Annotated in this window: 58 protein-coding genes and 1 pseudogene; 26 read left to right on the top strand and 33 right to left on the bottom strand. The window is 41.0% G+C overall.

The genetic code is table 11. The features are described 5' to 3' along the window. Positions 1-404 precede the first annotated feature (404 nt). The 6 genes from hcaD to hcaE are packed head-to-tail and all read right to left on the bottom strand — an operon-like array spanning position 405 to position 5,579. Entirely contained in the window at positions 405-1,574 is a 1,170-nt protein-coding gene (gene hcaD / locus EAE89_RS07970) for a phenylpropionate dioxygenase ferredoxin reductase subunit (RefSeq protein ID WP_214085649.1), read from the bottom strand. A 13-nt stretch (positions 1,575-1,587) separates the two neighbouring features. Next, positions 1,588-2,529 carry a 3-carboxyethylcatechol 2,3-dioxygenase gene (locus EAE89_RS07965; RefSeq protein ID WP_054476470.1) on the bottom strand — a complete coding sequence of 314 codons (942 nt, stop codon included), beginning with the start codon at positions 2,527-2,529 and terminating at the stop codon, positions 1,588-1,590. Next, entirely contained in the window at positions 2,526-3,362 is an 837-nt protein-coding gene (gene hcaB, locus EAE89_RS07960; RefSeq protein WP_054476472.1) for a 3-phenylpropionate-dihydrodiol/cinnamic acid-dihydrodiol dehydrogenase, read from the bottom strand. The genes EAE89_RS07965 and hcaB overlap by 4 nt, the downstream gene beginning before the upstream one ends. A gap of 2 nt (positions 3,363-3,364) precedes the next feature. After that, a complete protein-coding gene (gene hcaC, locus EAE89_RS07955) occupies positions 3,365-3,679 on the bottom strand; it encodes a 3-phenylpropionate/cinnamic acid dioxygenase ferredoxin subunit (RefSeq protein ID WP_054476473.1) in 315 nt (104 codons plus the stop codon). Further along, positions 3,679-4,221 carry a 3-phenylpropionate/cinnamic acid dioxygenase subunit beta gene (hcaF, locus tag EAE89_RS07950; RefSeq protein WP_054476475.1) on the bottom strand — a complete coding sequence of 181 codons (543 nt, stop codon included), beginning with the start codon at positions 4,219-4,221 and terminating at the stop codon, positions 3,679-3,681. The genes hcaC and hcaF overlap by 1 nt, the downstream gene beginning before the upstream one ends. Beyond that, positions 4,218-5,579, bottom strand: coding sequence for a 3-phenylpropionate/cinnamic acid dioxygenase subunit alpha (gene hcaE / locus EAE89_RS07945; protein WP_054476477.1), 1,362 nt, complete (start codon positions 5,577-5,579; stop codon positions 4,218-4,220). Before hcaE ends, hcaF begins: the two co-directional genes overlap by 4 nt. 136 nt (positions 5,580-5,715) lie before the next feature. On the opposite strand from hcaE, the gene hcaR reads away from it, so the two are divergent. The 3 genes from hcaR (at position 5,716) to EAE89_RS07930 (ending at position 8,461) form a co-directional block, all read left to right on the top strand. Then, positions 5,716-6,594 (top strand): DNA-binding transcriptional regulator HcaR, encoded by an 879-nt coding sequence (hcaR, locus tag EAE89_RS07940; RefSeq protein ID WP_054476479.1) that lies wholly within the window; start codon positions 5,716-5,718, stop codon positions 6,592-6,594. Positions 6,595-6,709: 115 nt separating this feature from the next. Continuing rightward, positions 6,710-7,609, top strand: coding sequence for an alpha/beta fold hydrolase (locus EAE89_RS07935; protein ID WP_149616608.1), 900 nt, complete (start codon positions 6,710-6,712; stop codon positions 7,607-7,609). A 69-nt stretch (positions 7,610-7,678) separates the two neighbouring features. Beyond that, positions 7,679-8,461: a fumarylacetoacetate hydrolase family protein gene (locus EAE89_RS07930; protein WP_054476485.1), complete on the top strand. Its 783-nt coding sequence runs from the start codon at positions 7,679-7,681 to the stop codon at positions 8,459-8,461. Positions 8,462-8,522: 61 nt separating this feature from the next. Here the strand turns inward: EAE89_RS07930 and EAE89_RS07925 are convergent, their stop codons facing one another. Further along, on the bottom strand, positions 8,523-9,704 hold the full coding sequence (locus tag EAE89_RS07925; protein WP_214085648.1) for a questin oxidase family protein: 1,182 nt from the start codon (positions 9,702-9,704) through the stop codon (positions 8,523-8,525). A 655-nt stretch (positions 9,705-10,359) separates the two neighbouring features. Here EAE89_RS07925 and EAE89_RS07920 point away from each other — a divergent pair. Both EAE89_RS07920 and uspE read left to right on the top strand, forming a co-directional pair. Continuing rightward, on the top strand, positions 10,360-11,115 hold the full coding sequence (locus EAE89_RS07920; protein ID WP_054476488.1) for a fumarate/nitrate reduction transcriptional regulator Fnr: 756 nt from the start codon (positions 10,360-10,362) through the stop codon (positions 11,113-11,115). 119 nt (positions 11,116-11,234) lie between these two features. Continuing rightward, complete coding sequence (gene uspE / locus EAE89_RS07915) at positions 11,235-12,179, top strand: universal stress protein UspE (RefSeq protein WP_054476491.1); 945 nt, start codon at positions 11,235-11,237, stop codon at positions 12,177-12,179. A gap of 58 nt (positions 12,180-12,237) precedes the next feature. On the opposite strand, the gene EAE89_RS07910 is transcribed toward uspE, so the two are convergent. From EAE89_RS07910 to EAE89_RS07880, 7 genes are all read right to left on the bottom strand, one after another. Beyond that, the gene (locus tag EAE89_RS07910; RefSeq protein WP_214085647.1) at positions 12,238-13,203 is read right to left on the bottom strand and encodes an urease accessory protein UreD; all 966 of its coding nucleotides are present in this window, start codon (positions 13,201-13,203) and stop codon (positions 12,238-12,240) included. After that, on the bottom strand, positions 13,200-13,835 hold the full coding sequence (gene ureG, locus EAE89_RS07905) for an urease accessory protein UreG (protein ID WP_054476494.1): 636 nt from the start codon (positions 13,833-13,835) through the stop codon (positions 13,200-13,202). Before ureG ends, EAE89_RS07910 begins: the two co-directional genes overlap by 4 nt. A 52-nt stretch (positions 13,836-13,887) precedes the next feature. Further along, positions 13,888-14,574 carry an urease accessory protein UreF gene (locus tag EAE89_RS07900; protein WP_054476496.1) on the bottom strand — a complete coding sequence of 229 codons (687 nt, stop codon included), beginning with the start codon at positions 14,572-14,574 and terminating at the stop codon, positions 13,888-13,890. Then, on the bottom strand, positions 14,571-15,167 hold the full coding sequence (locus tag EAE89_RS07895) for an urease accessory protein UreE (protein ID WP_054476498.1): 597 nt from the start codon (positions 15,165-15,167) through the stop codon (positions 14,571-14,573). Before EAE89_RS07895 ends, EAE89_RS07900 begins: the two co-directional genes overlap by 4 nt. A 75-nt stretch (positions 15,168-15,242) precedes the next feature. Then, positions 15,243-16,958 (bottom strand): urease subunit alpha, encoded by a 1,716-nt coding sequence (locus EAE89_RS07890; RefSeq protein ID WP_054476500.1) that lies wholly within the window; start codon positions 16,956-16,958, stop codon positions 15,243-15,245. Between the two features lie 66 nt (positions 16,959-17,024). Then, entirely contained in the window at positions 17,025-17,420 is a 396-nt protein-coding gene (locus EAE89_RS07885) for an urease subunit beta (RefSeq protein ID WP_149616595.1), read from the bottom strand. Between the two features lie 93 nt (positions 17,421-17,513). After that, on the bottom strand, positions 17,514-17,816 hold the full coding sequence (locus EAE89_RS07880; protein ID WP_054476505.1) for an urease subunit gamma: 303 nt from the start codon (positions 17,814-17,816) through the stop codon (positions 17,514-17,516). Positions 17,817-18,122: 306 nt separating this feature from the next. Here EAE89_RS07880 and EAE89_RS07875 point away from each other — a divergent pair, with 306 nt between their 5' ends. The 4 genes from EAE89_RS07875 to EAE89_RS07860 all read left to right on the top strand — a co-directional run bounded on the left by EAE89_RS07875 (position 18,123) and on the right by EAE89_RS07860 (position 20,594). After that, positions 18,123-19,136: a HoxN/HupN/NixA family nickel/cobalt transporter gene (locus tag EAE89_RS07875; protein ID WP_054476506.1), complete on the top strand. Its 1,014-nt coding sequence runs from the start codon at positions 18,123-18,125 to the stop codon at positions 19,134-19,136. A gap of 111 nt (positions 19,137-19,247) precedes the next feature. Then, the gene (locus EAE89_RS07870) at positions 19,248-19,541 is read left to right on the top strand and encodes a CopG family ribbon-helix-helix protein (protein ID WP_054476507.1); all 294 of its coding nucleotides are present in this window, start codon (positions 19,248-19,250) and stop codon (positions 19,539-19,541) included. Continuing rightward, complete coding sequence (locus EAE89_RS07865) at positions 19,529-19,825, top strand: type II toxin-antitoxin system RelE/ParE family toxin (protein WP_054476509.1); 297 nt, start codon at positions 19,529-19,531, stop codon at positions 19,823-19,825. Before EAE89_RS07870 ends, EAE89_RS07865 begins: the two co-directional genes overlap by 13 nt. Positions 19,826-20,333: 508 nt before the next feature. Further along, complete coding sequence (locus EAE89_RS07860) at positions 20,334-20,594, top strand: type II toxin-antitoxin system ParD family antitoxin (protein WP_054476510.1); 261 nt, start codon at positions 20,334-20,336, stop codon at positions 20,592-20,594. Between the two features lie 115 nt (positions 20,595-20,709). Here the strand turns inward: EAE89_RS07860 and EAE89_RS07855 are convergent, their stop codons facing one another. The 3 genes from EAE89_RS07855 to pntA all read right to left on the bottom strand — a co-directional run bounded on the left by EAE89_RS07855 (position 20,710) and on the right by pntA (position 24,292). Further along, on the bottom strand, positions 20,710-21,198 hold the full coding sequence (locus EAE89_RS07855) for an NUDIX hydrolase (protein WP_054476512.1): 489 nt from the start codon (positions 21,196-21,198) through the stop codon (positions 20,710-20,712). A gap of 165 nt (positions 21,199-21,363) precedes the next feature. Then, positions 21,364-22,752: a Re/Si-specific NAD(P)(+) transhydrogenase subunit beta gene (pntB, locus tag EAE89_RS07850; protein WP_054476514.1), complete on the bottom strand. Its 1,389-nt coding sequence runs from the start codon at positions 22,750-22,752 to the stop codon at positions 21,364-21,366. 10 nt (positions 22,753-22,762) lie between these two features. Then, positions 22,763-24,292 carry a Re/Si-specific NAD(P)(+) transhydrogenase subunit alpha gene (pntA, locus tag EAE89_RS07845; RefSeq protein WP_054476516.1) on the bottom strand — a complete coding sequence of 510 codons (1,530 nt, stop codon included), beginning with the start codon at positions 24,290-24,292 and terminating at the stop codon, positions 22,763-22,765. Positions 24,293-24,683: 391 nt separating this feature from the next. Here pntA and ydgH point away from each other — a divergent pair, with 391 nt between their 5' ends. Beyond that, positions 24,684-25,637: a DUF1471 family protein YdgH gene (gene ydgH / locus EAE89_RS07840; protein ID WP_054476518.1), complete on the top strand. Its 954-nt coding sequence runs from the start codon at positions 24,684-24,686 to the stop codon at positions 25,635-25,637. A 73-nt stretch (positions 25,638-25,710) separates the two neighbouring features. Here ydgH and stlE read toward each other — a convergent pair whose 3' ends face one another. From stlE to stlC, 3 genes are all read right to left on the bottom strand, one after another. Then, a complete protein-coding gene (gene stlE / locus EAE89_RS07835) occupies positions 25,711-25,953 on the bottom strand; it encodes a stilbene biosynthesis acyl carrier protein StlE (protein WP_054476520.1) in 243 nt (80 codons plus the stop codon). 169 nt (positions 25,954-26,122) lie between these two features. Continuing rightward, the gene (stlD, locus tag EAE89_RS07830; protein ID WP_054476522.1) at positions 26,123-27,271 is read right to left on the bottom strand and encodes a beta-ketosynthase StlD; all 1,149 of its coding nucleotides are present in this window, start codon (positions 27,269-27,271) and stop codon (positions 26,123-26,125) included. Positions 27,272-27,275: 4 nt separating this feature from the next. Beyond that, positions 27,276-28,220 (bottom strand): stilbene biosynthesis aromatase StlC, encoded by a 945-nt coding sequence (stlC, locus tag EAE89_RS07825; RefSeq protein WP_054476526.1) that lies wholly within the window; start codon positions 28,218-28,220, stop codon positions 27,276-27,278. 918 nt (positions 28,221-29,138) lie between these two features. Between stlC and EAE89_RS07820 the strand changes: the two genes are divergently transcribed. Beyond that, positions 29,139-30,530: a basic amino acid/polyamine antiporter gene (locus EAE89_RS07820; protein ID WP_054476640.1), complete on the top strand. Its 1,392-nt coding sequence runs from the start codon at positions 29,139-29,141 to the stop codon at positions 30,528-30,530. 397 nt (positions 30,531-30,927) lie between these two features. On the opposite strand, the gene EAE89_RS07815 is transcribed toward EAE89_RS07820, so the two are convergent. Continuing rightward, positions 30,928-31,773 (bottom strand): alpha/beta fold hydrolase, encoded by an 846-nt coding sequence (locus EAE89_RS07815; RefSeq protein ID WP_214085646.1) that lies wholly within the window; start codon positions 31,771-31,773, stop codon positions 30,928-30,930. Positions 31,774-32,829: 1,056 nt separating this feature from the next. Between EAE89_RS07815 and EAE89_RS07810 the strand changes: the two genes are divergently transcribed. The 7 genes from EAE89_RS07810 to tssD all read left to right on the top strand — a co-directional run bounded on the left by EAE89_RS07810 (position 32,830) and on the right by tssD (position 39,544). Then, positions 32,830-33,360, top strand: a complete 531-nt coding sequence (locus tag EAE89_RS07810; RefSeq protein ID WP_054476531.1) for a fimbrial protein — start codon at positions 32,830-32,832, stop codon at positions 33,358-33,360. A 150-nt stretch (positions 33,361-33,510) separates the two neighbouring features. Beyond that, positions 33,511-34,260, top strand: a complete 750-nt coding sequence (locus EAE89_RS07805) for a fimbrial biogenesis chaperone (protein ID WP_422615507.1) — start codon at positions 33,511-33,513, stop codon at positions 34,258-34,260. Positions 34,261-34,302: 42 nt separating this feature from the next. After that, positions 34,303-36,837: a fimbria/pilus outer membrane usher protein gene (locus EAE89_RS07800; RefSeq protein WP_214085645.1), complete on the top strand. Its 2,535-nt coding sequence runs from the start codon at positions 34,303-34,305 to the stop codon at positions 36,835-36,837. An 85-nt stretch (positions 36,838-36,922) separates the two neighbouring features. Next, entirely contained in the window at positions 36,923-37,849 is a 927-nt protein-coding gene (locus EAE89_RS07795) for a fimbrial protein (RefSeq protein WP_244866281.1), read from the top strand. A 314-nt stretch (positions 37,850-38,163) separates the two neighbouring features. Continuing rightward, entirely contained in the window at positions 38,164-38,301 is a 138-nt protein-coding gene (locus tag EAE89_RS23525; RefSeq protein WP_244866279.1) for a hypothetical protein, read from the top strand. Positions 38,302-38,525: 224 nt separating this feature from the next. Next, complete coding sequence (locus EAE89_RS07785) at positions 38,526-39,056, top strand: hypothetical protein (RefSeq protein WP_214085643.1); 531 nt, start codon at positions 38,526-38,528, stop codon at positions 39,054-39,056. Between the two features lie 2 nt (positions 39,057-39,058). After that, positions 39,059-39,544, top strand: coding sequence for a type VI secretion system tube protein TssD (gene tssD / locus EAE89_RS07780; RefSeq protein ID WP_214085642.1), 486 nt, complete (start codon positions 39,059-39,061; stop codon positions 39,542-39,544). 231 nt (positions 39,545-39,775) lie between these two features. Here the strand turns inward: tssD and EAE89_RS07775 are convergent, their stop codons facing one another. The 3 genes and pseudogenes from EAE89_RS07775 to hrpA all read right to left on the bottom strand — a co-directional run. Beyond that, positions 39,776-40,498: a hypothetical protein gene (locus EAE89_RS07775; RefSeq protein WP_214085641.1), complete on the bottom strand. Its 723-nt coding sequence runs from the start codon at positions 40,496-40,498 to the stop codon at positions 39,776-39,778. A 17-nt stretch (positions 40,499-40,515) separates the two neighbouring features. Then, a complete protein-coding gene (locus tag EAE89_RS07770) occupies positions 40,516-40,866 on the bottom strand; it encodes a hypothetical protein (protein ID WP_054476545.1) in 351 nt (116 codons plus the stop codon). A gap of 256 nt (positions 40,867-41,122) precedes the next feature. Continuing rightward, a pseudogene (gene hrpA, locus EAE89_RS07765) lies at positions 41,123-44,854 on the bottom strand (ATP-dependent RNA helicase HrpA); the annotation flags it as partial. A 300-nt stretch (positions 44,855-45,154) separates the two neighbouring features. Between hrpA and EAE89_RS07760 the strand changes: the two are divergent. Further along, the gene (locus tag EAE89_RS07760) at positions 45,155-45,760 is read left to right on the top strand and encodes an FMN-dependent NADH-azoreductase (RefSeq protein WP_054476549.1); all 606 of its coding nucleotides are present in this window, start codon (positions 45,155-45,157) and stop codon (positions 45,758-45,760) included. A gap of 59 nt (positions 45,761-45,819) precedes the next feature. Here the strand turns inward: EAE89_RS07760 and EAE89_RS07755 are convergent, their stop codons facing one another. Then, positions 45,820-46,080, bottom strand: a complete 261-nt coding sequence (locus EAE89_RS07755) for a YdbL family probable chaperone protein (RefSeq protein WP_235525397.1) — start codon at positions 46,078-46,080, stop codon at positions 45,820-45,822. A gap of 51 nt (positions 46,081-46,131) precedes the next feature. Then, a complete protein-coding gene (locus tag EAE89_RS07750; RefSeq protein ID WP_083451873.1) occupies positions 46,132-46,284 on the bottom strand; it encodes a YnbE family lipoprotein in 153 nt (50 codons plus the stop codon). A gap of 194 nt (positions 46,285-46,478) precedes the next feature. On the opposite strand from EAE89_RS07750, the gene EAE89_RS07745 reads away from it, so the two are divergent. From EAE89_RS07745 to EAE89_RS07735, 3 genes are all read left to right on the top strand, one after another. After that, complete coding sequence (locus tag EAE89_RS07745; RefSeq protein ID WP_172910481.1) at positions 46,479-47,483, top strand: 2-hydroxyacid dehydrogenase; 1,005 nt, start codon at positions 46,479-46,481, stop codon at positions 47,481-47,483. A 22-nt stretch (positions 47,484-47,505) separates the two neighbouring features. Beyond that, positions 47,506-47,931 (top strand): heat shock protein HslJ, encoded by a 426-nt coding sequence (gene hslJ, locus EAE89_RS07740; protein ID WP_172910482.1) that lies wholly within the window; start codon positions 47,506-47,508, stop codon positions 47,929-47,931. Between the two features lie 308 nt (positions 47,932-48,239). Continuing rightward, positions 48,240-48,860 carry a hypothetical protein gene (locus EAE89_RS07735; RefSeq protein ID WP_054476556.1) on the top strand — a complete coding sequence of 207 codons (621 nt, stop codon included), beginning with the start codon at positions 48,240-48,242 and terminating at the stop codon, positions 48,858-48,860. A 206-nt stretch (positions 48,861-49,066) separates the two neighbouring features. Here EAE89_RS07735 and EAE89_RS07730 read toward each other — a convergent pair whose 3' ends face one another. The 5 genes from EAE89_RS07730 to EAE89_RS07710 all read right to left on the bottom strand — a co-directional run bounded on the left by EAE89_RS07730 (position 49,067) and on the right by EAE89_RS07710 (position 51,530). Further along, on the bottom strand, positions 49,067-49,705 hold the full coding sequence (locus tag EAE89_RS07730) for a hypothetical protein (RefSeq protein WP_054476558.1): 639 nt from the start codon (positions 49,703-49,705) through the stop codon (positions 49,067-49,069). Between the two features lie 193 nt (positions 49,706-49,898). After that, entirely contained in the window at positions 49,899-50,333 is a 435-nt protein-coding gene (locus tag EAE89_RS07725) for a YcgN family cysteine cluster protein (RefSeq protein WP_054476560.1), read from the bottom strand. A 24-nt stretch (positions 50,334-50,357) separates the two neighbouring features. After that, positions 50,358-51,014: a fumarylacetoacetate hydrolase family protein gene (locus tag EAE89_RS07720; protein WP_054476561.1), complete on the bottom strand. Its 657-nt coding sequence runs from the start codon at positions 51,012-51,014 to the stop codon at positions 50,358-50,360. Between the two features lie 57 nt (positions 51,015-51,071). Further along, positions 51,072-51,239 (bottom strand): hypothetical protein, encoded by a 168-nt coding sequence (locus tag EAE89_RS07715; RefSeq protein ID WP_172910485.1) that lies wholly within the window; start codon positions 51,237-51,239, stop codon positions 51,072-51,074. Between the two features lie 18 nt (positions 51,240-51,257). After that, complete coding sequence (locus EAE89_RS07710; protein WP_214085640.1) at positions 51,258-51,530, bottom strand: YcgL domain-containing protein; 273 nt, start codon at positions 51,528-51,530, stop codon at positions 51,258-51,260. Between the two features lie 139 nt (positions 51,531-51,669). Here EAE89_RS07710 and minC point away from each other — a divergent pair, with 139 nt between their 5' ends. From minC to minE, 3 genes are read left to right on the top strand one after another with little or no spacing between them, the layout of a single operon-like run. Continuing rightward, positions 51,670-52,353 (top strand): septum site-determining protein MinC, encoded by a 684-nt coding sequence (gene minC / locus EAE89_RS07705; RefSeq protein WP_172910487.1) that lies wholly within the window; start codon positions 51,670-51,672, stop codon positions 52,351-52,353. Between the two features lie 23 nt (positions 52,354-52,376). Further along, entirely contained in the window at positions 52,377-53,189 is an 813-nt protein-coding gene (gene minD / locus EAE89_RS07700; RefSeq protein ID WP_054476567.1) for a septum site-determining protein MinD, read from the top strand. A gap of 3 nt (positions 53,190-53,192) precedes the next feature. Continuing rightward, positions 53,193-53,462, top strand: coding sequence for a cell division topological specificity factor MinE (gene minE, locus EAE89_RS07695; protein ID WP_054476569.1), 270 nt, complete (start codon positions 53,193-53,195; stop codon positions 53,460-53,462). A 153-nt stretch (positions 53,463-53,615) separates the two neighbouring features. Here minE and rnd read toward each other — a convergent pair whose 3' ends face one another. Together rnd and fadD are read right to left on the bottom strand one after the other, a co-directional pair. Further along, on the bottom strand, positions 53,616-54,743 hold the full coding sequence (rnd, locus tag EAE89_RS07690) for a ribonuclease D (protein ID WP_054476571.1): 1,128 nt from the start codon (positions 54,741-54,743) through the stop codon (positions 53,616-53,618). Between the two features lie 87 nt (positions 54,744-54,830). Further along, the gene (fadD, locus tag EAE89_RS07685; RefSeq protein WP_214085639.1) at positions 54,831-56,519 is read right to left on the bottom strand and encodes a long-chain-fatty-acid--CoA ligase FadD; all 1,689 of its coding nucleotides are present in this window, start codon (positions 56,517-56,519) and stop codon (positions 54,831-54,833) included. 536 nt (positions 56,520-57,055) lie between these two features. Between fadD and EAE89_RS07680 the strand changes: the two genes are divergently transcribed. Further along, positions 57,056-57,535: a GNAT family N-acetyltransferase gene (locus tag EAE89_RS07680; RefSeq protein WP_214085638.1), complete on the top strand. Its 480-nt coding sequence runs from the start codon at positions 57,056-57,058 to the stop codon at positions 57,533-57,535. Positions 57,536-57,671: the final 136 nt, after the last annotated feature.

The raw sequence follows: 57,671 nt of genomic DNA, 5'->3' as shown, positions 1-57,671 counted from the left end.
AGGGAGTTGTAATATGGGCATGATTCACGTTACCAACAATACGAAATGTGACATAATTGAAGTTGCAATTAACTACTGGAGCACTGATCACGCACAGTACACAGTATCCGACGATTATTTTACTATAGTTCCTGGAGGTTCCAAGGACCCTTGGGTTGTCGATGATTGGCGTGGTTATATCATGTCAGTCAGAAGGCTAAAAATCATATATTCATATTTCGTTTTACCTGATACTAAGATTATTGTCGGAGAACATCGAGTGACAGAAAATGGGTATGTAATAAAACCGTTACTTGTAAGATAGTTCATTGCCTTGATTGAGTATATAAATTATTCAATATGTCTACCATCGGTGACCATCTAAACGGTCACCGAATTCAATAATAAAGCCAGTTATTCAAATACTACACCGGAACAACCGCAGGATTAGCAAGTAATTTCCGTAAATTCCGCATTTCTCTTCCCTGATTGATAGCAACAGCACCCACTAAGATTTTATTTTCTGTACCAATCAAAATGGCTTTATCTGATTGCAAATCACCTTTGATATGCCAATTTTCAGCCTGCATTTTTCCAATCATTTGAATGTTAATGCCCCATTGATCGGTCCAGAACCACGGAGCACCTAGTTGCGGAGGCTCCAGCCCCATCATGGCATGCGCAGCAATAGTCGCCTGGCGGTTAGCATTTTCCCAAGTTTCGCGGTGCTGGAGTTCACCGGTCAGTGGTTCTCTCTGGAGGCAAACATCTCCGGCTGCAAAAATATCCTGCTCAGAAGTTTGACAATGCTCGTCAATGACAATACCCCTATTGGTAACCAAACCCGCATCAACCGCGAGCTTATCCCTGAATTCAGCACCAATACCATAAATAATGATATCCCCGATCACCGTTTCTCCAGTGCTCAACATCAGAACTAATTCCTCCCCCTGCTTTTGCGCGGAAACAATATTGGTATCAAGGAAGAATTGCACCCCTTTTTCTTGATGACGATGCAAAAGATAGTCCTGCAATAACGGAGGGGCGCAACGTGCCATGACACTATCAGCCTGCTCGATAACTGTCACGTTTGCACCCAGTTCACGAGAAGTTGCCGCCAGTTCCATACCAATAACACCACCACCGACGACTAAAACCCGTTTACCTTCTTTCACTGCCTGGCGTAAACGTTGCGCATCATCCAATGTTCTCAAGGTATAAACATTTTCACCCAGTTGATCGAGTAACGGAAACCGCCTGGCTCTCGCCCCCATTGTAAGCAGGAGTTTGTCATACCTGAGCTTGTCACCATTTTCCATAACCACGCAATGTTCCAATGGGACAATATGGCTGACCGGCTGACCTACGCGCAAATCTATCCGGTTATTCAGATAGAATTCTTCAGAGAACAGATACTTCGGTTCTGTTTCCGATTGCGTCAGATACTCTTTTGATAAGGTAGGCCGCTCATAAGGCGCATGATATTCTTTACCAATTAAAATAATATCACCATCAAACTGTTGCTGTCGCAAGGTTGCAGCAGCCATAGCTCCCGCTTGCCCAGCCCCGACAATAATAAAAGTCTGACCTCGCATATTACGCTCCTATTTAAGCCACCGGTTGAGCGCTGACCATAGCCATCCCAGCCAACCATTCCCGAATAGGTTGGTAATAATGCCGTTGTACCTGATATTCACCATAAACAGAAAGCGCTGCAAAAGCCGCAATCCAACAGCGAATCTCCTGTCCCCCTTTACCCCCCTGAATGTCGATGGCTTCATCCGTTAATGCAGCAAGGCGCTGTATATCCCCACTACAAAAAGTATTCAGCAATTCGTCATCCCACTGGGGATTCAATGGAACAGCAACATTTTCGCCACGAACCAGCGCTTCTCCAACCGCAATCACTCGGCTTTGCCGTTTCTGACGAGCCTCTTTTGTTGGATTTCTGCCTGCTATCAAGAATTCCTCAACTTGTGGCGAAGCTTGTCCAATCTGCGATATCGGTGGATCATGTGATAAACCACCAGAACCGAGCAGCAGTACCCGCTGATCGGTAGTAGACAGAAACTGACCCACTGCGCGGCCCAACGCAACTGCACGATGGCACCCAGGTAATGGCCTGGCCGCACAGTTAATAAATATTGGGATGGTTGGATAATGCTGTAAATCCTGACAAAGCAACATCAAGGGTTGAGTAAAACCATGATCAGCTTGCATCCGCCAAGATTGGGCAACATCAATTCCTGCGTTATATAAGGCAGAAATTAATTCTTTCGCTGTGTTTTCAGGAACATTTAGTGGCCCTTTACCAATATCCCAATCCCCCACAGCATTCGCCCTCACGCCAACGCAAAACGCTGGCATGAGATCATAGAAGAAGCCATTAAAATGGTCAGGTGCGAAAATCACAATTAACTGTGGATCATATTCTTTTACCTGTTCAGCCAGTTGCTGAAAAACCTGCCGAACATGCTTTTCTGTCGTCTCAGTTGGAGAACAAAAATCCATCAAAGGCGTGTGTGAGGTACAAATCAACTTAATAGTCATCTGAAATTCCTCTTCTTATCGGGTGACATTACTCCCGCTGTAACCTGGCGAATTCCACGGATACTTAGCCCTGCATCAGCCGTTATCATGACACCGGTTAAAGTGCGATTGTTTGCACGAGAAGCGAGCATGACATACGGGCCGGTGAAATCCTCCGGTTGAGGGGTGAATTGCAGGGGTAAAATCGCACCGATAATTTCCGGGGACAAGCTGTCTATAACGGATTGATCTTGTTGGGATAATGCTACAGGACCTCGAAGATCACTTGGCATACCACAAGGCGCAACCCCATTCACTCTAATAACCGGCGCCAATTCATAAGCTAACTGACGGATCATCCCAACGGCTCCATGCTTGCTGGCGGTATACAGCACACCACCTCCACCAGAAAACCATGACGCACCTGACAACGTAAAAATCATGCTGCCTTCTGATGCGGTCAGGGCCGGCAATGCAGCTTTAGCGCCTAAAATGTACCCTTTCAGATTAACAGCCATTAGTTCATCAAACCCTTTGTCAATCTGTTCTGCTGATGCATCAAGCAAGCTAATTTTGTGATCCCAAATGCCAGCATTACCGACCAAGCAGTCTAGTTTGCCAAAACATCGGACAGTTTCAGTCACTGCCCGCTCATTATCTTCAAAAGAGACAACATTGCCCTGAATCACGCAGACACTTTTACCAAAACAATGCACCAAGGCAGCTGCTTTCTCCGCAGATAATTCCAGTATGCCAACTCTGGCACCTTCAGCGATAAAACGCTCTACCAAAGCCAATCCCAAACCAGAACCGCCACCAGTTAATAAAATGACCTGATCTTCAAGCCAACTCATTATTACTCCTCCGCTACTGTGATATAGATTTTTCCATCCTCAACAACAACAGGATACGTTTTCAATGGTTCTGTAGCGGGAAGACAAAGCGCCTTCCCGGTTTTGAGACAAAAGCTGGCCGTATGCAGTGGACACTCAACTGTCGCATTATCTTCCAGATACCCTTCGGATATAGAGGCATTACCATGACTGCACCGGTCATCAACAGCATAGAACTCACCGTCATAGTGAAAAAGAGCAATATCAGGCGTGTATTCAACCTTACGCGCTTCTCCATCGGGCAGTTCTTCAACAGTACATACAAATAACTGGCTCATCAGAATAAAACACTCAAGTTATGGAAAGTTAAAACCGCCTGGTCTAGGGTAATTTCACGTCGGCAAATTAACCAGCTACCGGTTTCCACATTACGGCGAACACAATCCAACCGCTTGCCGACATAAAAAGCTTCATCTCGCTCTTTTTGTGAACGGTACAACAGATAGTTGGACTGAACATGAAATTGGTCAGGCGAATCAGTTTCAGTAATCACCAAGTTTGTTAATAAATGACGAGTGCGGGACGGCGGTTCTTCTGCCCACGCCATACCGGTTTCCAACCGAGCAATTCGGCGTTCAAGCTGAAATTTATTGTCGTTAAATAACCAAGTTGTTGGTGGTTGGATGCTCTTGCGGCGATCACGGGTTTGTGCATTAACAATCGTGCGCATGGTATAGCTGAGATCTTCTGATAACAGCTCAAGCCAATCACGAAATTGCCATTCATCCAGTAAAGCTGCTTCGTAATACAGAAACTGGCTTATTTCATAATGCAGCTCTGACGTTACCCGCGTTTCTTTATTGATGATTAGTGCTTTCATTTAACCAACTCCTGCCGATAAGCCCGACTCTTTTCCTCTATCTCATCCCAGGTTTCACTGGTGAGTAAGTCAGCCCAGCGTTGATACATGCCTCGGGCCACAGTTTCAGAAAAAACATCGTTGGTCACACCTGGAATTCCATCATTTCGCACCCTTTCTCGTCCCAATCCCATTTCCAGACACAACGTGCTGTTACGAGCTTTGTAGCCTTTAAGTACCTTCTGGATTTCCACCCAATTTTCAGAATCATCTTGTTCCAGAAAACCTGATGGACCAAATGCACGAGTAGTACTGTTTTCAAACGCCTGTTTTACCTCTGGAGAAGCCGCTTTATCTGCAATGCAAAATGCCCATACCTCCACTTGGTCTGGCCCTCGTGGATGCCAAACCCGCATAGTCGCGGTACCGTTCAGCCAGGAAAGTGTCGGGAAAATATTGTTGTGACCCGCAAGACGCAATGCCCGGACTTTCCCCAGACGTTGCTCTACTTCGGTATAGGTTTCACGGTAGTAACGGGCAACAGCACCATCAACCCAAACATTGGCATCCGGTTTTTCTGTCAAGAAAAATCCACAGCCGTGACCATTTTGAGCGAATTGCACCGCATCTTTTGCTGTTTCCCAAACTGGTCGGGCAGTCTGACCAGCACCTAATGCTTTTTCATCGTCCCCCTCTTTTACCCCTAAAACTTGTACAGCAGAGGCATGGCTAAATAAAGCATGGTACTGATCGCCGGCAAACTGCTCAGCCGGGAATTTCCAGTTACAGTTGATGAGCCATTTTTGTACACCGCCAATGACTTCTGTTCCACCCTCACGGCGATCAAGTACACCATCAAGATACCAAGCCATATCACCGAGATAATCAATCAAGGAGGGTGCCGTGGTATCCCAGTTACCGAAAATTAACCCTTTATAACTTTCCACACATGGCACTTCCTGAAGACCCCACTTCTCTTTGCAAAGCCCATGCGGATAAGCTCGCTCTTCCAACGGAACATCAACTAATCGCCCATCAACACCGTATGCCCAGCCATGATAAGGACAAGTAAACGCGCGAGTATTGCCGCTATCCGCGTAACAAACCCGCATAGAACGGTGACGGCATTGATTTAGAAAGGCTTTAACGGAACCCTCTTTCTGGCGGACAACGACAACACTGTCTTCTCCCATATAAGTATTAAAAAAGTCGCCCGGACGCGGGATTTGGCTCTGATGAGCCAGAAATAGCCAACAACGACCAAATATTCTTTCGAGTTCTAATTGGTAGAGTTCAGGATCGATATAAATCTGAGGAGTTACACGACCAGTTCGGGCATCAATCAGGCGGTAGATATCTGAATTTTTGCTCAATGTCATATTATCTGATCCTTATGTAAAAGAAAGGTTGACTTTTTGCCAACATGCAAAATGAATGCTATTAATAGATTAATATTTTGTGAAATACATTGTTTGTTTAATTTAAGACTTTTTTTCGATATATGAGGAAACGGCAATGGAATTAAGACACTTACGATACTTTATTGCAGTAGCAGAAGAATTAAATTTTACTAAAGCTGCGAAAAAGTTGCATACCGCACAACCTTCGTTAAGTCAGCAAATAAAAGATTTAGAAGATTATATCGGATCTACGTTGTTAGAAAGGAACAAACGCAGAGTTTCTTTAACCAAATCTGGGGAAGTTTTCCTACAACAGGCCAGAATTATTCTTGATAACGCAGAGAAAGCCAAAAAAATGGCTCGCAGAGCGGCCCAAGAACAAATTGTGTTAACCATTGGATTTGTGCCATCAGCCGAAGTTAAAGTATTACCTGAAGTTATCCCAATATTTCGTTTTTCTCATCCTGGATCAAAAGTAGAACTCATCAGCTTATTTCAACCAGGACAAGAAGAGAAATTATTACAAGGTGATATTGATGTCGCTTTTATGCGTCCACCAATAGAGAGTGATTATATTGATTTTAAAGTTATTCTTAATGAACCCCTGGTCGTCCTAATGCCAGCTAACCATAGGCTCAGATACTGTGAAAAAATCTCAGTCAATGACTTACATGGTGAAAACTTTATTGCTACTGATCCCATACATTCCGGTATCTTACAACAGATTATAGAAAACTATTTTGCTGAACATAATGTTGTCCCTAACACTATTCAAACAGCTAATAATCTTTTATTAATTTTAAATATGGTCAGTATGAATCTAGGATGTGCAATAGTGCCATTTTATATCACTAGCATTATGACAGATGCCGTTGTCTGTCGGCCATTATCAGGATATTCCCCCACAATAGATATAATAATGGCATGGCGAAAAGACAACAAATCAGAATTATTAGCACATTTAATAGATGTTGTTGAAAACAAATATTTATAAATATAACAGTTATCGTTTTCACATTTAAGGCTAGACATATTAAGTATTAGTGAATATGTCTAGCCACCGTTATATTAATAATGAATTAACTCGAAGAAAATAAAGGAGATATCACGTGTCAATATCGACTAATCTTCAACATAAACCCGTACAACCCGAATTTTGTTCTCTTTGGTCTGCAATTGCTAGTGGTGAAATTCATCTGCATTATATTGATGTAAAAGGGATAAAAACCCGTGTTCTTGAAGCTGGCAATGGCCCTACTCTGATTTTCCTACATGGTATTGCAGGCCATCTTGAAGCCTATATGCGCAATATTCTGCCCCATGCTGCCCATTTTCGTGTGCTGGCAATTGATATGTTGGGGCATGGCTTCACGGATAAACCTGACCGTGCCTATGAAATTGCCGATTATGTAGAACACTTACGAGATCTTATAGAAACATTAAATCTGGAGAAAATTCATCTTTCTGGTGAGTCTCTGGGTGGGTGGGTTGCAGCCCGGTTCGCTGCAAAATATCCACAATACATTCACCGTCTGGTGTTGAATACTGCGGGTGGTATGATTGCTGATCCAAATGTCATGGAACGCCTGCGTACTCTAAGCTTGAATGCCGTGAAAAACCCAGATCGGGAAGCGACCCGCAAACGCCTTGAATTCCTGATGGAAGATCCGGCTATCGTGACAGAAGACTTGGTTGAATCCCGTTTTGCTATTTATCGTCAGCCAGATATGTTGTCCGCAATGGAAAGCATCATGTGCCTGCAAGATATGGATACCCGTTTACGTAACCTCCTGACTGAAAATGAACTGATGCAAATTCAGGCTGAAACGCTGGTATTATGGACAACCCACGATCCAACAGCCTCAGTTTCTGTGGGGCAACGGCTTGCCAAACTGATCAAAAACAGCCGTTTTGTTGTTATGGAACAGTGCGGTCACTGGCCTCAATATGAAGATCCAGACACATTCAACCAAATTCATATTGATTTTCTACTCAATGGCAATCAATAACGCCTCTTTCAAACGAGTGATATTCCAATCGGAATATCACTTTTATCGCCTGTTCTGGAGCAACAACCGATGAGTAATGTGATAAACCATCTTAGCGAAACACTGTTTCAATCATGGCGGAATAATCAAGCTATCACTCCCATTTCCGATAATTATCCAGAATTGACATTACACGATGCTTATCTTATCCAGCAAAAATTTATTGTCCGTCGTCTGGAAACCACCGGTGAGCGAATTATTGGTAAAAAAATCGGTATCACTAGCCAGACGGTTATGGATCTATTGGGCGTAGACCAACCAGATTTTGGTATTCTCACCTCAGATATGTATTGCGCAAATAATTCCACTGTGTCCATTAAACAATTAATTGCCCCCAAAGCTGAAGGTGAAATTGGTTTTATCCTGAAACGTAATTTGCGAGGTCCAGGTATCACAATTGCAGATGTGCTGCAAGCGACAGATTATGTCGTACCTTGCATCGAAATTGTCGATTCCCGTATCCGTGACTGGAAAATAAAAATCACAGATACCGTTGCTGATAATGCCTCGTCAGGCTTGTTTATCATTGGTAATGGAACTCGTCTGCCATCAGAAATTGATTTGGCTGCCATCACAATGACGCTGGAAAAAAACGGTAAATTGATTGACACCGGTATTGGTGCCGCTGCACTGGGGCACCCAGCCAATGCCGTTGCTTGGCTAGCGAATATGCTAGGAACGCTGGATATGTCATTGCTCCGTGGAGAAATCATTCTCTCTGGTTCTCTCGCCACCATGGTGCCAATTAATGAAGGTGATCGCTTGAAAATCAACTTACTCGGCTTGGGATCTGCTGGAGTTAATTTCGTCTGACAAGTTAAAAATCCAAATTACCTACCCCAAAAGAGGCGGTAGGTTCAATGACTACGATATTTTAAGACCGATATCCATTTTCATAAAAACCGTGGGGAAGCAAAGGCGTACTTGTAAATTGACTTGCCGCTGCCCTATAAATAGTTAAACCATGTTCTTTCCACAATTGATTCATCACATAAACCAGTTTCGGGTTATGTTCTTCCTCTTCCTCTAATACCCTAGCAATAATATGCGACCACTCCTGTTCCCAGACAGGATAAGTCATTTCGTCTTGCCTGAATGAATAAGCCTGATTAAGCGCAGAAAATTTAGCAGGCTTCGATAAGTCAGTTGTTGAAAACAAAATGCATAACATACCAATCCAATAACATTTAATAATATTTTTACTTTCATCAGCAGGCAAACGTGAAGCGATCTTTTTCATTGCAAACAACGAAGTCACTAAATGAAGAAGCAAAAAATCACCGGGTTTAGCAAGATAAATCAATGTCACGACATAAAATAACTGCGCCCAACTTTCTTCTACATTTTGCGTCTCAATCCAAACCGGCAAACGGTATATTTCTGGGTGACCTTGCATTAAGATACGTGCAATACGATATTGAAGGCCGGATCTTTTTAATTCAGGATGTATTAAATCAGTATCGGCTAACTCTTCATTATCAATCAACGAATTCACCCAATCGGTCAATTCTACTTTTCTCTTTTCCCACAGTGTTGAAATTCTCAATATAGAATCAAAAGCATTCTTATCATTTAGAGAACTATCAATAAAAGCACTCTCTGAATGACAAGGAACATACGAAAATGCCATGTAGGCAAGCCCTTCAATAATCATCCAGGGATGATCGATATCCAATGCCCAACCTAAATGGATTGTACCGTGAGTTAATGCACCCGCCCATCCTGACAAAAGCGTTGGCATATATTCTTGCAATACCTGTTCAATCCCTTTCTTTTTAATTTCTTCTTCAAAATAATCACAGTAAGAAGAATAATTTGTTCGCTTACCCAAGAAATGTTGCCAGTTCGTACTATCTATCACATGCTTTAATGTTTTAGGTGGTTCAAGCCCCATACCATAGGGCGTCGATTTAGCATAATTATCATAATAGTCTTTAATTCTGCTAGCATTGATCCCTAAGCCATGAAGCGCTATAACGGCATGTTTAACGTGATTAGTAAGATGGCCATTAAATTCAATATGATATGAACGATCATTAAGTAATTTGTTTATCATTTCTTACCCCATTATTAATTATATTCTTATTTTGACTCAGTCGTTTTTCTAGTGAGATAAATCCCGACTAATACAAGCAATACTCCAACAACCCTCGCTAACCCGGGAGTAATCCCCTGATATAGCCTATGGATTTCAAGATGCATCGCGACGGCAAGGTTTTGCTCATTAAAACACCTTCAAAAGATCATTAATTATAAAACCGAAAAAACACTCATTTAGTAATTTGGATATTTAATCAAAAAAGTTTCTTTAAACTTAATTTCAGGGGAATAAACCTTTTCATGCCATTTGTCTTTTTCGATTGGCTCTATTGCCGATAATATTACAAACATTAATGAACAAATTGCAACATTTTACCCAATACCACAACGCCTTGCTTTCTCTCAGCGCCAAGAAAACCAAGAAGTATGTCTTACCCTACTTAAAACTCTCACCAAATTCAAACTACTGATATTGAATACCGTCTTGTTATGACAACGACCAAACATCAACTTTGTGCCACGTAATAATTTAATGTGATAATTTCTTATAGATAGGATAAACAAGTAATACATTTTCTCAAATAAATTGCAGAAAACTATTATAGCTCTTACCAGAATCATAAAGAGATGCTAAAGTTGAGCCATATCAATATTTCTAACGAGCATGCCATATGATCCAGGAAAAACGTGTTATTCGTCGAATCCAGTCCGGTGGTTGTGCGATCCACTGCCAGGATTGCAGCATTAACCAGCTGTGCATCCCCTTTACCCTGAATGAGCACGAGCTTGATCAACTCGATAATATCATTGAGCGTAAAAAACCCATCCAGAAAGGACAAACTCTGTTTAAAGCAGGCGACGAGTTGAAATCTCTTTATGCTATCCGTTCTGGAACAATTAAAAGCTACACCATCACTGAAGAAGGTGATGAACAAATTACCGGTTTCCATCTCGCTGGGGATTTGGTGGGTTTTGATGCTATCCTTAATACTCAGCATCCAAGTTTTGCACAAGCCTTGGAAACATCAATGGTCTGTGAGATCCCATTCGAAACATTAGATGACCTGTCTGGTAAAATGCCTAATCTCCGCCAACAAATGATGCGCCTGATGAGTGGCGAAATTAAAGGCGACCAAGAAATGATACTGTTACTCTCCAAGAAGAATGCTGAAGAACGATTGGCTGCATTTATCTCTAATCTTTCCCGCCGTTTCGCTCAGCGCGGTTTCTCACCAAGAGAATTCCGTTTAACCATGACCCGCAGTGATATTGGTAATTATCTTGGTTTAACCGTTGAAACAATCAGTCGTCTGCTCGGACGTTTCCAAAAAAGCGGAACTCTCGGCGTAAAAGGTAAATACATCACTATCGAAAATATGGATGCATTATCTGACTTAGCCGGAAAAAAATCTGTTTCAATTTCCTGATTTTAAGCCAGATCATCTTATTTTGTTGATCTGGTTCACCACTAACCTGTCCGGTTTGCTTATATTGGTTTATCTTTAATATTGAAGAATGTTTTGTCTAGCCTCTGTGAGGAACCATTATGGCAAACTATCAAAACCTTTTAGTTGCAATTGACCCAAGTCAGGATGATCAACCGGCATTAAGACGTGCAGTTTATATCGTGCAACGTAACGGTGGTCGGATTAAAGCCTTTTTGCCTATTTATGATCTATCCTATGAAATGACTACCTTGCTTTCCCCTGAAGAAGCTAGTGCTATGCGTCAAGGTATGATCAACCAGCGTATTGCCTGGCTTAAACAACAAGCTTACTACTATCTGGAAGCCGGCATTGATATTGAAATAAAAGTGATATGGCACAATCGGCCTCACGAAGCGATTGTTCAGGAACTCATTGCTGATAAACATGATTTGCTTCTGAAGATGACACACAAACATGACAAGATGGGATCTTTGATTTTCACCCCACTTGACTGGCAGTTATTACGCAAATGCCCATGTCCGGTATGGATGGTAAAAGATCAGGTATGGCCGGATCAAGGCGCTGTTCTGGTCGCAGTTAATCTATCTGATGAAGAGTCATACCATCATGAGTTGAACTTGAAACTCGTCAGAGAAACCCAAGACCTGGCAAATCAGATAGTGAAAAACCCAGAAATTCATTTGGTCAGCGCTTATCCTGTAGCACCGCTGAATATTAGTATTGAACTACCGGATTTCGACCCAAGCGTTTATAACAGCGCACTGCGTGGTCAGCACCTTATCGCCATGAAAGGACTTCGCCAGAAATTCTGCATTGATGAAAAATATACTCACGTTCATGAAGGGCTACCGGAACAGGTTATTCCTAGAATGTGTGATGAAATGAGTGCGGGTATCGTTGTTCTCGGTATTCTTGGCAGAACTGGGCTGTCTGCTGCTTTCCTGGGAAATACCGTAGAACATGTGATCGATCATCTAAAATGTGACCTTCTGGCAATCAAACCAGATGGTTTTGAATGTCCAATTAAAGCAGCCAAAGAATAAAAGAATGATAGCAATCCCTTTAGTGATGAAATCCAAAACAAATTTTCCGTTCTGGATTTCATCGCCAAATAAACGGCTCAGGCAGTGTCACACCAAGGATCTCCTCCCGCGCTATACGCCAGAAAAGACGGATACTGGCTTTCACTTGATGAGTTTCTTTCCCCAGCGCCTTAAATATCAAACCACATTGATTAGGTAAGCGGCTAGCACCGCTAGCTATACCCGTTTCAGCATCATATTGCGGGGTTATGCGCGTCAGAATACGATCGTGATGAACTTGAGGTGTCAGCAGGATTACGTTACCAAACACATGAAATGGCCCCATCACCCCTACGTTATTCAGCGGTTGTTTTTTAGGTTCCAGTACATAACGTTCTGCAAACAATATCTTGTCATCGAAATCAATCGCCGTAATACGTGATGAGTAAACATCAAATTTAAATCCCTGATCCGCTGGGTGATATTTACGGCCAGACATGATTATCTCAGAATAAATCAGCGTGGCCGTCGGGTGGATAACTATCTGAGTATCAGTGATAAACCGAGAACCACTATGCGGTATCACCGGATCGGGCATCATTTCCAGATAGCCTCCCTGCTCTATCTGGATAGTTTGTGCCTGCGCCGCGTAATTATTCACCATCGAATGAATCTTGGTAGCCGATTGGGTAGTAACATGCCCAAACGCATCCTGAGCAACATGAATGTCCAGCGCTAACCTATCTCCTTGCAATATGCATCCTGAGGTGGAGATCATAAATATACACGGCATCTGGGGTAGTGCCTCATCCCAATACAACGCTCGCTGCACCAGATAAGGAACCTGACGCTCCATCTGAGCCAGAATACTGCGCTCACCACGCCGGGCAAACCCCAATCGAAGATAGCCATTTTTACCCACATCACCGCTTGCCATCTGCGGAGGTTCATCCTGAAACAATGCAAGTTCCGGGGCGTTGACACCAAGCTCATGAACGCGTTGATGTGCTTCATTGGCGTTTTGCAGCAAGCCAGTAGACGTCATTGTGTCGCCTGTAGCGCATGAGTAAACAGAAAATCACGCATGATCATATCTACTAACGCTTGAACCCCCTCACCGGTTTTACAATTAGTGAGGATATAAGGACGCTGACCGCGTACTACCCGAGTGTCACTCTCCATCACCGCCAGGCTAGCACCGACATAAGGAGCCAAATCGATTTTATTGATCACCAGAATATCAGCCTGGACCAAACCAGGGCCGTTCTTACGTGGGATTTTCTCCCCTTCGGCCACATCAATCACATAAATATAAAAGTCTGCCAGTGCCGGACTAAAAGTCAGGGTCAAATTATCACCACCACTTTCAATCAACACAACGTCGCTGTCAGGAAAGCGCGCTTCCATTTCCTCCGCCGCAGCAATATTCATACTGGGATCTTCACGTACTGCGGTGTGAGGGCAAGCACCAGTTTCTACACCAAGTATTTTCTCTTCATCCAAAATGCCTTTCAGTGTCCGCTTGACCTGTTTAGCATCCTCAGTAGTAACAATATCGTTGGTGATAATCAGTGGTTTTATTCCGCGCTGGATCAAGATAGGTGTGATAACTTCAATAATAGCGGTCTTACCTGAACCGACTGGGCCACCAATACCAATACGGGTAATTTTTTTCACAGGAATTTCCTCACACGATTAAGACGTAGTTTAAAGCGATATCAGGATCAAGTTAGTTACTGAATAGCCGGGTAAAAGCATTAACATGCAATGCTGCCAGTACATCAGTCACGGGTGCATAAGATGTCATCTGCTCAATTCCCCCTTTCTCCGCCTCGTCACAAAACAGCTCAATATCCTGATTCAACAAGAACAAAATACGTTGAATCTCAATATGGGTAACACGCATTAGACGTATAGCCGCACTGAGTATTGTCATGGCAACACCATATTGATGCATAACGATCACTTCACGCGGAGTCGCGCCTAATGCGCTCATGACCACCGCCAAGGTAATCGGATAGGTGCCGGCAGCAATATCGCTCTTTATTTGTGCCAGCCACCATGCAATCAATGACGTACCCGTTACCTCAACAGCCATTTCGGCTAATTTTTTCCCCATCCGCGTTACCATAGTGCGACCTTCTTCATTCAATTTGCGGTTAAACACCGCCCAATCATGGGAGATAACGGCGTCATGTTGTCCACTATTCAATGCCTGACAAGCAGCGACGACTGCACGACCATCACCGCTAACGGCCTGTAACAGCGCCGTTCGGGTAAACTCGCTGAGCGTCGCCACGTCATATACGATCTTACTTTGAATAGCTGACTCCAAACCATTTGAGAAAGAAAACGCACCAACAGGCAACACTGAATCCGCAAATTGCATGATTCTGATTAAGCGCAGAGCATTCATTTCAGTTTAATCACATGCTGGTTGAGAAATGTGTTATCGACATGAACGTGTGTTGCGGAATCCTCTGCCCCACCAAATAATAAACGTGCCTCGGAGTTGTTAAGAGAAGGCAAGATCTCTTCGCCTTTGACAAAAGAATAAGGCAATGCATGAAAACCATGAGTTTTCATGACTGAATCCATCACCTTAGTTGATACTGTCAGCGGAATATAAATCTGGTTATTTTTAATCACTGATTTCCAATGTTGATTACCCAAGGCGTGACCAAGTTCAAAACTGGTTTTCAGTATCGTTTCTGAATCTACTGACAGTAATGACTTCAAATGAATAACCATCACATCACGTAAACTCATCTGTACAATAACAGCCAGCCCTTTGGTTTCATCCCACAATAAAATATCGCCATCAGATAATACCTGATGACGGTCAAGAGAAATCCCCAAATCCAACCCATTAAGCGTGGATTTACGGCAACGGCTTTTTTGCGCTTCCCATTGCGAAAGTACTAAGATATCCGGCGAGATCCCTTGCAAGCGGTCTCGCCAGAAAACATCTTTTTTGGCATTACCCAGAATATGTTCAATAATAATCATTAGATAATCCTCTAAACGCGTGGATCGGTTAATCGGGCCAGAAAAATATTCTCTGACCAGACAGTAAAAAATAGATTAACTGAAGAAATAGCGCTGATTAAGTGCGACTGTCCTGACCGGTTTCACTGTGGCATATTCACCATTCACCTTGACAGCAAAGGTTTCAGCATCCACTTCAATAGTTGGCGTTTCGGCATTACGTACCATATCTTGCTTGGAAATAGCCCGGCAATTACGTACCGCCATGACCTGGCGCGCCAAATCAAGCTGTTCTTTTATCCCCTGTTCCATTGCCGCTTGGGATACAAAAGTTACACAAGTTTCTTGAAGCGTTTTGCCTAATGCACCAAACATCGGACGATAAAATGTCGGCTGTGGTGTCGATAATGAAGCATTCGGGTCACCCATTACCGCCCAGTTAATCATGCCGCCTTTGATAACCAACTTAGGTTTTGCGCCAAAGAAACGCGGCTCCCATAACACAAGATCAGCCATTTTTCCCACTTCGACTGAACCAAGTACGTGGCTTATACCTTGCGCAATCGCCGGATTAATCGTAATTTTGGCGACGTAACGTAATACCCGGAAATTATCGTTATCCGCAGCATCTTCTGGTAGCTTACCGCGTGCTGCTTTCATGGCATGGGCAGTTTGCATCACTCGCAACCAATTTTCTCCCACCCGCCCCATTGCCTGGGAGTCACTGGAAAACATCGACAATACCCCCATGTCATGCAAGACATTTTCCGCGGCAATGGTTTCCGAGCGCACACGGCTTTCAGAAAAGGCAACATCAGCCGGCACATTGGGATTCAGGTTATGGCAAACCATAATCATATCAAACAGTTCTGCTTGACTATTGATACCGTAAGGCAACGTGGGATTAGTGGAGCTGGGTAACACATTCATCTGGCTGGCAACTTTAATAATATCTGGTGCATGCCCGCCACCAGCGCCTTCCGTGTGAAAAGTATGAATGGTGCGCCCTTCAAAAGCATCAATGGTATCCTCAACATAACCACCTTCATTCAAACTGTCGGTATGTACCGCCACTTGAATATCCATTTCATCTGCCACTCGTAAAGCATTACGCAATGCAGAGTTGGTTGCTCCCCAGTCTTCATGCACTTTCAGCCCGACAGCTCCGGCCTTAATCTGCTCCACCAGTGGCATAGCCACCGCAGCATGGCCTTTTCCCAAAATACCTACGTTAACCGGTAAGCCTTCAAAAGCACGCAACATTCGGTGAATATGCCACGGACCCGCGGTGACAGTAGTACCGTTAGTACCATCAGTGGGACCAACACCACCACCAAAGAAAGTCGTCACACCATTGGACAAAGCATGTTCAGCTTGTTGGGGCGAAATAAAATGAATGTGGGTATCAATGCCCGCCGCCGTGAGAATCAGATGTTCACCAGATATCGCATCCGTACTGACGCCAACCACCATACCGGGGGTCACTCCATTCATCATACTGGGATTACCACTTTTACCTATCCCGACGATGCGACCATCTTTTATACCGACGTCAGCTTTAACTACCCCTTGACGTGCATCCAAAATAGTGACGTTGGTAATCACCAAATCCAAGACATTTGCGCTGGTCATACGATTATCTGCACCCATGCCATCACGCAGAGATTTACCCCCGCCGTAGACCGACTCCTCGCCATAACCGCGCAGATCTTTTTCAATTTCAACAAACAGATTGGTATCACCCAAGCGAATCTTATCACCGATAGTTGGACCAAAAAGACCCACATATTCCTGCCGGGAAATGGTTGGCATAGTTTATTCCTTTATTCGAAAGATCTTACGATGTTCGTCAACCCTACTCGATAGTTTTATACCCCGTTAGCTAGCCCGGCGTACAACAATGATTTTTTCTACATGCTCACCGGTAGCAACAGTGCCTTTACCCACCCAGCCATCAACTAAATTATTAAATCCATAAACATTTTGTTTCCCACCAATCGGGATCAGTGACACTTCAATTTCATCTCCGGGTTCAAAACGGATTGCGGTTGTGGCAGTGATATTGAGTCGTTTACCGAACGCAGACGCGCGATCAAATTGCAGAGCGTTGTTCACCTCAAAAAAATGAAAATGAGATCCCACCTGAATAGGGCGATCACCTGAATTACGAACTTTCAATTGAATAACCAGACAATCTTCATTAAATGAGATTGGGTCTTTAGCAAGGATATATCCCCCTAACGGAGTGATATCTTCTTTATTATTATTTTTCATCAGAAAATCTCTACGTTATAGACGTGAATCAAGACCATAAATTAATATTATGTCTGGATAACTTTTCCTGCTATTTATAATCTATTCTGAAAATTATTGAATAGGATCATGTACAGTCACCAAACGACTGCCATCAGTAAATATTGCTTCAACCTGCACATGTGGAATGAGATCAGCCACACCATCCATAACATCTTCTTTAGTTAGGACGTGCCTGGAATCATTCATGACTTCTTCTAACGTTTTACCCTCTCTAGCCCCTTCCAAGGCAGCGGTGGTAATAATAGCGACAGCTTCAGGGTAATTGAGCTTTAAGCCGCGAGACTTACGCTTTAATGCAACATCAGCCAGTGTATATACCATGAGTTTCTCAATTTCTCTTGGCGTTAATTGCATAAAACCCCCTAATAATTGGTTATTCCATACAGTTACAATTTTATGTCAAAATAATTCTGAATACTGGGTCATATATCCTTTAGAAAAAAGTTTTGACATAAGAATCATATTATGTCAATTAAGATATTCTCCTTAAAACAAGTTAGTCCTCTTACCTCTTATTTAAGTTTATCCAAGGTAATATTACAAGTTGACTATTATTATGGTTTAGCAGAAGACCGTACATTATTGCGTACAGCGGATACTAGCTGTTTTTTCTCTTAGAAATCACCCGCAAGCGGGTTTAATATCAATAGGTTTCTTATTATGCATAAAAAACGCGCACTTTCTCTTCTTGTTGTTCTGGTTGCTGCCAACATACTTGCCTGGATTTGGGCATTTATTGCTTTCCGTCATCATGCGGTAATGATGGGAGCTGCTCTGTTGGCTTACGGTTATGGTCTACGCCATGCGGTAGATGCCGATCATATCGCCGCAATTGATAACGTCACCCGTAAACTGATGCAGCAAGGCAAATCATCCATTGCGGTCGGCGCTTTCTTTTCCCTGGGACACTCTACCATTGTTATTCTGGCCTGCCTCGCCATTGTCCTGACCTCAATGGCTTTTAAAGATCAGATGGGTTGGGTCCATGATTATGGCGGCATTATTGGTACCTTAGTTTCTGCCTGTTTTCTGCTAGCAATAGCGCTGATTAATTTACTGATACTGAAAAGCGTCTATCAGAAGTTTCAGGAGATCAAACGAGGAAGAATTCTGGCTAAAAGTGATTTAACCGGACTAGAAGCAACGCCAGGAGGAATAATGACCCGCTTGTTCCACTCAGTCTTCCGATTGGTGAACAAAAGCTGGCATATGTATCTGGTTGGCTTTCTATTTGGGTTAGGTTTCGACACAGCTACCGAAGTTGGTCTGTTAAGTATATCCGCTGTTGGCTCTCTTAGTGGGCTTCCGTTGTGGTCAATAATGGTATTTCCTGCCCTATTTGCCAGTGGTATGGCGCTAATCGACTCACTGGATAATTTTGTTATGGTGGGGGCTTATGGCTGGGCTTTTTCCCAGCCAGCGCGCAAGATCTACTACAATATGACTATTACCGCTGCCTCCGTCGCCGTAGCGTTGTTCATCGGTGGGCTGGAAGCGCTCGGGCTTATCGCTGACCAGTGGGATTTACACGGCATTTTCTGGGACACCATTGGAGCATTGAATGACAATATGGGTAACGTTGGTTTTTGGGTCGTTGGAATTTTCATTTTGTTCTGGACATTATCAGTGATGAATTATCGCTGGCGGGGATACGATACGCTGGAGATTAAGTAACAAACACGAAATTCTTTACATGTGTGCGGTGTATTACACCCAGAAATGTTGTCGTGCTCGCGACACAATGATAGCATTTGTATTACTGATGATATCATTGTGAGAAAGGCTATGCATAAACAAATGAAACAGACAGTAACCCTTCGCTTAGATGAAGGACTCAAAGCACGTATTAAAGCATTAGCTGACACGCAAGGCATTTCTGCCCATTCGCTCATGGTCCGTTCAATCGAAAATGAAATTGATGTACTGGAAGCCAGACAACAATTTTTACGTGATGCCGAAAGCGCCTGGTTAGAATATGAAGCTACCGGCTTGCATTTGACTGGCGATGAACTTTCTGACTGGTTGGATGCTATCACACGTGGCGAGGATAATAAGGAATTACCTGAATGCCATCGGTAATAATCACTCCAGCAGCTGTAAGGGATATAAATCGTCTTGTTGACTTTTTACGTCAACGCGATGCAGTTGCTGCAAAATCAGTACTTAGTATTATCAGCAAACATATCCGTGCAATGAAATCTAACGTTCTAGCTGGACGGCCAACAGAAGTTTATCCACTCTTTGAATTAATTATCTCTTTTGGTGGCACAGGCTATGTATTGCTATACAGAGAAGCCCCCGGAAGTAATACACGTTACATTTTGGCTATCCGTCACCAGCGAGAAATCAACTACAAACATTAACCCTTTTACAAGATTAGAAACTATCCATTAACGCTGTCTCTTAATCGAGAAATCTAACTAAGAGACAGCAATTGCATCAAGATCTATACCCAATAGGTTTCATTATCGCTGGCGGGGATACGATACGCTGGAGATTAAGTAACAAACACGAAATTCTTTACATGTGTGCGGTGTATTACACCCAGAAATGTTGTTATGCTCGCGACACAATTCTACTTAAGGTAGGTTGCGAACGAATTTTTGAGGACACTAAGCATCGTCCACTAGATCAGCATCAATATCACAGTAAAATATTGACTTTATTCCCCTAATAAGGAATTTATTTTGATAAGTTAGAAAATATTGATTTTAATAGATTACCATTTAAAGCTCTAACATTAGAAAGAGTAAAGTGACCATCTATCTGGAGTGTGCAATAAAGAGCACCCTATGTACGTAATGGAATACTTTCGGAGTGTAAGAATATGTCTTATACTATAGAATGTTAATTATCTGAATGAGGTGTATTATGGTATCGCGTACAATGACGGTAGATACCGGCGAAGAATTACGTGGTTTTGTAGAAAGCCTAGTTGAATCAGGTTATTACAAAACTAATAGTGAAGTCGTTCGGGAGGGATTACGGTTATTACAGGAAAAACAAGCTGAGTCCAAACTTGAAGCACTTCGTCAGCTAATTGATGAAGGTGATAACAGTGGAGAAGTTATAGAGTGGGATCTCAATACTTTCCTTACACGTATGAAAAATAAAACACACAATGTCCAGTAAAACATTTTTTCTAAAGCCTAAAGCTGAACAGGATTTAGAGGCTATTTTTGAATACAGTTATCAAGAATTTGGCCTAGAAAAAGCGTATCAATATATCAAGAGTTAGTTAAATAATCTAGTCAACTTCAATAGGGAAATTTTGATTATAACCATAGATAATTTTTTGTATTTCTTTAGCAATATTAGGTGGGCGAAAGTCCTCACTAGAACTTAATAGTGCTTGCAAACTCCACCAATTCATATCTTTTAGGGTACGTATCTCTTTTTCGGTCATACAATTATCTTCTTTATCACAAATGTCCTCATATACCAAAAAATATCTCTCGTGACTTAGAAATTTCTCACCTTTCCATTCTAAAACTACGTTTCTAGTCCAAATCCATTCAGGTGTAAACCTTAGGATAAGACCAACCTCCTCACTTAACTCTCTATTTAATGCTTGCTCAAAGGACTCTCCCTCTTTTAGACCACCACCAGGAGTAACCCAAAACTCAATCAAATCCGCATTAATATTGTCTTTAATTTCTTCAAAACTAAATTTAAAAAGCAGTACTTCCTGTTTACTATTGATCAATAATGCCCTAGCGGAATTTCTTATTTTCATTTAATTTCCCCTAAATTACACATGCCTGAGAAGCTTCACGATTTTGTTTCCTTTAATAAAAACGTTGATCGTGTCTCAGGCATAGCGTTCCCTTCTTAAGTAAATCTCAGGTTAAATTAAAACCCCACAAAATAACGTGGGGTTTGTAGTTATAACGATAAAAAATCACAGTGCACGCAGGATTGCTTCTACGCTTGCTTTCGCATCACCAAACAACATCTGGCTATTGTCTTTAAAGAATAGTGGGTTCTGCACACCAGCGTAACCTGTGTTCATCGAGCGTTTGAACACAACAACGTTCTGGGCTTTCCAGACTTCCAGCACAGGCATACCAGCAATCGGGCTGTTTGGATCTTCCTGTGCAGCCGGGTTAACGGTGTCATTAGCACCAATGACCAGTACGGTATCGGTATCAGAAAAATCATCATTGATTTCATCCATTTCCAGAACAACGTCGTAAGGGACTTTTGCTTCCGCCAACAGCACATTCATATGTCCTGGCAAACGTCCTGCAACTGGATGGATACCAAAACGAACCTTAATCCCCTTTTCACGTAGTTTGGCGGTGATGTCATGTACTGGGTACTGTGCCTGTGCAACAGCCATACCATATCCCGGAGTGATAATGACAGAAGTTGAATTTTTCAGCAGCTCAGCAACTTCTTCAGCCGTGGTTTCGCGGTATTCTCCCATCTCCTGATCATCACCAGTTGAAGAACCATCAGTACCAAACCCTCCGGCAATTACACTGATAAAAGAACGGTTCATTGCCTTACACATGATGTAAGACAGAATCGCCCCCGAAGAACCTACCAACGCACCCGTTACAATCAGTAAATCATTACTCAGCATGAAACCAGCTGCCGCTGCCGCCCAACCAGAATAGGAGTTCAACATTGAAACCACTACCGGCATATCTGCCCCACCGATAGAAGCCACCAAGTGCCAACCAAACGCCAGTGCAATTGCAGTCATAATTAACAGCGTGAATACTTGTAAACCGATACTTTCCGTTTTCACAAAAGTCACTAGCAATACAAAAGAGATAACTAATGCTGCAAGATTTAATTTATGACGATTTGGTAGCATCAGCGGTTTAGAAGAAATTTTTCCACATAATTTACCAAATGCGACAACAGAACCTGTGAAGGTAACTGCACCGATGAAAACCCCCAAGAATACTTCTGTCAGATGGATATTTTCCATTATCGGTTCAGCAAAACTATCGTGAGCAATAAAGCTGTTAAAACCGACTAATACGGCTGCTAAGCCGACAAAACTGTGTAAGATTGCAACCAGTTCCGGCATTTCAGTCATTTCAACTTTATTTGCCAGGCGAATACCAATAACCGCGCCGATCACCATAGCCAGAATAACCCAAACAACACTGCCGGTATCTGGCCCAAAGATAGTCGCAATCAATGCAATTGCCATCCCGGTAATACCAAAAATATTCCCACGTTTGGAGCTTTCATGACGAGACAAGCCTGCAAGACTAAAAATAAATAAGATAGCGGCAACAATATATGCCGCTGTAACTACTCCACTCGACATAAATTACCCCTTAGTCCTTACGAAACATTTTCAGCATGCGTTGAGTCACAGTGAAACCACCGAATATATTAATGCTGGCAATTAATATAGCGATAAATGAAAAGAAACTGACCCATCCACCATCACCAATTTGTAATAACGCACCAACGACAATAATCCCCGAAATCGCATTGGTTACCGACATTAGCGGTGTATGCAAGGCATGGCTGACATTCCAGACCACGTAATAACCCACCACACAGGCCAATGCAAATACAGTAAAGTGAGACAAAAACTCTTTTGGCGCAACATTAGCTAACCAACCAAACAGGATAATAGCCAGTGCCAACAGACCATATTTTAACCAAGGTGAAGTAGGTTGAGGTTTTGGCTTTTCTGCTTTGACAGGCGCTATTTTTTCCTTCAACTGGGCAGAAACCTGAATGGGCGGCGCTGGCCAGGTTATTTCTCCTTCTTTTACTACCGTCACGCCGCGAATAACAACATCGTCAAAATCAATATTGATTTCGCCATTTTTCTCTTTACACAGTAACTTGAGCAAATTAACCAGATTGGTACCGTATAGTTGTGAGGATTGCGTTGGTAAACGGCTTGGCAAATCTGTGTAACCAATAATTTTCACCCCATTGGCTGTCACAACCAACTTGTCTGCCTGCGTTAATTCACAATTACCACCCGTTTGAGCTGCCAGGTCAACAATCACGCTACCCGGCTTCATAGATTCAACCATCTCTTTGGTGATAAGACGTGGAGCCGGTTTTCCAGGAATAAGAGCCGTGGTCACAATAATGTCAACTTCTTTTGCCTGTGCAGCAAAAAGCGACATTTCAGCTTTGATAAAAGCTTCGGACATGACTTTTGCATATCCGTCACCACTGCTAGCCTCTTCTTCAAAATCCAGTTCCAGAAATTCTGCCCCCATGCTCTGAACCTGTTCTTTTACCTCGGGACGGGTATCAAATGCACGAACAATAGCCCCCAGACTACCCGCAGCACCAATAGCAGCCAAACCAGCGACACCCGCACCAATAATCATCACTTTGGCTGGCGGGACTTTTCCGGCTGCCGTGATCTGACCCGTAAAGAAACGACCAAATTCATGAGCTGCTTCCACTATTGCCCGGTAACCTGCAATATTCGCCATAGAACTTAGTGCATCCAGTGACTGTGCTCTGGAAATACGCGGTACTGAATCCATAGCCAGAACCGTTACTTTGCGATCAGACAGCTTTTGCATTAACTCAGAGTTTTGTGCCGGCCAAACAAAGCTGACCAACGTACTCCCTTCTTTCATTAATGCAATCTCGTCATCATCAGGAGCATTGACCTTTAAAATGATATCTGAGCACCAAATATCATGACGATCAGAAACTTCAGCTCCTACCTGTTGGTAAGCACTATCTCCGAAGCTGGCCAATAACCCTGCTCCATTCTCAACAACGACATTGAATCCCAATTTCAGCAGTTGCTCCACAGTCCCTGGCGTAGCTGCAACACGTGCTTCATTGGTAAGTCGCTCTTTCGGTACACCAATACGCATAATGTCCCCTTCTTAAGGCTTAAGATTAATGACGATTATTGCTTGTTGAGGTCAATTTATCGACTAAATTAACTTTATTACTGCCATTAGCAAAATCTATCAACGAATATTTTAATAACCAACGGAAAATCCTATCGGTGATCCATCACTAATTGAGTAAAAAAAATAGCTAAATAGTATTACCAAAATAAATTGCAATTTTAACCAGGTCACTCGTTATGTTGATGAAAACTTATGGTGTCACATTCTATAAATTTGTATTCATTCATACTGATAGCATAAATTCGTGGGACATTAGCTATTATTACATGTAATAATTGTGGGCTATGTGATACACGACGATGTTCAGCAAGTTATAAATATTTAATGCGCAAGGCGAAAGGATTTTTTTATGAAGCTGAAAACAACGATCATCGCAGTTGCGGTGCTCTCATTAACTAGTATTACCACTGCTCAGGCAGCCCAGGAATTATCCCCGGAGAAAGCAGCAGAACTGAAACCATTTAAACGTATTACAGTTACAGGTCCTTTTAATGCTATTTATGAAGCTGCCGATGCCGTTTCCCGTCGGGCAGATAAAATGGGCGCAGATGGATTCTATATCCAAAGCCTTGACGATCTAAATAATAGCGGCAACCTGCGCGTTGTAGCTGATCTGTATCACAAAGATGCAGAAAAAGCTGATAACTCAACTAAATATCGGATATTTCGCGGTATTAAAGAATTACCCAAAACAGAAGCAGTTACACTGGAGCCATTCGATACCGTAACCATCAGTGGTTTTTACGCCAGTGAACCAGATTTAAATGAAGCCATTGCGAAAGAAGCAAAGAAAAAAGATGCTGATTCTTTCTTTATTGTGCGTCAGTTCTCAACCAATGATGGCGGCAATCAAACGGTTACAGCTTATGTTTACAAAGCAGATGCCCCAAAACGCCAAATTCAAGCTAATGAAGCCGTTATCCCGGCTGATTCAGACTCAGGACGTGCTGCACTGGCCGCTGGCGGCGAAACGGCTAAGAAAGTGGAAATTCCAGGTTTAGCCTCTTCAACGTCAACCAGTAATTCTGTTGGTCGTTTCTTTGAAACTCAGTACTCTAGAGGTGAGCGTTACACTGTCACTCTCCCTGATGGTACAAAAATCCAAGAATTGAATAAAGTTAGTGCTGCTCAGATGGTGCCTTTTGACTCCATTACCTTCTCAGGTTACTACAACAGCATGACTGATGTTTCCTATGAAGTTGCTAAACGTGCGGCAGCTAAAGGCGCTAAGTATTATCATATTACCCGTGAATGGCAATCCACGGGTGGAACCTCTACTATCAGTGCAGATCTGTTCAAATAACGCTGGATTATCCTAAGAAAAAGGCACACATGATAACCATATGTGCCTTTTTTACTGAAGGATAACAAAATTTTTAGCTAGCAGATTCTAATTTCAGACGAATACAATCAATGGCGTTTTGTATAGTTACCATTTCTTCCGCTTCTGAATCATCAATCGTTATCCCGAAATGTTCTTCCAGAGCCATAATCAGCTCTACATTGTCTAACGAATCGGCGCCCAATTCTTCAAATGTCTGTGTGGTAAGAATCTGGGCTTCGGGGATTCCAAGTTGTTCTGAAACAACACTTTTAACATGATTCTCTAAATTTTCCACGCTATTATTTTCCTAATTTACTAATACACGGGGAAACTTATTGTTTCCCCATTTATACCCGTTATCTTTCAAGTTGCCTCTTGGTTGGCTGTACTCCCGGGGACTCGCTCCCTTGCCGTCGCGATTCACCTTGAAATCCATAGGGTATATTATTGATAAGATTAGATATTTATACAACAGTTAGGTGCATGAATGCCCCGGAGAATCGAGCACTTTCCGGGATATAACATAAAAGACTTTGATCTTTTTTCAGTTTACCCGAATTAACCAGCTCTTCCAGCATGACATAAATAGAAACCGCCCCAGTATTCCCTTTAGTAGTTAAGTTAGTAAACCAACGACCTTGATCAATACTAAAATTAATATCATCAAGGCCTGCTGACATTTTCATACGGAAATATTCAGATGATATATGAGGTAAGAACCAATCAATGGAATCTGCTGATAAATTACGCTTTTCTACCGTTCTTCTCAGAGGTTCACTAAGCGTATATTTAACGACTCGCTCATTTAAGTGTCTAACATCTTGTTTGATACAGAAAACAGAATAAGCAAGCCAATCAGCCGGATTCATTTGCGACCAACCTTTTAAACTGCCATCTGTTAACTTTTCTGCACCAGAATACATACATGTATCTAGCTCATTAGCAAAAGAGTACATGTCTATCCAATCAATTCGTAACGAAATACCATCAGCCCGCGGTTTATTTTCGAGCAAAACAGCACCAGCACCATCTGAAAGCATCCAGCGCAGAAAATCTTTCTCAAAAGCAATTTCAGGACGCAGTTCCAACTCTGCAACCCGAGCGTCACTTTCATTCTGAAAATTACGCGCATGTAGTACAGATGAAACGGTTTCCGATGCTGCTGCAACCGCATTATTTGTCGTTCCCGAGAGAATAGACAAATAAGCATATTTCATTGCTGTCATGCCAACCATGCAAGAGCCTGAAGTTGAAACAATTTCGCAGGGTTCATTTTTGAGTTCACCATGAACCATAACAGCATGACCAGGTATAATCTGATCTGGGATAGCTGCACCTGCTGCCAGACTTTGCATATCATCTAAAGAAAAATGTTCATCGACCAAACCTTTTATTGCTTCAGCCGCCAGTTGAGCACTTGAATAGGTTGCCTCACCAGTTTCCGGGTCCAATGCATAATGGCGGTACTTGATACCATTATTACGCAGTACTATATGGCGAGATCTTGATGGTTTATTACCAACAAAACCAAGGACAGATTCCATTGTGTCATTATCGATTGGATTTCCCGGCATAAAGGCGGAAACTTTAGTGATATAAACGTTATTACTCATTTACTTATCTATCTCCTTTATTATCATAGCGGGCAGAACCGGATGGTTGTTCATAGTATTTTTGTAATTCATTAAGACGTTTTTTAAGTAATATTGTAAGTAAACGGCGAACAACGATTGAAATGGGCAAAACCACTAACACCATCAATACCAAATAGATCACAAACAGAGTCAATAGAGAACGCCTTACCCACTTTCCTCGTTTACCTACACGATGAATAAACCCGGACCAAAATCTAAATCCTCGATGTATAGAACGCTCACCGAAAATAAAAGATTTATCTACAAATACCGCCCCTAAACCTTTCAACATTGGGGCATCATCTTTCTCTTTATCCGCTTTAAGAGCTGCTACCAACGCATGTCCAAAACGTTTAGCTCCTTGAACATCTTCCTTTGATACCCCAGCCGGCGGTACACTGGAAAAAGGTTGTTTTTTTCCTGTCATTAGCCATAACGGGGTTGTGAACAATGTTATAAAAAAGTTCGTTTTATCAACAAAAACCACGTTGTCGCGTAAATACGCTCCACTTTCGTGTAAAAATTTTTTGACCGTTTCCTGGGCTATCAACCACATGTTTCGACAAGCTATAACCGTCACTACCGGCTTACCGTTAAGTAACCGTTTTCCTTCTTCGCTCTTAAGAAATGCTGTTATTGGAAGAGATGGTGACAAATACCAAACTTGGTAGCCCAATATCACCAAATCAAAAGGTTCTTCATCTTCCAAATGTAAAGGTGCTATTTCGGGTGGATGTAACTGTACTGTTTCAGGAAAAGCATTAATAAATTTAGAAAACGACCAGGGAAATTCATATTCTGGAATCGGTTTCAGAACGACTTCACGAATGTATATCTCATCAGATTCATGCAGAGGTGCGATTAAGCTCTTCACCACCTCGATCAATTGACCACTTTGAGAATACGACACCACCAGAACACGTTTCATATGTTCTAACCTTATGAATATTTAATACTAAGCCATTCATCGGCGCTTAAAAGATAATAATTTGAATAACAATAACCCCTAACCATCTGGAAATTTTTTTTTACATATGTGCATATGATCATTCCTGAAAATTAAAAATACAGCCAAAAAAATGAGCTAATAAATGATAGGTTAATATTTTCACAAACAATATAAATCAAAGTAGTCGTTGTCAACATGATTTTCTAATTTTTATATAATAATAGTATTATGTCACATTGGCGAACATTAATTTGTCACCACTAAGAATAGTTAACGAAAAATATATTAACCCCAACCCAAAATTAACAAAGTCAATTAAAGCAAAAGATAAAACAACAGATAAATCAATAACTTTAAATTTAATGGAAATAATAATTTTATTAATTGGCAATGTTTAATGGATTAACTGAACGATTTGATATATAAACTAAGAGTTATTATTACCAGACAATAACATCGCATAGCAAAATAAAAGTTAAAGCAAAAGAACTTATTTGACGTAATGATTTTTGTTAAATTTTGATATTGATTAAAAAAATTAAAATAAAAATTACTTAATTAGTAATAGCATCACTAGGTTTTACACTTATCATTTATTTCCCTTAGTACAATAAGCAGAATTATAAAAATTACTGACATAAGTTTATAAGAATAAATTGTATAGCATTACACTTTACCATCGCCAATCAGTGCATAAATTTTGTAGTTATTTGCATAGAAAACCATTGCATCCGGCACATACCCTCCGTAGAATCGCCCTCTATTTCTAGGTTTAACCAGTCTGTTTTCCGTTCTGTACAGCTTGGACGCGCTGAAAACCCAATACTTAATTCATCTGTTATGATCAGGGTAACGAACTGGATAACAATGCAGTTTAGTGATTTTAGGAACATATCTTTGGAAAAAAAACTAGGTCTTACAGCTCTTACTGCTCTGGTACTCAGCTCTATGGTCGGTGCTGGTGTTTTCAGCTTACCGCAGAATATGGCTGAGGTCGCCAGTCCAGCCGCGTTAATGATCGGTTGGGTAATAACAGGTGTCGGTATCCTGTTTCTGGCTACTACACTGTTACTTCTCTCCCGTATTCGCCCAGATCTTGATGGAGGAATTTTCACTTATGCCAAAGAAGGCTTCGGGGAATTAATCGGCTTCTGTTCTGCCTGGGGATATTGGTTATGTGCAGTAGTTGCCAATGTTTCCTATCTGGTTATCGTTTTCGCCGCACTGAGCTTTTTTACTGATAAAGAGAATGTAGTCATTTTAGGTGACGGTAATACTTGGCAATCTTTATTAGGAGAATCTATTTTACTTTGGTTAGTACACTGGCTGGTACTTCGCGGCGTTCAAACCGCAGCCGGAATCAATAAACTGGCAACAATGGCAAAATTATTACCTTTAGGTGCTTTCATCATTCTTGCTGCAATAGCATTTAAGATGGACGTTTTTAGTCTTGACTTTAAAGGTATTGGCTTGGGTGTTCCTGTCTGGCAACAAATAAAAGATACCATGTTAATTACCCTTTGGGTTTTTATTGGTATCGAAGGTGCTGTTGTGGTCTCAGCCAGGGCGAAAAAGCGGACAGATGTTGGTATTGCGACTATGCTGGCTGTTGTTGCAGCATTAGGAATCTATATATTAGTCACCCTACTCTCCCTTGGATTAGTACCTCGGCCTGAGTTAGCAGAAATGCGCAATCCATCAATGGCAAATCTGATGGTAGGACTTGTTGGTTCCACCGGTGAAATCATTATTGCTACAGGATTGATTATTTCCGTTTGCGGCGCTTATCTGAGCTGGACAATCATGGCGGCTGAAGTGCCATTTATCGCGTCCCAACATGGTTCTTTTCCAAAAGTTTTTGGCTTGCAAAACAGCAATAATGCGCCATCATCTTCATTATGGTTGACGAATGGTGCCGTACAACTCTCTCTCGTTTTTATCTGGTTAAGTGGAAGCAATTATAATTCATTACTGGCAATTGCATCAGAGATGATTTTAGTGCCCTATTTCCTAGTTGGTGCATTTTTATTAAAGGTCGCTTTTAATCGCAGTAGTAAAGGGTTATTACTGATTGCCAGTGGTGCTTGTATTTATGGCATATGGCTGCTCTATGCATCTGGTCTGATGAATTTACTATTGTCTGTTGTTCTCTATGCCCCGGGAGTTATTGTTTTCCTGTATGCACGTAGTCAAAATCCACAGAAAGATAGTCTTTCTTTGACTGAAAAATTAGCTATCGCCGTATTGTTGATAAGCACGATCCCTGCAACTTGGTTATTAATTAAATAACTTTATCTATTTTAAGCTATTATCATCTTTTGATGGTAGTAGCTTATCGTGTTTCCATATAGCACTTTGTTTGTTTTTTACACTTTTCTGTCATATTTCTTTAGTGTTTGTTTTTAAATGTATGTTGTAACTAATTACGTTAATATAATCTATACCTGATTGGTATGGTTCTTTGGTTAATTCTTGTCGAGTTCGAAAATTGCCCACCGTGTGGTTCGAATACGATCTTGCCATCAGTAAGAATAACCGTCGCAAACATAGCGAAGCCGTGTAAAAGGCGCATAATGATATCTGGCTTTAGGATACCTATTTTGTCCTATCAGAATCGCCTCTGCCAGGGACATTCGCGCCGAAACAGACGCAGTTTAGATACCCTGACAGAAACCGGATATTGCTCTTAGTTATTCAGTTTGTCGGCCCAATCCGCAATTACATCTGCCGTTTCGATTGGCTTCTCAGCGGGCAGCGCATGGCTGGCCCCTTCGATCACTGCGACAGTAACACGGTTACCGAACTCGTCCTTTGCCTCCATTCGAGACTCTTTAGGTCGAAACGGGTCAGACCCCGCCTGTAGATCGAGGATCGGCACCGTCCCACCAGCCCACCAATCCCCACAAGGGGTCAGCTTGTGCGCCGCAGACTGGCTTTTTATGACATCGGAATGCCAGCCCTCAAGCCAAGGTGTTGGATCATTACCTTCCGCGAAGAAGGCAAGCCGAAGTCCTGCCAGTCTCTCCTCACGAGTAGATTTTGGATCACTAATCACAGTAATTGCATCCGAGAGTTCAGAAGGCCAAGATTTCGCAGCCCCTGCCAGAAGCACTATGCCGCGCGTCATTTCGGGATAATCCGAAGCAATCGTCTTGGCGATCCAGTGACCATAAGCATGACCAGCCACGATTGCCTCGCCACCTTCCGCAGCGACCACCGCCGCAAAATCGCCGGCAAAGTCGTGGAAAGTCACATTCTTCATCGAACCGGTCGATCCTGCGATTCCGCGTGGTTCAGGCAGAGCCACGCGATAACCTCGCGCCACCAGTCGATCTGCAAGCGGTGCGAATTCTGCCGTTCCCCGCCCTGTTGAAGCGATTATCATAATCAGAGGTCCCTCCCCGCGCACCGAATATTCAATTGATGTCGCGCCATTAGTGACAGTTTTCTGCTCTGTTTCCGTGGCCGAAACGGGCTGCGCGACGGCGAACACAATAACCAATAAACCCAATGCAAAGACGAACTGTCTCATTTTTCCTCCCTTACTGCGTTAATTACCTATTACGTTGAAGATTATCCAGACTCGCACCAAGATCCGTACAAAATCAATAAATTTATAATAGGGTTCCTATATTACACATACGACTAGAAAGACAATGCTGAAAATCCCTCTTATTGAACAGAATACATTCGAAATATATTGCAATTCAAAGCTTATATTAGCAAAGAGCTATTTGTATGGTGAAAAATAAACAGAAAGATCAAATGAGAAATATATACCCAATAGATTTCAAGATGGATCGCGACGGCAAAGGAGCGAATCCCCGGGAGCATAGAGAACTATGTCATAGAGAACTATGTGACTGGGGTGAGTGAGTGCAGCCAACAAAGAGGCAACTTGAAAGATAACAGGTATAAACATGATTAAGCTACATAGTAACTTAATCTAAATAACTTATTCTATCATGTGTATACATTCTCAAAGAAAAAAAATAACCATATAAAATAATAACGTGAAGATAATAAATCAAACAAAAAAAGAATAACCTTTTCATAGCAATATATGAATCGTGATATAAATCACAGTTAATTTCATAACTAATTATTAATTAATAAATATTCGTATTAGTTAGCATAATAATTTATTTCATATGATAAACCACAATAAACCATGAAAAAATCCTGTTTAGTCTTTAACTATAGATAAAAATATTAAATGCAGCATATTATCGAGTCATCCTTTGGATTCTTACGAATTAATCGCTATTATCACTCACACCTTATCCTAAATAAGAAACGCCGAACAAAATATAGTCTGGACTATGGCTCTTATTACTGGATAAAAATTTTAGATATTTACATGCTGTATTGACATTTATACCCAATAGATTTCAAGATGGATCGCGACGGCAAGGGAGCGAATCCCCGGGAGCATAGAGAACTATGTCATAGAGAACTCTGTGACTGGGGTGAGTGAGTGCAGCCAACAAAGAGGCAACTTGAAAGATAACAGGTATATACAGTTTCGGTTAAATCAATTTTTCTGTTTCCCTGACATAATACTCGCCAGAGTTAGGATCTATTTAAAATGAAAGCTAAACTGATTATTTCATCCTTACTTGCATCTTCTGTATTTATTTCCGTAGCAAATGCAGCTGACGGAAGAATCAACTTTACAGGTAATATCATCACTAATGCTTGTAAAATCGATACCAATTCTGCAAACCAAAACGTGAATATGGGAACAATTAGCTCAAGTGCATTTAATGGTGTAGACAGCACCGCTGCCGCAACACCTTTCAGCATTAAACTGAGTGATTGCCCATCAGACTACAGCAATGCACAAGTTAAATTTGATGGGCAAACAGATAGTAAAAATAGCAATCTTCTAGCCCTATCCAACGATACAGGTCAAGCCGTTGCTGATGGTGTCGCTATTGGTATTTATGAAGAAGATAACTCAACGTTGATTCCTTTAATCAAGGCATCCAAATTCCAAGCGTTTACTGATCAAAAAACGGCAGAATTGAAGTTTATTGCAAAGTATATTGCAACAGCTCAAACGATTAGTCCTGGCTCTGGTGATGCAGTCGCTAACTTTACTATTGTTTATAATTAAGACAATCAAACTGAGTAACAAAAAAATATGGGCATGGATGCCCACTAATCCCACAAAATAACGTATACCCAACAATGGATTTCAAAATAGATCGCGACGGCAAGGGAGCGAATCCCCGGGAGCATAGATAACTATGTCATAGATAACTCTGTGACCTGGGTGAGTGAGTGCAACCAACAAAAAGGCGACTTGAAAAATAACGGGTATATAAACGGAGAACTTACCGTGCAGTACCAACGTTTATTGACAATGATATTTCTATATATTATCAGCATAAATTTTGCTATCGCGGGCGTCGTCATTGGCGGAACCCGCATTATCTATATCAGTGACAAAAAAGAAGCATCCATTTCTATACACAACCCAGAAAAAGATGCACCTTATCTGATCCAGTCCTGGATTCAAGATGAAAACGATAATACGAAAACCCCCTTTATTGTTACCCCGCCGATTTTTAAGCTCACAGCAGGTAATGAAAATATCCTGCGCATTGTCAAAACAGGAACTAACCTACCTGACGATCGGGAATCACTTTTTTGGCTCAATGTGAAATCTATTCCTGCCTCGGTAAAATCAGATCAAAATCAATTACAGATTACAGTTAAATCAAAGTTTAAATTATTTTACCGTCCTGTAAATTTAGTGGAAAAGTCAAGTATCGCCCACAAACAGCTAAAATTTCGATCAGAAAATAATATATTAGTTGCAGAAAACCCTACCCCTTACTTTATTTCATTATCGCACCTTAAGGCTGATCAACATGAAATAAAACCGGCAGGAATGATTAAACCTTTTAGTCAACTGAATTGGCACTTACCTGTAAAGAACATAAAGCAAGTTAGTTGGAAAGCGATTAATGATTTTGGTGGTGTAACTGCCGAAGAAAAAACAAGCATTTAACAAAGTAGTTACATTAATGTATTCTATGCTAGAAAATTAATTATGGAAAAGTACTCACGGCATAAAATTAATAAAAATCCATATCATATTGAACACCCGTGGTGCTTATTACCTCTATTTATGACAATTGGAGCGCTTTTTCACTCTACTAACGTTTATTCTGAAGATTATTTCAATATTCATGCCTTAGAAACAGGTACTGATTCCCCCGAAGATATTGATCTCTCTATTTTCACACAAGATGACTACCCTCCAGGTACTTACTGGGTAGATATTTATCTTAACAAAGATAAAGTCCATACCCGAAACGTGACCTTTGTCATGATAAATAACAAATTGCTGCCTAAACTGACAATTCAACAATTACAGGATATGGGAGTAAAAATAGATACATTTCCAGAATTAGTCAGTTTACCGCCAGAAACAGAGCTGTCTGATTTGGGACAATATATTCTATCAGCAAGTACAGCTTTTAATTTTAGTCAGCAAAGGCTGGATATCAGTATTCCCCAAGCGGCGTTAAACAATCAGGCAAGAGGTTATGTTTCACCTGAACGATGGCAGCAAGGATTAACTTCATTGTTAATTAATTACAGTTATAGTGGATCAAATAGCTGGCAAGACAACAAATCTGGCTCTAAACAAACCAACTATCTGAATCTCCGAACAGGTGCTAATTGGCAAGCATGGCGCTTACGTAATTATTCCACCTATACCAGCCGTAATAAGAGCTGGAAAAGTATTAACACCTATTTACAACGGGATATTCATTCACTGAAAGGACAATTAACCTTAGGTGACAGCTTTACATCCTCCCATATTTTTGAAGGTAACCAATTTCGTGGTCTACAGCTAGCTTCTGACGATAATATGTTACCAGACAGCTTAAAAGGGTTTGCTCCTACTGTCCGTGGAATTGCGCAAAGCCATGCGCAAGTTACGATCAGGCAAAATGGTTATATCATTTATCAGGCTTATGTCGCACCTGGCCCATTTATCATTAATGACCTTTTCTCAACCACATCAAGCGGAAATTTGGAAGTTATTATTAAAGAGGCAAATGGTCAGGAACGTCGATCTACCCAATCATTTTCGACTGTTCCCATCATGCTACGGGAAGGGGGAATTCAATATTCGGTGACGCTGGGTCAGTATCAATCATCAAATAACCGTGGAAGAGAACCTAATTTTACCCAAAGCACATTAATCTATGGTCTTTCCAATAATCTCACCACCTATGGCGGTACTATTTTATCAAAAGATTATCAATCAATTGCTTTGGGATCAGGCTATAATTTGGGTACATTAGGTTCTCTCTCTTTTGATATAACCCACGCAAATACTGATTTACAGTCAAATACCCGTACCGAAGGACAATCTTACCGTTTTCAATATGCAAAAGATCTTTCATTAACAGGGACTAATTTTACTCTGGCGGGTTATCGCTATTCAACACGTGGCTTTTATGATTTTAAAGAAGCCAATGATATAGATAATTCTAATAATAGTGACTGGCATTATCGCACCAATAAGAGAAGTAAGCTGCAATTGCACGTTAATCAGTCTCTGGGTAATTTAGGGAGTTTATATCTATCTGCTTTTCAGCAAAATTATTGGCAACAAAATGGCTATGAACGCAGTATCAATGCCGGCTATAGTATCAGTTATAACAACATCAATTACAGTCTGAATTATACTTACAACCAACTCCCCGATACGAATAAAAACGAGCAACTTTTTTCATTTAGCATACAGGTTCCATTAGATCGCTGGTTGAAAAATAGCTGGGCCTATTACAACCTGAATACAAATAAAAACAAAGATATTTCCCACCAAACAGGTTTAAGTGGTTCGGCACTTGAAGACAATAATTTAACCTATAGCTTGCAACAGAGTTACGCAAATCACGGCACCGGTGTTGGTGGTCATGCTCATGCAGAATATAAAGGATCTTATAGTCAGATTAGTGCCGGTTATAGTTATGACCGACATTCTCGCCAACTGAATTACGGACTTCAAGGCGGAATTGTTGCCCACCCATATGGCATCACTCTTTCACAACATTTAGGTGATACTTTAGCATTAGTCAGGACTGATGGTGCTAAAGGAATAAAGATCCATAATAATGTGGGTATTACGACCGATTGGAACGGCCTCGCGATTATTCCTTATGTTAGCAGCTACCGAAAAAACCGCATTGCACTGGATACCCATTCATTAGCTGATAATGTCGATATTGATGTTAATGCCCAAACGGTTATTCCTACTCAAGGTGCTTTAGTTCTGGCTAATTTCCAAACCAGAATAGGTCATAGGGTTCTGATAAACCTATATTATCAAAGTAATCCTATTCCTTTTGGAGCGATTGTTACGTTAGAAAAACGCCATGAAATTGATGAAACAAACAGTGCAATTGTCAGTCATGAAGGACAGGTTTACCTCACTGGTTTACCCGATAGTGGACGATTATTGGTTAAGTGGGGTTATCAGGATATTCAGGAATGTAGTGTCAATTACAAGTTACCAGAAAAAAAACCTCTATCTGGCATCTATATAATAGAAGCTCACTGTGAATAACGACTTTCAGGAAAATATGATGCTTAATATTTACAATATAATTAAACATTTACTAATGATCACTCATTTATTTATCGGTTTAACAATGAGTTCTTATATTTCTGCCGCTAGCTGCCAGTTTGACAAAGAATTTAAACCGGAAATTACTAATCTGTCTTTTGGTACCTTATATGTACCAAGAGATCACGCTATTGGTACAACCATTTATGAATATCGTGCTGATGAATTAGCCAATAAGGGCAATATCTTCTATTGCGATACAAGTGTTAAAACATCATGGGGATATACATCCTATAAAAGCGCCGACTACAATAAGGACGCTATTTACGAATCCGGTGTTCCTGGTGTTGGTATAAGAATAAATACTTGGGGTCCCGGTTATGGTTTGGACTGGTTACCCCGTATTGTTCACGACCCTATAAGCTGTGACAATTCAGCCCATTGGTATTGTGGTAATACATGGGGATATCTGACAATTCAACTGATAAAAATAGCACCAACAACCGGCTCTGGCTTTGTTAAAAACGGTCAGTTAATTCAGGCACGAATAAATGATAACATCGTTCATACCTACCGCTTGGGAAATACCCGGATTATGACTAAAAGCTGTTCGCTGAAAGATACCAATATTATTGTTCCTATGGGCGATATCAAAAAAAGCGATTTTTCTGGTGTTAACAGTACCGCAGGAGGAAAAGATTTTGAGGTTATTTTAGATTGCGATGATGATGTTAATATTCAATTCATGCTTGATGGAAAGCAAGCAAAGAATAACTTATATCATGTCTGGGCACTCGATCAGGATAATAACCAGACAACAGCTTCCGGTGTTGGTCTACAAATACTTCACAACAATCAACCCGTAATTATTCATTCACAAATCAATATCGGTAACAGCTATTCAGGTGGGAAATTATCTATTCCCTTACATGCTCGCTATTTCCAGATCGATCGCAATATAACTCCCGGACAAGCAAATGTGACCGCAACAATCACATTAACCTATCAATAATAAATTAATCTGCATCAGCTATAGGAGATTTAATTTCTTAGCTGGCGCACTGTTTGTGATTATTTTTTATCAAGATTAAGGGCAACAAACCTTAGCGTTTCATTAAGAAATTTGGTGAATACCATTATACTTTTTCGAGGTTTTCATTCGACTATAATTCAGGTTTATCTTACAACAATATTAGTTCTTAATTTATTGTTTTAAATAGCCATATTTACAAAAATATTATATTTTTTACATAATTATACTTTAAAAAATTTTATTACATTTAAATTAATCCCCTTGGTTCATATAAATTTTTAATGAGGATAAATATGACTTGGCAATATTCACAAGGCACTGGCGTATTGACACATAATGGCTCTTTTATCGCAAAAGGCTATAGCGGTCATGGCGCTGGGATAAATAATTCATCTATGCAGGACGTATACTTAACAGGCCCCATTCCATAAGGCCATTATAGAATTAATGGGTACAATAACCATAAAGGTCCATATACTGTAAAACTTGTTCCCATTTTAGGAACAAACACTTATGGGAGAGACGCTTTTAGAATCCACGGAGATAGGAACGATGATTCATACCATCAGGCTTCTGAGGGTTGTATCGTTATAAATGGTGCAGCATTGAGAAAAAGTATTGCTTCATCTAGCGATGATATATTGGTTGTAGTACCATGAAAAAATCACTTCCAATAATAGTTTTAACCCTTTTGACTTTTAATTCTTTTGCGGCTGAGTTAAAGAAACATAATCCATACCCTAATCTGACACCAGAGCAAGTTGCTGAAAAAGTAAATTCAATGGGAGCAAGGAAATTCGTAACATCGACCTCACCTAATACAGATGACAGCACATGGGATTACATTTTATCCCATATATCAAGTGGTGATCCTGAATGGTTGAAAATCGTTCCGATATTATCAACTGGGGTTGATGCAGGCTCAGCAGAAGATCTAACAATCGCTGTTGCAACAGCAATACCAAAGAATGCCTCTGTTGTTCTGTCTATCCTTAATAACGCCAACATTTCAATTAGCACTGATTCTGTATGTTCTCTGCCTTTTTATCAAGGAACGGAAGCTGAGTTGAATCAATATGTCGTTGACAGTATTCGTGCACTGTATAAAAACAAAGGCGGTGAAAAATGTTTACAAAAACTTATTTCTACCACTGGTAATTCAAAATCATTTTCTGAAGGAGATTAACGATGGCTATTCCTCTCTATATGTACATAAAAGACGATGGCGGATCAGATATGAAAGGTTCCGTTGATATCTATGGTAGAGAAGGCAGTATTGAGGTTTTAGGTCTTCATCATAGCGTCAGTATCGCCAATGATGATAATACGGGAAAATTGACTGGAACGAGGAAACACCTCCCATTTATGATTGAAAAAGAAGTCGATTCGTCATCACCCTATCTTTATAAGGCATTAACCACAGGGCAAACATTAAAATCAGCAGAGTTAAAATGGTATAAAATAAATGAACATGGGCAAGAAAGAGAGTACTTCAATACTTTCATGGAGAATGTAAAAGTGGTTAATATTGTTCCTGTTATGCTCGATATAAAGGACGCATCAAAAGAGAAATTCAATCATATGGAAATCGTTGAACTTCGCTATGAAAAAATCACTTGGAAGCATAATGATGGAAATATAATTCATGCCGATAGCTGGAATGAGACAATCTGAATAAGATCATAGAATATGGTCTTTCTATATTATTCCATTAATGACGACAATTTAATGATTATGCATTATCACTGATATGATAATACCCATTTCCTTGCATTGCCCTCTAACTATGGAATATTTAAGTAAATATAATAGACGATGAAGTGCTCCCTAATTTTTAAGCGTTCAACTTTCTGGGTTCACTTCAGTCTTAATCAGACAGATATAGAAAACCCGTGAGAGATAAGTTTATGAATGAAGATCTTTACTAATGATGTTAACTATATGGTGGCAAGATTTGGGAGATAAAGGTCTTGGGTCCCACTTAGATAACTCACTAACAGGCAAGTCTAAAGCACTCCAAGGAATAATACCATTAATCCCTATACCATATGGAGTTAATACATCTATGAACTGTTTTTTAATAACGTCGTAAATACGGACATCACCCAACTTAATAATACCAGAAGCCCACAAAGAACCACCCGCTAAACTCTGAATATTGTCGCAAATAATATGTCCATGTTTTAATAACAAGGTGTTATAAATCGAACGAGCCAAACCAGATCTCCGAAAATCTTCTGATATTTCAATGGCTCTTATTTGCTTGCCAGTTTTGGTTATTCCTTTATCGACAAAGTTAAAGTCATTATATGCAATTCTGCCAATCAGAGTGTCCTCTGATCCCTCATGCATATCAAGAGAAAGCAATTCATTAATAATCCGCTCAGAGCTATACCCGCATTCTTTTAAGTGTTCGGCATATTCAGAATAGAAATTAGAGGTCGAACACCCCACATAAACTATTTCTGAATAGTAATGATATTCACTCCCGATAAGGGCGTACTCTGTAATTTTCAACAAATCATCTTCCAGTGATAAATGATGAAATTCGTCAATAATATTCTCTGAAACACAACTTGGCTTTCTGCTCAAATCCTTTGAATATGAACTAATAAGATTGGGAGCCATCGCTATCCCTGTAAGATTTAATGGACAGTCGTTAGTTTGAAATTATCAATAAAATTCTTAACAACGGATTCAATATGTTTCATGATAACATCAATATTGCCATTGTATTCTGGATATTGATTCTCAGGAGAAACAAGATATTTCACTCTTTCCCTTCTGACAACTAATTCGGCGAATGGGACCACATAGAAATTATCACTCTTATTATCATCTTTAAGAGTTACTATGAATAACTGCTTATTAACATCTTGTCGTTCACTGAGACGGAGAACAAAAAAGAATTTATTTGTATTAAAATCTTTAAAAGAGTCAATAACTTCTGTTGAGTGGCTAATAGTCTGTATAGATCTGGTGTGTTCAGTTCTCATTATAGCCTCCTAACATTACATTATGAAATTCAAGCGAATAGATGATTAGCAGTTATCAAACTGATGTCACTTAACATGATATAAATTTATATCACATAATATGATAATAGTTCGATCGCTCCCCTAGTTCAACAAATTTAACAACCAGCATGGTGTTCTACTGTTCTGTAAAGCCACCTCTAAAAGAGGTGGCCTCGCTCTGTTTATAAAAAACGACCTCGCCGAAACCATGAACAGTTTCCGGCCTTTCTTCTCATCAAGAAGCAATTTGCTCCATTGCTTGCAAAATTCTCTTATCAGAAACTGGATATAGTGTACCCAGTTGCTGGGCAAACAAACTAACCCGTAATTCTTCTATCATCCAACGAATTTCTTGTACCTCAGGTAGCTGTTTCTGTTGCAACGATAATTTCGCTAGCCATTGCTGCCATTGTTGCTGAACATTCTCAATACGTCCCATTTGTGTCCGGTCCCGATGTGGGTCAACGGCCAATTTTTCCAAACGACGCTCAATACCATGCAAATAACGCAAAACATCGGGCAAACGTTTCCAGCCATTAGCGGTAACAAATCCTCTGAAAACCAAACCAGAAATCTGTGCTTTGATATCAGACAACGCTAACGCCAGTGAGATATCGACCCGGCCTTTAAGACGTTTGTTAATAGCAAAAACGGTAGTGAGTATCTGTTCTACCTGCTTAGCAATTTCCACAACCGTATCATTTAGCTCAGCCCGAACCTTATCCTGTAACTGAATAAAAGCCTGCTCATTCCAAACCAGACCTCCATGCCCTGCTATCAATTTATCAACACCACAGGCAATACAATCGTCGATTAAATCCAGCACTTTGCCATAAGGATTAAAATAGAGACCCAATTTGGATTTGTTAGGTAATTTCTCATGTAAGTATTTTATTGGTGAAGGAATATTTAGCAATAGCAGACGACGAGTGCCTTCCCACATAGCAATCTGTTGTTCAAGTTCAGTTTCAAACAACTTAATACCAATACTCTCTTTTTCATCCACCAATGCTGGAAATGCTTTGACGGAATAACCCCCACGCTTTTGCTCATACCGTTCCGATAATTCACCGAAGCTCCAAATATGCAACCCACTCTGTTCAATACCATCATCAGCAACGGCTGAAAGTGTCTCCTGAACTTTGTCTTTCAATCGTAATTTCAACGCAGATAAATCTTTGCCTTCAGCAATAGTTCGGTTCTTCTCACCTACAATTCGGAACGTCATTTTAAGGTGATCGGGGACTTGTCCTAACTGCCAATCATCACGTGACACTGTCACACCCGTCATGCGCCGTAATTCTTTCTCAAGACTATCCAGTAAGGTAGATTGTGGCTGAGATACTCGTTCCATAAATGCCTGAGCATAGTTTGGCGCAGGTACAAAATTACGACGAACCGGTTTCGGCAATGATTTAATCAAAGCAACGACGAGATCGTAACGAATACCTGGGATTTGCCAATCAAATCCGTCATCTTTAATCTGATTCAGCACTGGCAGCGGAATATGAACTGTCACGCCATCGGCTTCCGTACCCGGTTCAAACTGGTAGCTTAACCGTAATTTCAGTGCATCCTGATACCAGTAATTAGGATAATCCAATGCGCTGATTTTATCTGCATCACCTTTGATCAACATATTTTTTTCAAAGCTGAGCAGCTCTGGCTGTTCTTTCCCTGTCTTCTGCCACCAGCGATCAAAATGGCGGGCAGAAACTACATTCTGAGGTATACGTTGATCATAGAAGCTGAACAAGGTTTCATCATCCACCAGAATGTCGCGACGGCGGGATTTATGTTCCAACGCTTCAATCTCTTCACGTAATTTCAGATTCGAGCGGAAAAATGCGTGCCGAGTTTGCCAATCACCTTCCACCAGCGCATGGCGAATAAACAATTCACGGCAGAGCATTGGGTCAATTTTACTGTAATTAACCTGACGGCTAGCCACAATTGGCAGGCCATATAAAGTGACTTTTTCCTTAGCCATTACCGCGCCCTGAGATTTTTGCCAGTGCGGTTCGCTGTAATGATATTTCACCAAATGTACCGCTAACGGTTCAACCCACTCAGGCTCCACTCTGGCAGCAATACGCCCCCACAAGCGGCTAGTTTCAACCAGTTCCGCCACCATTGCCCATTTAGGCGGTTTTTTAAATAAACCGGAGCCAGGGAAAATAGAAAAACGAGCATTACGTGCGCCGGTATATTCCTGTTTATCTGTATCTTTCTGGCCGATATGCGATAACAACCCGGAGAGTAACGAAACATGAATACTGCGGTAATCTGCATCCTGGCTATTTACTGGTAAACCAATTTCTTTCACTACTTGCCGTAACTGGGTATATATATCCTGCCATTCTCTGACTCTCAGATAGTTAAGATAATCCTGACGGCACAATTTACGAAATTGCGCAGAAGATAGCTCCTTTTGCTGCTCTTTCAGAAAATCCCATAATTTCAGGAATGCGATAAAATCGGAGTCTTTATCAGCAAATCGACGATGTTTCTCATCGGAAGGCTGCTGTTTCTCCAGTGGCCTTTCTCTTGGATCTTGAATAGACAACGCAGCTGTAATGACCATCACTTCACGCACACAACCATGATTGCGCGCTTCCAGTACCATACGCGCCAATCGAGGATCAACGGGAAGCTGAGCCAATTGGCGCCCTATTACAGTAAGACGGTAATTACCCTGAACAGTTGCTTTCTGATCAATAGCACCAAGCTCTTCCAGCAGCCGGATACCATCCTGAATGTTACGTTTATCAGGAGGTTGCACAAACGGAAACGCGCTGACATCCCCAAGACCAATTGAAGTCATTTGTAGAATGACCGATGCCAGATTAGTACGCAGGATTTCTGGATCAGTAAATTCTGGCCGTGAAAGGAAATCATCTTCTGAATACAAGCGGATACAAATCCCATCAGATACACGCCCGCAGCGCCCTTTCCGTTGATTCGCCGATGCCTGAGAGATTGGCTCTATCGGCAATCTCTGGACTTTCGTCCGATAACTGTAACGACTGATACGCGCATAACCAGTATCAATCACATACTTAATTCCCGGTACCGTCAAAGACGTCTCTGCCACGTTAGTTGCCAATACAATTCTCCGGCCAGCATGTGACTGAAAAATCCGGTTCTGATCACTGTTAGAAAGACGCGCAAACAACGGCAATACTTCGGTATGACGCAAATTCAGTTTATTCAAAGCATCAGCGGTATCGCGAATTTCCCGTTCACCACTCATAAAGATCAGGATATCCCCAGCCCCTTCATGACTCAACTCATCAACAGCATCAATAATTGCTTCAAGCTGATCCCGTTCTCCATCATTATCATCCCCCATAACAGGCCGATAACGCACTTCTACCGGATAGGTTCGACCAGAAACTTCAATAATCGGTGCATGATTAAAATGGCGAGAAAAACGTTCAGGATCGATAGTCGCTGAAGTGATGATGACTTTCAAATCAGGACGTTTTGGCAGTAACTGACGTAAATAGCCCAGAATAAAATCAATATTCAGGCTACGTTCATGCGCTTCATCAATAATCAGAGTGTCATACTGTTTAAGCCATTTGTCATTTTGCAGTTCCGCCAGCAAAATACCATCCGTCATCAGCTTAACCAATGTATTATCGCCTACATGGTCACTGAAACGAACTTTATAACCCACAGCCGAACCTACTGAGGTTTCTAATTCTTCCGCCAGACGGTTAGCAACAGCACGAGCCGCCAACCGTCGAGGTTGAGTATGGCCAATCAATCCTTTTATTCCCCTACCCAGTTCAAGACAGATTTTCGGGATCTGCGTTGTTTTACCTGAACCGGTTTCCCCAGCGATAATCACAACCTGATGGTCACGAATGGCCTTATAAATATCATCTTTCTTCTGGCTGACAGGCAGGTTTTCTGGATATTTGATTGTTGGACAGACAGCCTGACGATTAATGATTTTCTGAAATTCTTTCACCTTACATTGGTCCTTTGATTTCTTATTTTGCTGATTAGCCAGTGTTTATTGATAGCTCAGTTTTTATTGGCAACATAGCTCTTATTGGCAATATAGTAGCACATCCTAATTTATTGGAGATAATTTCAGCGAGTACTCCTGCGAATGGGTATTGGTACGGGTAAAGTTATTCAATAAATTTGAATTCTAATCTCTAAATATTGATCTGTTACCAGAAAGTAATAACTCATAGAATGACGGTGTCGTGATTAACAAGTGAACTATCAAAAGTTAATTTAAGGAATAAAAATGAGTAAAGTTCTGGTTCTGAAATCCAGCATTATGGCGCAACATTCACACACTAACCAAATGGCAGATTTCTTTATTGAAAAATGGCAAGCTAACCACGCTGATGACCATATCACAGTACGCGATTTGGCAGCACAACCTGTCCCTATTCTGGATAACGAACTGGTTCATGCATTACGTCCAACGGGTAATGAAATGACTGCTCGTCAGAAAGAAACTCTGGCGTTATCTGACGAATTCATTGCTGAATTGCAGGATCATGACGTCATTGTTATGACCGCGCCTATGTACAACTTTAACATTCCAACCCAACTGAAAAGCTATTTTGACCTGATAGCCCGAGCGGGTGTGACTTTCCGTTATACCGAGAATGGCCCTGAAGGTTTGATAAAAGGCAAACGTGTAATTGTTCTAACCAGTCGCGGGGGTATTCATAAAGACGGCCCTAGTGATCTGTTAGTACCTTATCTAAGTCTGTTTCTGGGTTTCCTTGGTCTCACTGATATAGAATTTGTGTTTGTTGAAGGTGTCGGATTAAGTCCTGATACCGCAAATCAAGCGCAACAGGCTGCCCGTGAAACTCTGGAAAAAATAGCGACCAGGTAGTCATTTTTATTCATCATTCACACGTGACTTTATTATTTTGCGCGCTACCTAGCGCGCTTTTATTTCTTTAGCCATTGACCATTAATACCCTGTACATACTCTCCAGGCTCTGCTCTATTTACCCGTTTTTCACCTGCCAGTTTAACGACTTGCTCCGCAGAAATGTTATTACTGGCAGCAACCTCAGCGTATTTTCTCTCACGAGCCTGATTTATTTTTATCACCAAAGCCTGTGCCTGAACATCTGTTTTCACTATAGCCAAATAACCATTGAAAGTTTCACCTACCAGCCCCTTCTGCTTTGCCTCATTCAGAAGCAAAAGAACTGAACAATACGCCAGTCAACAACAATATGCCCGCCCATCTCTTTTTCATATGCCAAGCTCTTGGAATAAACCCACATTATTCTTAAGCATCTCTTCAACCTGTCTGTCTATCTTTACATGAATTTCATGCTCAATTTTGACATTCATATTAATTGGCTTCTCAGGTGTTACCACTTCAAGGCGTACACAACCTGACATTATTCCATATTTTAGCAGACACACCTCAAACTAAGACATTGATTAATAAGAAAATTATGTTGAACATATAGGGAGAAACGAGCAATACATCTATAGAGTTAATTAATTTATCGGTTTATTTAACCCTTTACGTCAGCAATAATTTAAGCCCTAAACAATTTATTAGCTACTTAAATTATAGCGGAGATAATTCCATGAAATTAGTCGTTTACAGTACCAAACAGTATGACCATAAACATCTGGAGCTGGTTAATCAAAAACTCGGGTTTGATTATGATTTCGAGTTTTTCGATTTTCCTCTCAGTGCACAAACCGCTAAAAACGCTATTGGTGCAGATGCTGTTTGTATTTTCGTTAACGATAATGCTGACCGTGAAGTACTCAAAGAATTGGCTGAAATGAATGTAAAAATCCTCGCATTGCGTTGTGCAGGTTTTAATAATGTTGACCTAGATGCAGCTGAAGAGCTGGGTATTCAGGTTGTACGGGTGCCAGCCTATTCTCCCGAAGCAGTTGCCGAACATGCCATTGGGTTAATCCTGTGCTTAAACCGCCGTATTCACCGAGCTTATCAACGCACCCGTGACGCCAATTTTTCTCTCGAAGGCTTAATTGGTTTCAATATGCATAACCGCACAGCGGGAATTATCGGAACCGGTAAAATTGGTGTCGCAACTCTACGTATTCTAAAAGGGTTTGGTATGCGCCTGTTGGCTTATGATCCATACCCCAATCAAGCTGTTTTGGATCTCGGTGCTGAATATGTCGATCTGGATACGCTATATGCACAATCCGATGTGATATCTCTTCATTGCCCGTTGACATCAGAAAACTATCATCTGCTGAATGAACTTGCCTTCAGTAAAATGAAAAACGGCGTAATGATCGTCAACACCAGCCGCGGAGCCCTAATTGATTCCGTTGCTGCTATCAACGCATTAAAACAACAAAAAATTGGCTCTCTAGGTATGGACGTTTATGAAAATGAACGCGACCTCTTCTTTGAAGACAAATCTAATGACGTGATTCAGGATGATATTTTTCGTCGCTTGTCTTCATGTCATAACGTGCTGTTTACCGGTCATCAGGCATTTTTAACAGAAGAAGCACTGACCAGTATCAGTGAAACTACGCTGAGAAATATCCAGCAATTAATCAACGGGGAAAATTGCCCGAATATTGTTAGTAAGTACCCTTAAAATAATATATTAGGAGATAAATATGAAAAAAATACTACCTTTGGCAACAGCAACTTTATTGCTCGCCACATTTCAAGCCTCAGCGGTAGAAAACGTGTCGGTCGGTGATTTACAGCATCACAGATTTGTCCTGGTAAGTGTTAATGGCGAAAGTGCGAAAAATCAAGATGGTCGCGTACCAACCATTGAATTCGGTGAAAAAATGCATGTTTCTGGTTCTATGTGTAATCTCTTTATGGGCCAAGGCAAACTGAAAAATAGTGTATTGACCGTTAAAGATTTGGCCAGCACTCAGATGCTTTGCGCTGATGATAAATTGAACAAATGGGATTACCTGATTGGTAAGGTATTGGCTGATGGCGTTAAAGTCACACTAAAAAATCAAAAACTGACACTATCCCACGATAATAATACGCTGGTTTATAAATTAAAGGATTATGTTCAGTAATTAGAAAAATAAGTTATATGGCTAGCATTAAACGTTTTTAGGATTAGGATTTTCGGGATTAACCTGGATAACACTTTCTTTATTAAAACGTTTTTTGTTTCAGGTGCCGGAAAACATTCTCCGGCACCGCCAGAAATGAGTATCTAAATTATACCATATTCATTTTTGAATATATTAAACCAAGATCGACAAAAATAGATATAGATAATACAGCTTATTTTTAACTTATTTCCACCAATTTACATAAATAATTCTATACTTTTTTAATTTAATAAATAGTTTACTAACTAAATACAAGGAAATAATCCATGTCCGATATTACACTTACTGATATCCAATTTATCGACCTAATGAACGAAATGCGTCAACACGCAAAACGTATATTAGATAATCCTAACATTAAACCATTTGCACCATCGACACCTGAACTCCAGGAATATGCAAATATACTTGAGGAACAATATGAAAATATAAATATTACCGAAAATAAGGAAATAGATGGTATTGTTAATGAATTGAAAGATTCAGTGAAATCTGGTGCTAATTCAATAACAAAAGTTTCTAAGACAAGTGTAACTGACAGCACCCAGAAATATCAAAACGCGATTATCTCTGATCCAGATAATGCAGACCAAGACTGGATCGATAATATGAATAAATCTCGCCAAAGAACCAAAGACGAGAATAACAGACAAATTGATTCAAGTTACGATAAAGCGATTAAATTTGGCTTACAATACCCGGAAGCCAGAGCGGCAATACAAAGCTTTATGGAAAAAACTAGCACATTTTTTTCCAACCTGTTTGGTAGAATTTCCAGCTTTATTCTTGAGGCGGCCCGGCAACTCACTGAATGGCTAAGTAAAGCATGGGAATCAATTAAATCTTTCTTCGAGAGAATTAGTTCTTGGGTTTCCAGTGCTTTCTAATTAATCTTTCTAATTAATTGATAATGGTTCGAGTTAGTTCGAACCATTATATACCCTTCATCCTTCAAATTGCTGCTTTGTTGGCCGCGTTCACTTACCCCAGTCACATAGTTATCTATGCTCCTGGGGATGCGCTCTCTTGCCGCCGCGCTGCAAATTGAAATCTATTGGGTAGATTAACCACAGATATAACATAGTACAATTAATTACTTATCAGGTAATTTGATCTTGGAAATAATCGCTAATCTATCCATATAATACTCTGCATCACCCCATAGCCAACTCTGCTCTTTACCAACATCATCCTCAGTTAGGATATTTCTCAATTCACAAGTCATAACATCATAACCGTAAACATAGAGCCCAAACTGTAATGCTTCATACATTCGAGCTTGCCAAAAAGAGATATCATCTATTATTTGGTTGACGTTTGAAGCAACTACATCATATGTTTTAATTAGATAGTGGAAAAAGATTTTAGCTGCTAAATCACTTAACGCCGCTTTATGTTTTGGTTTTTTCGTTCGCCACACAAGCGTTTGCGACGCAGGACTGCAATTAAGCACCAAATCATTCATCACAATGACTTTGTTGTAATAAACAACTTCTTTTGCATCGTCACTCAGCAACGCTAATTCAAAGTGAGGCTCATCTATATCCAAATCTAACCTGCTATCAACCCTGACCAATCGGTAGCCCGGTGGAAGAATGAGCTCATTCACATCCTGCACAATATCAGTACCAGAGGAATCAAAAATACTATAAAGAGCACAGTTGAGCTCTGGCTCATTTAACCAACTGAAATCATTGGTAATTTTTTCTATGTTTTCCGAATATCTTGGCATATTTTATGCTTCCTCTAATAAACCACAGGTTTAATTACCTAACGGTAATAGTATAGATGCAATTATATACAATCAACCTTTAGTTAATTTCGATAGATACACCCCTTGGATAACTAGCTCTGGAGCAAGATCCCAAACAGCTCCACGGGGAAACATAGAAAAATAATTTATTAAATTACAGTCAATTAAATCATTATTCTGGCTTATTAATGATATGGTCTTCCCATTCCACAACATCAATTTCCCGTACTGCAATATGCCTGACAGAAATCCTTTCGCTATGCATTGCTGATTTAGAACCTCTAATCAGTGGATGCCAAGGTAACAAAGACTTTCCTTCTTCAAGCAAACGATATGCACAAGTCATTGGCAACCATTCAAAAGTTGGCAAATTGTAACGAGTCAGTTTGATACAGTCCGGCTCATATCTAAAACGGTCTTCATAATTTTTACACTGACAGGTTTTTATATTGAGCTGATTACAGGCAACGTTAGTGAAATAAATCTCATCGGTATCATCATCCATCAACTTATGCAGACAACACTGTCCACATCCATCACATAATGATTCCCATTCTTCATCCGTCATCTGATCCAGAGTTTTTACCTGCCAGAAAGGCTGAGACATAACTTCTACTATTCCTTATATTATTCAAATCACTCTTGTGGTGAGTGAATTATCATTCAGGGTAACCTTCAACGTATCACCGGATTCCAGTGATCCAACACCTTCCGGTGTACCAGTGAGAATCACATCTCCTGGCCGCAAAGTGAAAAAGTGCGACATATAGCTGATCAGAGGAATGATAGGGGTCAACATATCGTTGGTATTACCATTCTGCCGCAGTTCATCATTAACTGTCAGTGAAAGCTGAGCATTTTGTGGATCACCAAAACTACCCATCCGAATAAAGCCAGATATCGGGCAAGAACCATCAAACGCTTTACTTTTTTCCCACGGCTGACCTATTTTCTTAAATTTAGACTGCAAATCACGCAAGGTAAGATCCAATGCGACAGCAAAACCAGCAATCGCTATACCAACACGCTCCTCATTTGCTTGTTTCAACTGTGTACCAATCAGCACAGCCAGTTCAACTTCATGATGAACAACACCAAAATCTTTTGGAATTGCAATTGGCTGATGTATATCACACAGCGCAGTTTCCGGTTTAATAAAAATGACCGGCTCTTCCGGCGGTTGAAAACCCATCTCTTTAATATGTTTGGCGTAATTACTGCCAACGCAAACAACTTTATTGACTGGAAGATCCAGTAATGCGCCCTGCCAGTCTCTGTGCTGATACATACCCATTTCTCACTCTGTCTGGTTTGTCAGGTACCTCTGATTATAGCATTTGTTACACTACATCATCAGGAATAACGAGTCTGCGGCATTCAGAGGAAATTTATCCTCTATATTGATTGCTCGATGGCCCAACCGGTACAACTCTACGTTATTTTCCCTTGAAACACCGTACCCGTTAATATTGAAGTGGTTAATAAAACCACAATGACGGTCAATTTCACCCATCAAATCCTCAGATTTTCCTTATTTTTCCATCTGGTTCAAATGTTGATTCATTAAGTTTTCGACCGGAGGTGGGATTTGCAGGTAAAAACCCTGTTCAATTAACGATATTTTTACTTTTTCTATATCAGCACCTGCCAGTTTTTTCCTGTCTGCTAGGGAAATCATCATTACATATTGAGGCCGACCAAAGCTTTTCAGTAACTCCTCAGGAACACGAGAGAAATTATCTCTTTTTTCAACATAAAGATATGTTTGCTCCCGCTTCGGGCTTCTGTAAATCACACAAATCATTATAATAAACTCTTTTAAATTAAGGCTGCGACTTGCTTGAATAATTCAGTAATTATAACATGCTTATTGTATTTCAAAATATCGCATCCCAGATGTTGTTTCTGGGGATCTCAAATTTGCTGAATCTGAGTCAGGATAGATGTCACAGTCGCCAATTGAGCTAAAAGGCAGTAATTTTACACTTTCAGTCGTTCATCTATACAATGATCAACCTGAAATTATTCTACAGGCCCTACAGGGAAAGGTGGAACAAGCACCGGATTTCCTGAAAAATGCGCCTGTTGTCATTAATATCTCCGCTCTGCCGGCAGAAGCTGATCTAAAAGCTCTGCATCATGCTATTGATTCAGCAGGATTCCGTATTGTCGGAATTAGCGGTTGCCGTGATGAAAAGCAACGCCGGGCGGCAATAAAAGCATCCTTACCGCTGTTGAATGAAGGCAAAAAACAAAAAGTTCCGGTACAGGAAAATAAACCGGCAGAACCTACGGCTAAAAAAACTCGCATAATTAATTTACCTGTTCGTTCAGGCCAGAGAATTTATGCGCAAGGAAGTGATCTTATTGTCACTAGCAATGTGAGTGCCGGTGCAGAATTGATTGCGGACGGCAATATTCATATCTATGGCATGATGCGAGGCCGAGCATTAGCCGGTGCATCCGGTGATCAGGAATGCCTGGTTTTTTGCACTCATTTAAACGCCGAGTTAGTCTCTATCGCAGGACAATATTGGCTCGGCGATAAAATCCCAACTGAATTAGCAGGAAAAGCCGCAAAACTTAGCCTGATAAATAATGAATTAACTATCGAACCTTTAATCTAGCCCTTTTAATAAGGAATTACTTCATGGCACGCATTATTGTTGTTACATCAGGTAAAGGTGGCGTTGGCAAAACCACTTCAAGCGCGGCCATTGCTACTGGCCTTGCTCAAAGAGGTAAAAAAACCGTTGTTATCGATTTTGATATCGGTCTACGTAACCTCGATCTCATTATGGGATGTGAACGTCGCGTGGTTTATGACTTCGTAAACGTTATTCAAGGTGACGTCTCACTTAATCAAGCATTAATCAAGGATAAACGTACCGAAAATCTTTATATCTTACCTGCATCACAAACCCGCGATAAAGATGCTCTCACTTCTGAAAGGGTCGAGCAAGTTCTGCTCGATCTGGATAAACAAGGTTTTGATTTTATTATCTGTGATTCTCCAGCCGGAATTGAAAGTGGTGCATTAATAGCACTCTATTTTGCTGATGAAGCCATTATCACAACTAACCCTGAAGTCTCTTCAGTGCGTGATTCAGACCGCATTCTGGGCATTTTAGCCTCTAAATCACGACGCGCTGAACGCGGTGAAGATCCAATTAAAGAGCATCTACTCCTAACCCGTTATAATCCAGGGCGTGTAAGCCGTGGTGATATGCTCAGTATGGAAGACGTTCTGGAAATTTTATGCATTCCTTTAATTGGTGTGATTCCTGAAGATCAATCTGTGTTGCGTTCATCCAACCAAGGAGAGCCTGTTATTTTAGATACGGAATCCGATGCAGGAAAAGCGTATGCAGATACTGTTGAACGTTTATTGGGCGAAGAGCGTCCTTTTCGTTTCATTGAAGAAGAGAAAAAAGGCTTCTTAAAACGCCTGTTTGGGGGGTAAAACATGGCCTTACTAGATTTTTTTCTGTCGAGGAAAAAGCCGACAGCCAACATCGCTAAAGAGCGACTGCAAATCATTGTGGCGGAACGACGCCGCGGTGATTCTGAACCAGCCTATCTGCCTGACATGAAACGGGATATTCTGGCTGTAATATGTAAATATATACAAGTAGATCCTGAAATGCTCTCAGTGCAATTTGAGCAGAAAGGTGATGACATCTCCGTACTGGAGTTGAATATAACATTACCTGAAACAGAAGAAGCTCAGAAATAACGTGGGTAAACAAGGTTGTTTTATCATTATAGCCAAGATAGCCAAGTCGATTATGTGACAGCCTGAGATGGGGTAACTCTAAATGAGAACCCCACCCACGTGCTTTAGCCTGATATCGAGCAGGCTAAAGCAACTGCTCTCATCTGATGCGTGTTAATTAGGATAATTCGACAGAATCTCTGCGACGGGTTCTGCCAACCATTCTCCTCGCCACCCACTGAGCAATTCAGGTTTGCCATTTAATCGCTTCAACTTCCAGTGAGCACTGAGTAACTGATTAATCTGACGACGAGACGCCAGTAATTCTGAATTAAATTTATGCCATTCACTTATCTGACTGATCAGTGCCTTAATATCCTTAAACGCTTGGCGATAACCAGGTTGATCAATCAAGTTTGTCACTGGTGGAGGACACTCGCTTTCTGGAATCTTTTCACTTTCAACCACCATTGCCAACAAGCGACGCCCATGACAACGAATCTCCTGCCCACTTAACCCCAATGCATCCAACTCCGCCAAAGAGGTTGGCATATAACGCGCTACCTGCCACAGATTTTCTTCACGAATAACAAAATTCACAGCCAAATTACGCTCTCTGGCCTGATTCAAACGCCATGCCGCCAGCTTTTTCAAACACGCAAGCTGCTGGGGACGTAATTGACAGATATTACCTATCTGTTTATAAGCACATTCCGGGGCTAATATTTCCCTGCGACGTTGACTGATAAGCTCACATTCCCCAATCGCTGCCTCCATATATCCGGCTTGCGTTGTTGCAGTCATCAAAATATCAGCCAAAGGCAGCAGATAATAAACATCCGCTGCCGCATATTCGCACTGCTTTTCACTTAACGGACGAGCAAGCCAGTCAGTACGAGATTCGCTTTTATCCAGTTCGACATGGATATATTCAGCCACTAATGCGGCAAAACCACATGAAAGAGGATGCCCGATAAAAGCGGCAAGGACTTGAGTATCTACCATCGGCTCCGGTAAACATTGAAAAGCATTCAGAAAGACTTCCAAATCTTCACTACCCGCGTGCAGAAACTTCAATATCTGAGGATTGGTAATTAATTCACGAAAAGGTTGCCAGTTGGTGATATTAAGTGGATCTATCAGAGACAGTTGCTCGCCATCATACAGTTGTATCAAACCTAATTGTGGGTAATACGTCCGTGTGCGTACAAATTCAGTATCCAATGCTATTTTTGAGTGTTCTTTCGCTCTTTCGCAGACTTGTTGCAACTGAGCATCTGTGGTGATCAACTGATAATTCAAAACATAGTTCTCTTAGCCATTATGGAGTAAGCACGACAACGCCGGTTTTATCCGGCGTTGTCGTGCTCATAAGTATTATGAAAAGGATCAAGCTACAATCGCATTCCTTACTTTTTCCTCTTCACCTCGTAGTTCCCTCCGAAGAATTTTACCCACATTAGATTTAGGTAATTCATCCCGGAACTCAATGATCTTAGGTACTTTATACCCAGTCAAATAACGACGACAATGCGTTTTAAGCTCATCCTCGGTCAATCCAGGCTCTCTGCGAACCACAAACACTTTGACGGTTTCACCTGAGCTTTCACTTGGTACGCCTATTGCTGCTGACTCTAGCACTTTCGGGTGAGCTGATACAACATCTTCAACTTCATTAGGATATACATTAAAACCAGAAACCAAAATCATATCTTTTTTACGATCTACGATATGAATAAAACCTTGCTCATTAATATTCGCAATATCACCCGTCGCGACCCAACCATCTTTCAATACCTCTTCTGTCGCATCAGGACGATTCCAATAACCCACCATAACTTGTGGGCCACGGACCCACAGCTCCCCCTGTTGGCCTATTGGAACCTCATTACCATCATCATCGGTAAGTTTGATTTCCGTTGAAGACACTGGAAAACCTATACTACCCGTGTAATTTTTCATGTTGTAAGGATTACAGGAAACTAGTGGTGAACACTCTGTCAAACCATAGCCCTCAAGAAGAGTCCTTCCAGTCACTTCAGCCCACTTCTCAGCCACTGTTTTCTGAACTGGCATACCACCACCAACAACAAGACGCAATTCGGAAAAATCAAGCTTCTTAAATTCTTCGTTATTCAACCAGGCGTTAAATAACGTATTCACTCCAGTCACTGCAGTAAATGGATAACGACCCAATTCTTTAGCTGTCCCTGAAATATCACGCGGGTTAGTAATCAGAAGATTACATCCACCCACGTAAATAAGTAGCAAACAGTTCACCATTAACGCGAATATATGATAAAGCGGCAACGCAGTAACTATTAGCTCCTGACCTACACGCAGTAATGGTGAATAAACTGCTTTTGCCTGTTCAAGATTCGCTAGCATGTTACGGTGACTCAGCATTGCCCCTTTAGCAACGCCAGTAGTGCCGCCAGTGTATTGCAAGAAAGCCAAATCATCACCGTTAATATCCGGCTTCACATATTGCATGCGATAACCTTTGTGTATCGCACAACGAAATGAGATAGCATCAGGCAGGTGATACTTCGGTACCAGTCGTTTGATATATTTCACAGCAAAATCAACCAATGTACCTTTAGGACGAGCTAGCTGATCACCCATACGAGTCAAAATAACATGTTTAACTCTGGTATTAAAAACGACCTTTTCCAGTGTATGAGCAAAGTTAGAAACGATCACAATGGCTGAAGCACCACTGTCATTAAGCTGATGTTCAAGCTCACGTGGCGTATACAACGGGTTGACGTTTACAGCAATCAAACCTGCGCGCAAAGCACCAAACAGAGCAACAGGATATTGCAACAAGTTTGGCATCATCAGTGCAATACGATCCCCTTTGCTTAATCCCAAACCATTTTGTAAATAAGCGGCAAACGCCCGGCTACGCTCTTCTAACTTACGGAAGGTCATAACCTCACCCATATTTATATACGCAGGTTGATCTGCATAGTGCGCAACGGCATTTTCAAACATCTCAACCAATGATGCATAACGATCCGGATCAATTTCCATAGGGATATCTGCCGGATAATGCTTTAGCCAGACTTTCTCCAAGGTAGTACTCCTGAAATTTTATAATTGCTATGTTATCACTCGCCTAATAAATAACGCACGCCTTGTTTTAACAAATTATTAACTCAGCGTACCAGTTTAAAAAAGAAACATTGTTCAGGTTGAGATATACATCACTAATTTAATGTTAACTCTTCATACAGAAAACGAAGAGAACTGTGCCGTCTGTAAATTATTTTTAATTATCAGTATATTATTGCCATGGTTAACATTTAACTTTGTAGCTATTGATTATACATTGACCGATACATTTTCACTTAAGATAGCATTTTTAGAATAGTATTTATTGCTTTCATCTATTCCAATACATTATTAAAAAACCAAAACTAATAAAACATGATTATGAACAACATAACGATCAGAATGGCGAGCTATGAAGATGGTGTTACCATCAGCGATATATACCTGTTATCTTTCAAGTTGCCTCTTTGTTGGCTGCACTCACTCACCCCAGTCACAGAGTTATCTATGCTCCTGGGGATTCGCTCCCTTGCCGTCGCGATGCATCTTGAAATCTATTGGGTATAGAACGACAAGCGGCTTCCCTTTTTCCAGATGAACTACTGCCGAAAACACTCTGTAGTCAAACCTTGCCTGTACATGAAATTGAATCAGCAGTTCAAGAACAACGACTTTGGGTAGCAGAAAGTGATCAAAAACGGGTCGGATTCGCGCTAATCCGCTTTTCAAATCAATTAACTCTGTTAGCTGAGATTGATGTACTACCTGAATATAATGGCAAGGGCATTGCCAGTGCCCTTCTTAATTCAATCATCGAAAAATTAAAGCAGCACGACAAAACGGCACTTTATCTCACAACTTTCCGCGATTTTATGCCAAGCCGCAGATTATATGATAAATTTGGTTTTGTAGTACTAGGATCGGGTGATATTCCTGATGAATTACGGAAAACTTTGGCTAAGGAAGCAACCGCTGGCTTGGGTACAAGGATTGCAATGAAGTTAACGATAATACCCCCAAAAATAGCGATCGAGTAGGAGGCGGGATCACTCCCGCCGTCCTCTCACACCACCGTACATGCGGTTCCGCATACGGCGGTTCATGTTAACGCTGGAACTGCCGTTGCTGTTCCACCAGTGATATTAAGCCATGCCCTCTGAACCACGCTGTCTT

This window comes from Photorhabdus heterorhabditis (assembly GCF_018448905.1).
Classification (GTDB): Bacteria; Pseudomonadota; Gammaproteobacteria; order Enterobacterales; family Enterobacteriaceae; genus Photorhabdus; species Photorhabdus heterorhabditis.
This window is presented reverse-complemented; position numbering and strand designations above follow the sequence as displayed.

Coding starts and splice junctions, on each gene's coding strand:
- hcaD (WP_214085649.1), bottom strand. CDS start 1,574: ATGCGAGGTCAGACTTTTATTATTGTCGGGGCTGGGCAAGCGGGAGCT.
- EAE89_RS07965 (WP_054476470.1), bottom strand. CDS start 2,529: ATGACTATTAAGTTGATTTGTACCTCACACACGCCTTTGATGGATTTT.
- hcaB (WP_054476472.1), bottom strand. CDS start 3,362: ATGAGTTGGCTTGAAGATCAGGTCATTTTATTAACTGGTGGCGGTTCT.
- hcaC (WP_054476473.1), bottom strand. CDS start 3,679: ATGAGCCAGTTATTTGTATGTACTGTTGAAGAACTGCCCGATGGAGAA.
- hcaF (WP_054476475.1), bottom strand. CDS start 4,221: ATGAAAGCACTAATCATCAATAAAGAAACGCGGGTAACGTCAGAGCTG.
- hcaE (WP_054476477.1), bottom strand. CDS start 5,579: ATGACATTGAGCAAAAATTCAGATATCTACCGCCTGATTGATGCCCGA.
- hcaR (WP_054476479.1), top strand. CDS start 5,716: ATGGAATTAAGACACTTACGATACTTTATTGCAGTAGCAGAAGAATTA.
- EAE89_RS07930 (WP_054476485.1), top strand. CDS start 7,679: ATGAGTAATGTGATAAACCATCTTAGCGAAACACTGTTTCAATCATGG.
- EAE89_RS07925 (WP_214085648.1), bottom strand. CDS start 9,704: ATGATAAACAAATTACTTAATGATCGTTCATATCATATTGAATTTAAT.
- EAE89_RS07920 (WP_054476488.1), top strand. CDS start 10,360: ATGATCCAGGAAAAACGTGTTATTCGTCGAATCCAGTCCGGTGGTTGT.
- uspE (WP_054476491.1), top strand. CDS start 11,235: ATGGCAAACTATCAAAACCTTTTAGTTGCAATTGACCCAAGTCAGGAT.
- EAE89_RS07910 (WP_214085647.1), bottom strand. CDS start 13,203: ATGACGTCTACTGGCTTGCTGCAAAACGCCAATGAAGCACATCAACGC.
- EAE89_RS07900 (WP_054476496.1), bottom strand. CDS start 14,574: ATGAATGCTCTGCGCTTAATCAGAATCATGCAATTTGCGGATTCAGTG.
- EAE89_RS07895 (WP_054476498.1), bottom strand. CDS start 15,167: ATGATTATTATTGAACATATTCTGGGTAATGCCAAAAAAGATGTTTTC.
- EAE89_RS07890 (WP_054476500.1), bottom strand. CDS start 16,958: ATGCCAACCATTTCCCGGCAGGAATATGTGGGTCTTTTTGGTCCAACT.
- EAE89_RS07885 (WP_149616595.1), bottom strand. CDS start 17,420: ATGAAAAATAATAATAAAGAAGATATCACTCCGTTAGGGGGATATATC.
- EAE89_RS07880 (WP_054476505.1), bottom strand. CDS start 17,816: ATGCAATTAACGCCAAGAGAAATTGAGAAACTCATGGTATATACACTG.
- EAE89_RS07875 (WP_054476506.1), top strand. CDS start 18,123: ATGCATAAAAAACGCGCACTTTCTCTTCTTGTTGTTCTGGTTGCTGCC.
- EAE89_RS07870 (WP_054476507.1), top strand. CDS start 19,248: ATGCATAAACAAATGAAACAGACAGTAACCCTTCGCTTAGATGAAGGA.
- EAE89_RS07865 (WP_054476509.1), top strand. CDS start 19,529: ATGCCATCGGTAATAATCACTCCAGCAGCTGTAAGGGATATAAATCGT.
- EAE89_RS07860 (WP_054476510.1), top strand. CDS start 20,334: ATGGTATCGCGTACAATGACGGTAGATACCGGCGAAGAATTACGTGGT.
- EAE89_RS07855 (WP_054476512.1), bottom strand. CDS start 21,198: ATGAAAATAAGAAATTCCGCTAGGGCATTATTGATCAATAGTAAACAG.
- pntB (WP_054476514.1), bottom strand. CDS start 22,752: ATGTCGAGTGGAGTAGTTACAGCGGCATATATTGTTGCCGCTATCTTA.
- pntA (WP_054476516.1), bottom strand. CDS start 24,292: ATGCGTATTGGTGTACCGAAAGAGCGACTTACCAATGAAGCACGTGTT.
- ydgH (WP_054476518.1), top strand. CDS start 24,684: ATGAAGCTGAAAACAACGATCATCGCAGTTGCGGTGCTCTCATTAACT.
- stlD (WP_054476522.1), bottom strand. CDS start 27,271: ATGAGTAATAACGTTTATATCACTAAAGTTTCCGCCTTTATGCCGGGA.
- stlC (WP_054476526.1), bottom strand. CDS start 28,220: ATGAAACGTGTTCTGGTGGTGTCGTATTCTCAAAGTGGTCAATTGATC.
- EAE89_RS07815 (WP_214085646.1), bottom strand. CDS start 31,773: ATGAGACAGTTCGTCTTTGCATTGGGTTTATTGGTTATTGTGTTCGCC.
- EAE89_RS07810 (WP_054476531.1), top strand. CDS start 32,830: ATGAAAGCTAAACTGATTATTTCATCCTTACTTGCATCTTCTGTATTT.
- EAE89_RS07800 (WP_214085645.1), top strand. CDS start 34,303: ATGGAAAAGTACTCACGGCATAAAATTAATAAAAATCCATATCATATT.
- EAE89_RS07795 (WP_244866281.1), top strand. CDS start 36,923: ATGAGTTCTTATATTTCTGCCGCTAGCTGCCAGTTTGACAAAGAATTT.
- EAE89_RS23525 (WP_244866279.1), top strand. CDS start 38,164: ATGACTTGGCAATATTCACAAGGCACTGGCGTATTGACACATAATGGC.
- EAE89_RS07785 (WP_214085643.1), top strand. CDS start 38,526: ATGAAAAAATCACTTCCAATAATAGTTTTAACCCTTTTGACTTTTAAT.
- tssD (WP_214085642.1), top strand. CDS start 39,059: ATGGCTATTCCTCTCTATATGTACATAAAAGACGATGGCGGATCAGAT.
- EAE89_RS07775 (WP_214085641.1), bottom strand. CDS start 40,498: ATGGCTCCCAATCTTATTAGTTCATATTCAAAGGATTTGAGCAGAAAG.
- EAE89_RS07770 (WP_054476545.1), bottom strand. CDS start 40,866: ATGAGAACTGAACACACCAGATCTATACAGACTATTAGCCACTCAACA.
- EAE89_RS07760 (WP_054476549.1), top strand. CDS start 45,155: ATGAGTAAAGTTCTGGTTCTGAAATCCAGCATTATGGCGCAACATTCA.
- EAE89_RS07750 (WP_083451873.1), bottom strand. CDS start 46,284: ATGTCAGGTTGTGTACGCCTTGAAGTGGTAACACCTGAGAAGCCAATT.
- EAE89_RS07745 (WP_172910481.1), top strand. CDS start 46,479: ATGAAATTAGTCGTTTACAGTACCAAACAGTATGACCATAAACATCTG.
- hslJ (WP_172910482.1), top strand. CDS start 47,506: ATGAAAAAAATACTACCTTTGGCAACAGCAACTTTATTGCTCGCCACA.
- EAE89_RS07735 (WP_054476556.1), top strand. CDS start 48,240: ATGTCCGATATTACACTTACTGATATCCAATTTATCGACCTAATGAAC.
- EAE89_RS07730 (WP_054476558.1), bottom strand. CDS start 49,705: ATGCCAAGATATTCGGAAAACATAGAAAAAATTACCAATGATTTCAGT.
- EAE89_RS07725 (WP_054476560.1), bottom strand. CDS start 50,333: ATGTCTCAGCCTTTCTGGCAGGTAAAAACTCTGGATCAGATGACGGAT.
- EAE89_RS07720 (WP_054476561.1), bottom strand. CDS start 51,014: ATGTATCAGCACAGAGACTGGCAGGGCGCATTACTGGATCTTCCAGTC.
- EAE89_RS07715 (WP_172910485.1), bottom strand. CDS start 51,239: ATGGGTGAAATTGACCGTCATTGTGGTTTTATTAACCACTTCAATATT.
- EAE89_RS07710 (WP_214085640.1), bottom strand. CDS start 51,530: ATGATTTGTGTGATTTACAGAAGCCCGAAGCGGGAGCAAACATATCTT.
- minC (WP_172910487.1), top strand. CDS start 51,670: ATGTCACAGTCGCCAATTGAGCTAAAAGGCAGTAATTTTACACTTTCA.
- minD (WP_054476567.1), top strand. CDS start 52,377: ATGGCACGCATTATTGTTGTTACATCAGGTAAAGGTGGCGTTGGCAAA.
- minE (WP_054476569.1), top strand. CDS start 53,193: ATGGCCTTACTAGATTTTTTTCTGTCGAGGAAAAAGCCGACAGCCAAC.